The following is a 55,205-nucleotide window of genomic DNA, read 5'->3' as shown; positions in this document are numbered from 1 at the left end:
CCGTGAACGGCCTGCGCCAAAACAGTGTTGGCAATCAACAGCTCTTGCTGCTGGGCCTAGTGCTGATCTACCTGAGCCTGGGCTGGCTGTTCGGCTCCTACACCCTGCTGAAACTGACGCGGCTGCGCTGGATACAACTGCTGCTGCGGCTCGGAATCACCAGCGGCGCCAGCATCGTGGCGGGCGCCCTGCTGGGTTGGCTTCTGCGGGTGCCTCAAGACATCACCCTGCTGCACCGGGGCAGTCTGATTCCTATGTTCAGCCTTGTTTCCTGCTGGAGCGCCCTAGTGCGGCTGGGGCTGCGCCAAGGCCAACATCTGTCCTCCCAACCTGCCTGGCAGATCGTGGCGCTGCCCCAGGAAGTGGAGGCCATCACCAAGGAATGGCGGCGCAGCTACGGCAACAATCCCCTGCCGCCAATCCTGCCGTTCAGTTCCACGCTCTGGGAACGCGATTCCCCCAACGCAACCATCGCACTCAGCAGTGGCGTAGCCGCCGAAGCGGACGTACAACAATTTTGCCAACAGGTAGTCGGCCAGGGCCATCCTGTGCTGTCCCTAGCGGCCATGGCGGAGCAAGAGCTACTGCGCATTCCTCCCCACTGGGTGGGCGATCAATGGCTGCTGTTTTCAAGCCGCATCGATGGCACCAAGAGCACGTTTGAGCAGCAGCTCAAACGCTTCGCCGATGTGTTGATCAGCCTAGTGCTTCTGGTGATAACCAGCCCGGTCGTGGCGCTGGCCGCCCTATTAGTCCGATTGCAGGACGGTGGTGGCGTGATCTATCGGCAACAACGCACCGGGCTAATGGGCCAGTCCTTCGCTGTGCTGAAACTCCGCACCATGGTGCCCCTGGCCGAAACAGGTAGCGCCCTATGGGCAGCAGAGCAGGATGCGCGCATAACTCCGATCGGCCAATGGCTGCGCCGCACCAGGCTCGATGAACTGCCCCAGCTGATCAACGTGCTGCGAGGGGAGATGAGCCTGATCGGCCCGCGTCCGGAACGGCCCGAACTAGAGGGTCAGCTAGAGGCAGAAATCCCCAACTACCGCCTGCGCCACTGGGTGCGGCCCGGCCTCAGCGGCTGGGCCCAAGTGAACATGCCTTACACCTCAAGCATTGAGGATTCGGAGTTGAAACTGAGCTACGACCTTTTCTACCTGCGCAACGCCGGTCTATGGCTGGATCTACTGATCATGGTCAAAACCATCAAGATCGTGCTCAAGGCCGCCGGTCGTTGACCCCTCACAATCGCGCTGATCAGAATCGCGCTAATGCTTCCCCACCAACTTCTGGCGCAGGTTTTTAATCTTGTCGCGCAAGTTGGCAGCCTCTTCAAACTGGAGATTCTTAGCAGCCCCCTTCATCTTCTCTTCAAGCTGCTGGATGAGCTCCGGCAGGGCATCCAGCGGCACATTGTTGTGCTCGGCCTGCTCGGTGGCCTCCTCCAGCTGGTCGTCGTTGAGCCGCCGTGACATCTCAAGAAAGGAGAGAATCGAATTGCCGGCCCGCTTGCCTGCAGGGGTGGGGGTGATGCCGTGCTCAACGTTGTAGGCGTGCTGAATGGCGCGGCGGCGCTCGGTTTCTGAGATGGCCTTAGCCATCGAATCGGTGAGGTTGTCGGCATAGAGGATCGCCATGCCCTCGATGTGGCGGGCAGCCCGGCCAATGGTCTGAACCAAGGAGCGCTCGGCCCGCAGGAAGCCCTCCTTATCGGCATCAAGAATCGCCACTAGCGATACCTCGGGCAGGTCCAATCCTTCTCGCAGTAAATTCACCCCCACCAGCACGTCATATTCGCCATTCCTGAGATCTTGGATGATCTCGATCCGCTCAATCGAGTGGATTTCCGAGTGCAAATAGCGCACTCGCACGCCGTTTTCGGCCAGGTAATCGGTGAGATCTTCTGCCATGCGCTTGGTGAGCGTGGTCACAAGCACTCGCTCGTTTTTCTCCGCCCGCACCCGAATCTCGCCGAGCAGGTCGTCCACCTGACCCTCACTAGGACGCACCTCCACGATCGGATCGAGCACCCCGGTGGGGCGGATCACCTGCTGCACAATCTGGCCACTGCTCTGCTCCATCTCCCAGTTGCCTGGAGTGGCACTCACAAAGATCGTCTGCTGGGCCTTCTCCCAGAACTCCGAACCCTTGAGCGGCCTGTTGTCGGCAGCGCTGGGCAGGCGAAAGCCGTGCTCAATCAGCACCTGCTTACGCGACTGGTCGCCGTTGTACATCGCCTGCAGCTGGGAGCAGGTGACGTGGCTCTCATCCACCACCAGCAGCCAGTCTTTAGGGAAATAGTCGATCAGGCATTCCGGCGGCGTGCCCGCCTCTCGCCCGGCCAAATGGCGGGCGTAGTTCTCCACGCCATTGCAGTAGCCCACCTGCTCGAGCATCTCGAGGTCGTAGGTGGTGCGCTGCTCCAGCCGCTGGGCCTCTAGGAGCCGCCCCTGACCGTTAAGTACATCGAGCCTTTCACGCATCTCATGGCGGATGGCCAAAATCGCGTCCGCCAGCCGCTCCTTTGGCGTCACAAAGTGCTTAGCCGGATAGATATTGATTGTGTCGAGGCTTTGCAGAATCTCCCCGGTAGTGGGATCCACGTAGCGGATCGCCTCCACCTCATCACCAAAGAGCTCAATCCGCACCAGCCGGTCTTCATAGGCCGGGCCGATCTCCAGCACATCTCCCCGCACCCGAAAACGACCGCGGGAAATCTCCAGGTCGTTGCGGGAATACTGGTTGTTTACCAACTCCCGCAGGGAGCCTCGCAAATTCAGGGTCTCGCCCACCTTAAACTTGACTGCAGCTTTTAGATATTCACTGGGGATACCTAAACCATAAATACAACTAATAGAAGCCACAACGATCACATCGTTGCGTTCAAACAGCGAACGGGTCGCCGAGTGGCGCAGCATGTCGATCTCTTCGTTGATCGAGGCTGTTTTGGCGATGTAGGTGTCGGAGACAGCCACATACGCCTCCGGTTGGTAATAGTCGTAGTAGCTGATGAAATATTCAACAGCATTATTCGGGAAGAACTCCCGCAGCTCATTGCAGAGCTGGGCCGCCAAGGTTTTGTTGTGAGCCAGCACCAAAGCAGGACGCCCGGTCTGGGCGATCACATTGGCGATCGTGAAGGTCTTGCCGGTGCCGGTGGCGCCTAGCAGGGTCTGGTAGCGCTCGCCCCCATCAACACCCTGCACCAGCCCGGCAATGGCCGTGGGCTGATCTCCCTTGGGTCGGTAGGGGGCGTGGAGTTCAAACGGAACCATGCCCCCATTCTCGGGGTCAAACCACCGGAGCTGTGGTGATCAGGGCAGCTGCGCGAGTGAAGTCGACATCAAGGCCAAGGATCCGCAGGATCACGGCCGACAACACGGCATAGACAACACCGCCGAGAATCGCGCTCACCACTCCGTTTTTGAGGCGGAATCCCTTGATCAACCAAGCCGCCAGACCAAACAGCACCACGGTGATTGCCCAGTTGAACAGCAGGCTCACCGGACTGATCAGGCCCCCCAGGCTGGTGACCGCCCACACCGGCCCCAGCAGCAGCTTCAGCGGCCAGATCAACAGGGTGCCCAGCAAGCCGATCACCACAGCGGAAAGCATGGCGATCGGGAAACTGCTCACCTCCACTCCCAAGGGAAGCCAGGCCACAATTAACAGCACAATGGCCCGAATCGGCCACTGCAATAGCCACATTAAAGAACCCATGAAAAAGATGCGGTGATCATTGCCGCAAAATAGTCATGGGTTCAGGCAGAAACAACTGAGCTTGGCGTTAACCAACAACGATTGCGCCTGCAGGCATTCCAAGTGCCTCGCGTAGGCCGCGCACGACGGCCACCATGGCCAGAGGGTCGTTCAGCTTGTTGATCGCCGAACCAACCCCCACACCGGCGGCACCGGCGGCGATTGCCATCGGCACGGTAACGGCGGAGAGGCCAGAGGCACATAGCACCGGGGCAGCACTACCCGCTTCAACACTGTCCGCCGCAGCCAAGGCCCGGCTGATGCTGTGGGCAGCGGCCAGGGTTGGAGCCGCCTTCTCAATAAGGCCGAGGCTGCCGGCGCTGAAGGGCTTAGCGCTTGTGCCGCCCTCGGTTTGGATGATGTCGGCACCAGCGGCCACCAGATCCACCGCCAGCTGCTCCTGCTGATCGAGGGGCAGCACATGGGGCACTGTGACGCTCAACACCACCTCGGGCAGCAACTCGCGAGTGCGGCGGGTGAGCTCAAGCACTTCGGCGGCATCGAAGATGCGACCGAGGGGGTAAAAGGCGTCGTAGTTGCCAATTTCAACCATTGCCGCCCCGGAAGCCACAGCAGCGGCAAAAAGCTCGGGCTCAACTGCGCTCACGCAGATCGGCAAACCGCTCACTGCAGCGGCCAGCTGCACCAGCTCCGGATCGCAGGCCACATCGATCAAATCGGCTCCGCCTTGGCCAGCGGCCCGGCAGATCCGCTCCACACTGGCAGCATCAAAATTAGTAAGGCCAGCGATCACCTTGAGCAGGCGGCGATCAGCAAGCGCGGCTTGCAGGGCGGAGGGCAGCTGCTCAAGACGCGACTTCGCAACCATGGAAACGCAAGATTTGAATAGTGAATCGATTCTCCCACCCGGGCCGCGCTGGAGCCCGGACCACCTGCGGCTGCATCGCCATCTGCGTCACCATCCCGACCTGTTGCCGGCGGGAGCGCCGCTGCTGCTAGCCATCTCGGGTGGTCAAGATTCCATGGCCCTGCTGGCCCTACTACGCGACCTGCAGCGCCTGCACCAGTGGCCCCTGCACCTCTGGCACGGCGACCACCGCTGGCGACCGGAGTCGGGCCAGGTGGCAGCGGAGCTGGCCGGTTGGTGCAGCGACCAGGGGCTCGAGCTGCACGTTTCCTCCTGGCTGAGGCCGCTGGAGGCAACCAGCGAAGCTGACGCCCGCCACTGGCGCTACGGCCAGTTGGCTGAGCAGGCCAGATGTTTGGGGGTGGGCCATGTGGTGACCGCCCACACCGCCAGCGATCGAGCCGAAACTCTGTTGCTGCACCTAGCCCGAGGAAGCCATCGCCGCGGCCTGGCGAGCCTGCGCAGCCTGCGCCCCCTCACCAGCCCATCGAGCCCGACCACCCATCCAAGCGAGCCAATCGCGCTGGCGCGGCCGCTGCTGCCCTTCTCCCGGGCCGACACCACCCGGCTTTGCGAGCAACTGACGCTGCCCGTGTGGCACGACCCGAGCAATACCGACCGCCGCTACAGCCGAAACCGAATCCGGGCCGAGGTGGTACCCGTGCTGGAGGAGCTCCATCCCGGCGCCGCCAAGAGGATCAGCGCCCAAGCAGAGCGGCTGGTGGAAGAGGTGGAGAGCCGCAACGAATTAGTGAATCTGGCCCTGCAAACTCTAAAAACAGCCGGGAGCCAGGCTGGGACACCAGGCCTACAGCGCCAGGAGTTGGGCCACCTAGCCGTAGCCAACCAGCGCCAACTGCTGCATCACTGGCTTGAGCAAAGCACCAGGCTGGCGCTCCCTGCCAGGCAACTCGAAGAACTATTGCGGCGGCTACAACCGGGCCATCCCCCAGGCCAGGCAGACCTAGGCGCGGATTGGCAGCTGCGCTGGGATCGCTGCACACTGTGGCTGCACCATCCCGCCGCACACCTGCCGCAATGACAACCTCGCCGAACTCGCTGCAACAGCGTTATGAGGCCATTGAGCGGGTTTACAGCGAACGCCAATGGGACGATGTGGCCCGCTTAAGCGAGGAGCTGCTGCTTGAGCTGCCCAACGAGCCCGCCGACCCCCTGCGCCAAAGACTGCAGCTCTTACTAGGCCACACCTACCTCTACGGCTACCAAGACAGAGCTACAGCAACCGGTTTTTACAGCCGCGTTCGAGCAGCCACGCAAGAACCCGTACTCCGGGATATCGCCGACCAGGGGCTGGAGCAATGCGCCAGCCAGGCAGCACAACTGGAAGTTGCACCGGAGCAAGCCTCGAATGCACCAAGCACTGGAGGCCAAGCCTTCCCCTTCGGCAATGAGCCAGTAGCGGGCGGAACAGTAATTACCAGCTCTGGCTCGGCCATGCCCTGGATGGAGCAACTTGGAGGCATCGAGGCGGCGGAGGTTCAGGTGCCCGTGCCGGCGCAGGTGCCGAATCTGGTAGTTGAAGTGGTCGATGAGCCAGAGCTGATCGAGGTGGCCCAGGCAGATGCGGCGACTGCTCAAGAACTGGACGTCGCCGTGAGCAAAGAGAGCCTGGCTGAGCCAGAAGAGCGTTTTGCCAAGCAAGTCGGGGGACCTAGCCCCGAGGAGTTCGCCGAACTCTCCAAGGGGCTGCTGCGAGTGGTGATCCGCTGAGCTGGTGCTGGGGCCGATCAGCCCGCAATAGCTGCTGAACGGCGGCGCCGGGTACGGCCGGCGGGTTCCGGCTCGAGCTCTGCTGGGGCTGGGGCCGAAACCTCAGCAACTACAGCGGCTGGGGCGGCAGTAGGAGCAGACACAGGCGTGGCGGCAGGGGCGGCAGCTCCAACGGCAACCAGCTGACGCTGGGGTGCCGGCACGGCGCCATCACGGCCACGACCACCTCCATCACGGCCGCCTGCATCACGGGCAGAGCGACCCCGGGGAGCGGGGCGGCTGTCGGGTTCGGCGTCGGCGCGGCCCTTGTAAGCAGGCGTACCGGCAGGGGCTGGCTGCACCAGGCAAATGATCAACGGCTCCACCTGGAGCTCGCGGCGCAGGCGGCGTTGCAGACCCACCTCTACCTCTCGCTGCACACCGACCCAATCCACCTCAGGGGCCTTGCCACCGGTGTTGCGGCAGAGCTGATTCCAGCGATTTTCCAGCACCCAGCCGATTTCGCGCTCGGCCCACATCGAAAGCCTGCGGGCATCAGCAGTGGTGACCACACCACGGATATTCACCCGCGGCGGCGCAGCCATCACACCGTCGGTGCTGATCACCGCAAGCAGAGTGATCACGCCGTCTTCTGCCAGCTGCTGGCGCTCCTTCAGCACCCGGGCATCAACAATGCCGTTCCGGGAAGCATCCAGCAGTTCGATGCCGGCCTTGACGGGGTCGCCTTTACGGATCGAATCGGCAGTGAGCTCCACCACATCACCGTTGTCGATGATGAGCATGTTGTCGCCTGGTACCCCCATCGATTGGGCGGTTTTGCTGTGGGCCACGAGCATGCGGTGCTCGCCATGCACGGGCACAAAATACTTGGGCTTGGTTAGGGCCAGCATCAGCTTCTGGTCTTCCTGGAAGCCATGGCCAGAGACGTGAATACCCTCGCCCTTGCCATAAACCACCTTGGCGCCGAGCATCATCAGCCTGTCAATGGTGTTCACCACCGAGATGGTGTTGCCAGGGATCGGGCTGGCCGAGAAAATAATCGTGTCGGTGCTTTTCACCTGCACCTGGGGATGCTCACCACGGGAGATGCGGCTCAAAGCTGCCAGGGGCTCACCCTGACTACCAGTCATCAGCAACAGAGTTTCGCGGTCGGGCAGATCGCGTATCTGCTTGATCGGCACAAACAGATCATCGGGGGCGCGCATATAACCCAACTCCCGCGCCTTGGCAATAACGTTAAGCATGGAGCGGCCCAGCAGTCCCACCTTGCGGCCGTTCTTTAGTGCCAACTCCAGGATCATCGACACCCGGTGAATCGAGCTGGCAAAAGTTGTGATGATCACGCGGCCTTCTGCCTGGGAGATGTGACGATCCAGGCAAGGGAACACTGAACGCTCAGGCGGGCAGAAGCCCGGCACTTCGGCATTGGTGGAGTCACTGAACAGGCAAAGCACCCCCTTGTCGCCGTAATGGGCGAGGCGAGCCATGTCGAAGGTCTCGCCATCCACCGGCGTGTGGTCAAATTTGAAGTCGCCGGTGAAGATCACCGTGCCCACAGGGGTGGTGATGGCCAGCGAGAAGCTGTCGGCCATCGAGTGGGTGTTGCGGATGAACTCCACTGAAAAATGTTGGCCCACCTTCACCACATCGCGGGGCGCGACGGTTTGAAGGATGGTGCGATCCATCACACCGGCCTCCTCCATCTTGCCGGTGAGCATGGCCAACGCCAGGCGCGGTCCATGAATCACGGGGATGCTGAAGTTTTTAAGGTGGTGGGCAATACCACCAATGTGATCTTCGTGACCATGGGTCACGATCATGCCGCGAATCCGCTTCTGGTTTTCCTTGAGATAGCTGGTATCTGGCATCACCACATTGACGCCATGCATGCCATCACTGGGGAAGGCCAATCCAGCATCCACCAACATGATGTCGTCGCCGTACTCGAACACGCAGGTGTTCTTGCCGATCTCATGCAGGCCGCCCAGGGGAATCACCCGCAGGTGGGGCGGCTTGGTGGCGATCTGACTGGTGCCCTGGGCTCGGCCGTTGGAACTGGTCATGGAGAAGGAGTTTTAGGGAAAAGGAACAAACTGAATCGATCTGGTCTCAAGCCTTGGCGTCAGGTAGGACGCAGGGCGGCCAGGGTTTCGGAGAGGCGTTGTCGCACGTCGGTGGTGGCGGAAAGCAGGGGAAGACGGGGTGCACCCACGGGCCAGCCGCTGAGCTCCAAGGCGGCTTTGACGGGGATCGGGTTGGTGCTGCAGAAAAGGGACTTGCACAGGGGCAGCAGCTGGTCGTGCAGAGCCAGGGCTTGGGCCAAATCCCCCGCGTAAAAGGCGCGCACCATGGCGCTGATCTCAGCGCCGGCCAGGTGGCTGGCCACACTCACCACTCCCACAGCACCAACGGCAAGCATCGGCAGGGTGAGGGCGTCGTCACCGCTATAGATCGCCAGACGGTTGCCGCACAGGGCCCGCAGGGCGCTCACTTCTTCTGTGCTGCCGCTAGCAGCCTTGAAACTCACCACGTTGGCGCAGTCGAGCAAGCGAGCCACGGTGGCTGGCTCCAGGCTGGTTCCTGTACGACCAGGGATGTTGTAAAGCATCAGGGGCAGATGGGGTGCCGCCGCTGCCACAGCGCGGAAATGGGCCTCAAGGCCGTCCTGGGGGGGCTTGTTGTAGTACGGCACTACCACTAGGGCGCCGTCCGCACCGAGGGCCGCCGCCTGCCGAGTCGCCTCCACCGCTTCGGCGGTGCAATTGCTGCCACTTCCCGCCAGCACGCTGGCCCGATGCCCAACCGCTTGCTTCACGGCAACTAAAAGAGCGTGCTGTTCGTCCCAACTGAGCGTGGGTGATTCGCCAGTGGTGCCGCAAACCACGATTCCATCGGAGCCCTGCTTGATCAGATGCTCTGCCAGCTGGGCCGCAAGGCCCAGATCCACCGAACCATCGGCGGCGAAGGGGGTCACCATCGCCGTCAGCACGCGGCCAAATAGCGGTGTGGCTGGCTGGATAGGGCTCAAGCAGCACCTCCGGGCAAAACCGCTCCATCTGCAGCCGCCGGGCCCTGGATCAACAGCTCGGCAATCTGGATCGCATTGAGAGCCGCACCCTTGCGAATCTGATCACCGCAGAGCCACAGCTCCAAGGCATTGGCATCACTGAGGTCCTGGCGGATACGTCCCACCGCCACCGGATCGCGGCCCGTCACATCCGTGGGCATCGGGAAGCGGTTGGCCTCAAAGTTTTCCAGCAGCTCCACGCCGGGGGCCTCAGCCAACAGGGCTCTGGCCTCCTGCACCGGGAAGGGCTCATGAAATTCAATATTTACGGCCTCTGAATGGGCCCGCAGCACCGGCACCCGCACACAGGTAGCCGAAAGTCGCAGCTCCGGCGTGCCCATGATCTTGCGGGTTTCGTTGAGCATCTTCAGCTCCTCCTCGCAATAACCATTGGCCTGCAGCGGAGAGTTGTGCAGAAAAAGGTTGAAGGCCAGGGAGTGGGGCAGCACCTCACTCACTGGCTCACCTCCATCGAGCACGGTCCGGCTGAGCTGGCGCAGCTCCTCCATCGCCCGGGCACCGGCGCCGCTGGCGCTCTGATAAGTGCTCACCAGCACACGCCGAATTGGCCGACGCGCCGCCAAGGGGGCCAAAACCAGGGTGAGCAGAATTGTTGTGCAGTTGGGGTTGGCAATGATGCCCCGATGGGCAAAAGCAGCCTCGGGGTTCACTTCTGGAACCACCAACGGCACCTCCGGATCCATTCGGAAGGCGCTGGAGTTATCGATCACCACGGCGCCAGCCCGGGCCGCCACCGGGGCCCACTGGCGCGACACCGAGCCGCCGGCTGAGGCGAGCACCACGTCCACCCCTTCAAAAGCTGAGGCCTCCACGGGCCGGATCGCCAGCGATGTGCCCTGCCAGGCAAGGCTTTGACCAGCGGAGCGGGGTGACGCCAGGGGAATCAGCTCAGCCACAGGAAAGTTGCGCTCAGCGAGCAGCTCGAGTAACTCCTGGCCAACGGCACCGGTCGCACCGAGCACCGCAACCCTCAAGGGGCGACTGGGCAGGCAGGGAGATGGCGGGGTAGGGACGGGCTGGGCGGCGGTCAAGGGAGCGGGAGAAGAATCAAAACTCGGTGGCGGAGCTGGTGATCAAACGTCAAACCAGCTAGGGGCGGAAAGCTGCAACAAAGAAACCGGCCATGGTCGAAGCCGTTGTTTGCTGATTCGGGAACTATCGCTTTCGTCGTGCGCCGAACCGACAATACGCGCTGGGAGCTCGGAACGGCCGCTTTCTAGGATCGGGGTCTGCAACTGTTTTCCATGAGCTCAGCCGCCGCCCCCGCCGCCAGCCCGCTGTCGATAAAAGCCAGTCCCCGTCCGGGCAGCCGCGTGGCCCTCGAGGTGGCCATCCCCGGCGGCCGCAGCCAGGCCAGCTATGACGCCGCCGTGGACAAGCTGAGTCGCAGCATCAAGCTTCCCGGCTTTCGCAAGGGCAAGGTTCCCCGGCCCGTGTTGCTCCAGCAGATCGGTCCCCTGCGCATCCGCGCCACGGCCCTAGAAGACCTAGTGGACGCCGCTTTCCGGGATGCTGTTAGCCAAGAAATGGTGGTAGCCATCGGCAGGCCCGAGCTCACCGAAGGCTTTGAAGTCGTGATGGAACGCTTCGAGCCCGGCAGCGCCCTCACCATCACCCTGGAGCTCGACGTCGAGCCCACACCAAAACTCAAGTCCACCAAGGGGCTAAAGGCTGAGGCCGAGGCAATCAAGTTCGATCCGGCCCGCATCGATGAACTGATCGAGCAGTCGCGCAAGCAGCTGGCCACCCTGGTGCCCGTAGAAGGCCGCCCCGCCGCCAGCGGCGATGTGGCGGTACTCAGCTTCAGCGGCATCTACGTGGATAGCGGCGAGGCCATCAGTGGTGGCAGCAGCGATGCCATGGAAGTCGAGCTGGAGGAGGGCCGGATGATCCCCGGCTTCGTAGAGGGCGTAATCGGCATGGCTATCGGCGCTAGCAAAACCATCGACTGCCAGTTCCCGGAGAGCTACCCCCAAGAGGAGGCCGCCGGCCGCCAGTCGCGCTTCGAGATCAGCCTGAAAGACCTCAAGTGCCGGGAACTACCCGCCCTTGACGACTCCTTTGCCCAGCAGGCCAGCGACAAAGCCACCCTGGCCGAACTGCGCAGCGATCTGGAAACCCGCCTCAAGGACGACGCCGAGCGCCGGGCTAAGGCCAGCCGCCACGACGCCCTGCTCGCTGCCCTAGTGCAAGAGCTTGAAGTGGAACTACCCGAAACCCTGGTTCAACAGGAAATCCGCAACCTGGTGGAGCAGACAGCTGGACAGATCGCCCAGCAGGGCATGGACGTCAAAAAGCTGTTCACCCCGGACCTGGTGCGCTCATTGATGGACACCTCCCGGCCGGAGGCAGAGGAGCGCCTGCGCCGCAGCCTGGCCCTCAAGGCCCTCGCCGCCACCGAGGCGATCGAGGTGGAGGCCAAGGAGCTCGAAACCAAAATCAAGGAGATCAGCCGCGGCCTGAGCCAGCAGGGCAACATCGATCCCGAAAGATTGCGTCTGGCCGTTGCCGACGACCTGCTGCGCGACAAGCTGCTGGAGTGGCTTGAGGCCAACAGCACCATCACCGAAAAGGCTGCCACCCCAGCCGACGCCGACCCTGACGCAGCAGGCGAGGAGCAGGCAAAGACCAAAGCGAAAGCCAAGGCCAAACCAGCCAAAGCCCAATAGCCACAGCCAGGACCAATAGATTGGTCCTCCGAGAGCTTCCCCGCGCGTGATCGACGCCACCCTTCGCCATCCCGTCCACAGCAGCTGGAGCCCCAGTGGCTCCCCCGGGGTGCTGCCCACGGTTGTGGAGCAGTCGGGCAAGGGCGACCGCGCCTTCGATATCTATTCGCGCCTGCTGCGCGAACGGATCATCTTTCTGGGCACCGGCATCGACGATCAGGTGGCCGATTCCCTAGTCGCCCAGCTGCTGTTCCTCGAAGCCGAGGATCCGGAGAAGGACATACAGATTTACGTGAACTCCCCAGGCGGCTCAGTGACCGCCGGCTTGGCGATCTACGACACGATGCAGCAGGTCTCCCCAGACGTGGTGACCATCTGCTACGGCCTGGCCGCATCCATGGGTGCCTTCCTGCTCTCGGGTGGCACCAAGGGCAAGCGGCTGGCCCTGCCCAATGCCCGGATCATGATTCACCAACCCCTCGGCGGCGCCCAGGGCCAGGCAGTGGACATTGAAATCCAGGCCAAGGAGATTCTTTTCCTCAAGGACACCCTCAACGGTCTGATGGCTGAACACACCGGTCAGCCCCTCGAAAAAATCACCGAAGACACTGACCGCGACTACTTCCTTTCCCCCGCAGAGGCGGTTGAATACGGCCTGATCGATCGGGTCGTGACCGAATCCCCTGCCGCCACAGCTGCTGAGTGATTCCGGCCGGTTTGATCCTTAAGGTCAGCTGACGATCCATTATTTCCTGTCGATCCTGGAATCAGGACTCCCCTGCCCATGGCCAAGTTCGACGCCCACCTGAAGTGCTCGTTCTGCGGCAAGTCGCAAGAACAGGTGCGCAAGCTGATCGCCGGCCCGGGTGTCTACATCTGCGATGAATGTATCGATCTCTGCAACGAGATCCTTGATGAGGAGCTGGTAGACGGACATAGCGGCACAGCCAGCGGCGGCGGAAGCGGCCGCCATGCCGCCGACTCCAGCCGCGGTAAGGCCTCCAGCAAAAAAACAACCAAACCCGCTCCAACTCTGGCGGAGGTGCCCAAGCCCCGGGAGATCAAGGCCTTTCTCGACCGCCAGGTGGTGGGCCAAAACGAAGCAAAGAAAAATCTTTCCGTAGCTGTTTACAACCACTACAAACGCCTGGCCTGGCAAGGCGATGGCAAGGGTGAAACGGACCAGACAGCCACCAAGCTGCACAAGAGCAACATCCTGCTGATCGGCCCCACCGGCTGCGGCAAAACGCTCCTGGCCCAGACCCTGGCCGAAATGCTCGATGTGCCCTTTGCGGTAGCCGACGCCACCACCCTTACCGAGGCGGGCTACGTCGGAGAAGACGTGGAAAATATCCTGCTGCGGCTGCTGCAGAAAGCGGATCAGGATGTGGAACAGGCCCAGCGGGGCATCATCTACATCGATGAAATCGACAAGATCGCCCGCAAGAGCGAAAACCCCTCCATCACCCGGGACGTCTCCGGAGAAGGGGTGCAGCAGGCATTGCTGAAAATGCTCGAAGGCACCGTGGCCAACGTGCCGCCGCAAGGAGGCCGAAAGCATCCCTACCAGGAATGCATTCAGATCGACACCAGTCAGATCCTGTTCATCTGCGGTGGTGCCTTCGTCGGCCTCGAAGATGTGGTGCAGAAGCGGATGGGCCGCAACTCCATCGGTTTCCTCAGTGCCGATGGCAGCAGCCGGCCCCGCAGCGGCAAGGATCGCCATGCAGCCGAGGTGCTGCGCCATCTGGAGCCCGACGACCTAGTGCGCTACGGCCTGATCCCCGAATTCATTGGTCGGCTGCCGGTTAGTGCGGTGCTTGAGCCCCTCGACACGCCAGCCCTGCAAGCCATTCTCACCGAACCCCGGGATGCCCTGATCAAGCAGTTCCAAACCCTGCTGAGCATGGACAACGTGCAGCTCGATTTCGAAGCCGGCGCTGTTGAAGCGATTGCCATCGAGGCCCATCGCCGCAAGACGGGCGCCCGGGCCCTGCGCGGCATCGTCGAAGAGCTAATGCTCGACCTGATGTACGACCTGCCCTCCCGCAACGACGTCAAGAGCTTCACCGTGACCCGGGAGCTGGTGGAGCAGCGCAGCAAGGGCAAGGTGGTGCCCCTCGGCAGCGCCAACCTGGATTCGCCACAGCAGGCCAGCGCCTGATCGGGCCCGCACCGATGTCCGCAGCTGACCACTTACAGGTGCCGCGCCAGCACGGTCTGTTCTTGCATCACGGCATCGATCTAGGCGACGGCAGCGTGGCCCACTACCTGGAGGGGCGCGAAATCCTGCGCAGCCCCCTGGCCGATTTCAGCCGCGGCGAACCTGTAGCGGTGGTTCCCTATGCCGCGGGCGACTGCTCCCCGGCCGGCGTAACCCTGCGGCGGGCCATGGGGCGCCTGGGCGAACAGAATTACAACTTGCTGTTCAACAACTGCGAACACTTCGCCCATTGGTGCAAGACCGGCCGGCATCGCAGCGCCCAGGTCGAGGATTTGCTGCACACCGGCAGCCTCGGGGCCCTGGCCATCGGTCAGTGGGTGCCAGCGGCCATGCTCAGCGCTGCCCGAATGCTGCTGCGCCAGGGCAACCTGACCGAACTCGACAAGCTGCGCCAAGGCCTGCAGCAGAAATTGGAGCAGGAGCTTGGCCGGGCTGAAGCTCGCTGGGGCCAAGACCGCTTCGAAAACCTGAGGCTGGCGGCCCAGAAACTGGCCGACCAACTCACGGCCGTGGAAGAACTGGAAGAGCGGCTAAGGCGCCAGCTCGAACCGGACCAGGGCCACTAATCTCAAGCCTCAGCTTCATGAGCCCAACGGCGATCTCCAGCTACCAACCCCTCCACCACAAATACCGTCCCCAGCGCTTCGACCAGCTGGTGGGGCAGGAGGCGATCGCCGCCACCCTGGGCAACGCCCTGCGCACCGGCCGGATTGCGCCGGCCTATCTGTTTTGTGGCCCCCGCGGCACGGGAAAAACCTCCAGCGCCCGCATCCTGGCCCGCTCCCTCAACTGCATCGGCAGCGATGGGCCCACCCCCGAGCCCTGTGGCGTCTGCGAGCTCTGCACCTCCATCGCCGCCGGCAATGCCCTCGATGTAATCGAGATCGACGCCGCCTCCAACACCGGCGTCGACAACATCCGCGAGCTGATCGAGCGCTCCCGCTTCGCTCCGGTGCAGGCCCGCTGGAAGGTGTATGTGGTGGACGAGTGCCACATGCTCTCGACCGCCGCCTTCAACGCCCTGCTCAAAACCTTGGAGGAGCCACCGCCGCGGGTGGTGTTCGTGCTGGCCACCACCGACCCGCAGCGGGTACTCGCCACGATCCTGAGCCGCTGTCAACGCTTCGATTTCCGCCGCATCCCCCTGCAGGCCCTCGAGCAACACCTCAGCTGGATCGCTGAGCAGGAGCAGATCGGCATCACTCCAGAAGCCCTGCACGTGGTGGCCCAGCGAGCCCAGGGGGGCCTGCGGGATGCGGAGAGCCTGCTAGATCAGCTCAGTCTGCTGCCGGCGCCGATCGAGGCCACAGCGGTATGGGAGCTGCTGGGGGCTGTACCGGAGCAGGAACTACTGGCCCTAGCCGGTGCCCTGGCCAGTTGCGATCCCCTCGCCCTGCTGGAGGGTTGCCGCGAGCTGCTGGAGCGGGGCCGGGAGCCCGCCGCCGTGCTGCAGGGGCTCGTCAGCCTGCTGCGGGATCTAGTGCTGGCTGGCACGGCGCCCGACCGCCTAGAGCTCACCAGCGTGTCGCCCCAGTTCCGCCAAGCCCTTCCCGATCTGGCCCGCTCCCTCGGCAAAGCCCGGCTACTGCAGTGGCAGGCTCAGCTAAGGGGCAGCGAGCAGCAGCTGCGCCACAGCGTCAACCCGCGCCTGTGGCTAGAGGTGCTGCTGTTGGGTCTGCTGGCCGAGCCAGTAGCTGCCGCCCAGCCAATCTCTGCCGCAGCCCCCACCGCAACTGCGCCTGCAGTTGCACCGCTGGTTGCACCCCCAGTCGCACCGGCGGTCGCGCCAGCAGCCGCCCCAATCCCGGCTCCGGCTCCAGTCAGCGACGAGCCCAACAGCTCCGCCAAACTGCCGGAGCTCTGGCAGCAAATCCTGGCGGGCCTGGAGCTGCCCTCTACGCGAATGCTGCTGTCCCAACAGGCCCGGCTGGTGCGCCTCGATGAGCGCCGCGCCGTGGTGCAGGTGGCCGGCAACTGGATGGCCATGGTGCAGAGCCGCCTGCCCCTGCTGGAAGCAGCGGTAGCTAAGGCCCTAGGCAGCCCCCGCCAGCTCACATTGGAAGGGGGTGGGGAGAGCGCCGCACCAACTGTCACCGCCCCCGGTGCCGCCACCCCCAGACCGACACCACCACCGCCAACGCCAGCACCACTGCCAAGCCCAGCAGCCCTACCAAGCCCAGTAGCCAATCCGCCACCCGCGGCAGTTACTGCGCCCCCCTTAGCCGCACCCCTCGATGACAAGGCCAGAAGGCTGGCGGAGTTCTTCAATGGCGAAGTAGTTGAACTCGATGGGCCGCTCGACGAATTAACTGGCGATGCATTGACTGGCGATGCAGCTGAGGCGGCTGCCTGAGCGGGGCCAGCACAATTGCGTAACAGGTAATCAGGCGGTTGCCGGATCTTCGATTTGGGACTCTTCCTCCTCGCCGAGGTGCATGGTCTTTGCCCAAACCAGGCTCTTGGGAAGCAGGGCCATGCGGAGAGTGGTCCAGGGAATCACCACAAACCAGTGGCTCAAATAGGCAATGCCCAGGAGCAGGTTCCAGACGTTCATTGCCGGCAGGGCCGGGCCCTCGCTAGGGCGACGACAACCGGCCAAAATCGCCCCTCCAGAGAGCCCAAAGGCAACAAAGGAAAGGGGCCAGATGGTTGGGCGGGTGCCCGTAATCACGGCGCCGATCAAATCGGCAATCGCCACCACCGGCAAAAAGTATTGGAGCAGGAAGAAGCTGGTTAAATCAAGCTTCTGACTTGCGCTTAGACGCTCAGAAATCAGGCCGGGCCAGTAATCGAAGAAGCGCTGCAAACCGCCTTCAGCCCAACGCTGACGCTGACGCCAGAGGGCAGCCACACTCAGCACCGCCTCTTCCTGTACCGGCGGATCCCAGAGGATGCCAATCGGCTGGCCGTCGAGCAGCAGCCTGAAACTGAGGTCTAGGTCGTCGGTGACCGTGTCCTCGTTGAAACCACCGCTACTGAGCAGGGCGTCCCGGCGTAGCAGCTGGCCATTGCCGCGCAACTCGGCTACGCCTCCAACTGCTAAGCGACCCTGCTGGATCACGGCGTCGAGGGCCATCTCCATGGCTTGGGCCCGGGTCAGCCAATTGGCGGTGGCATTCACCTCAGCTTTGCGCAACTGCACGGCCGACCAGCCACCAGCTTCCGCGTAGGGAATCAGCCGCTCCAGGGTGTCGCTCTGAAGGTCCGCATCAGCGTCGAGCACGAACATCCAGCGGCCCTGAAGCTGCTGCAGCACAAGATTTAGAGCGCCCGATTTGCCGCCGCCGGCATCTGGCTCACGCCGCAATACCTGCAGAAAAGGATGACGCTCCTGCAGCTCAGCCAAAACCTGAGGAGTCCGATCGCTGCTGGCGTCGTCAATTACCCAGAGCCGCATCTGCCCCTGCGGGTAGTTCAACTGAGCAATGCGCTCCACCAAGCGGCCAATAACTGCCTGCTCATCGCGGGCCGCCACCACCACGTCCACTGCGGGCAGGGGTTCGGCCCCTTGAGCGGCGGAGGCTTGAGCTGGTTCTGGGCTGCCTAGCGAACCAAAAACCTGGCGCAACACGGTGCGCAGGCTGTAGCCCCCAAGCAGCACGGCCAGGGTGAGAGCCGGGATCAGGCGCAGCGACTCATGGAGCCAATGGGGAGCCATTCCCGCCCAGCCGCAGCCGATCAGGAACAGGGCCGACTTGCCGCGACGGTGATCGGTGGTACGGCCACCCGCAGCCATGGCGATCCCGAAAGTCGCCGAACTCTAAGGGGAACTGGCGGCCGAGCCGGGCTGGGACAGGGGGCTGATGCCTGGCAACGCCCTGAGGGACTGGAGGCTGGTGCCCGGATAGTAGTGATCGAGGATGCGAGCCATGCTCCAGCCACGCCGGGCTAAGTCGATAGCTCCAGCTTGAGACAAGCCGGCACCGTGGCCAAACCCTCCCCCCTCGAAAATCCAGCGACCCGGGCCGTCGGGCCGCAACACAAAGAGGGTGCTGGGCAACTGTCGCAAGGTGCGGCGAATCGCATCACGGCGCAGCACCACGCTCTGCCGCACTCCACTGGCTCCCTGCGCCTGGATTTCCAGCGCCAATACCCGTCCACTGGGGCCCCGCTCCAGCACCGCCAGGCGTGTGGGCGGCAGGCCCAAGGACAGGGCAGCGCGGCTCAAGGCCTGCTGAATCTGGGCCGAATCGAGCTGGCGAGACCAGCGGAAGCGGGGGTGGTCGAAGCCATAGGCGCGGGCGGTAGCCGCCAGGGCAGCTCCTAGCCGGGCCGGCTGCAACGGCAAAACCACAGCGGCTGCAACGGCTGGCGGACCATCCACCCGCGGCCTCAGATAGGGCAGGGCGTCCCCAATCCACACCTCCTCAAACCCGGCCGCAATCCCCCCATTTGTTGCGTGATAGACGCCATGAATCGGCGCACCCTGCCAGCTCAAGACTTGATATTGGGTGGCGGCAATCGCCTGGCGTACAGCTGCTCCGGCCTGGCTGGGGTCTGCGTACACCTGGCATTGGGTATCGGCGCATAGGTGGTAGCCATCCACCACGAATCTCCCCTGGTTGCGCAGGGCCCAGGTGCGGGCCAGGACCGTCTGGGCAGCCAGGGCCGCCGCGGGGGAGCCTGCCCCGATCTCATGGGGCACAACCCCAAGCAGGTAGCGCTCTAAGGGCACCTCCTCCACCAACGACCAGCTGCCGTAGGCATCTCCCTGGAGCCGAAATGGACCTGCAAACACACCCCCCTGCCAGCTCAGCCCCCCCGGGGCCTCCAAGCGCAAGGGCCCCTCTAAGCGAACCGGGCCATCCGGGCGCCGCAGCTCCAAAACCAGGCGATCGCGCTGCAACTGCTCCACCAGCCGCGGCCTAACTCCAGCGGGCGCTGGAGCCTCGGGCGCGGCCCACACTTCCCATTCGGCCGGGTGGGCAATCACAGGGGTGGCACCGGCCAGTCGCCAGCGGCCAGAAGCCTCCTGGGCGCTCTCGTAGCTAGCAAAGGGCCCCCACACCTGACGGCGCAGCGCCAAGGGCTCGGCCAACGGCAGCCTGCGCCAGTGCAACTGCAACAGGGGCGCCTGAAACCGCTGGCCCGTCGCACTCAGCAGGGTGAGGTTTCCAGCCGCGCTGCGTAGCTCCAAGGGAGTAGGCGGACCCAAATGGGCCGCCAGGGCCACCCAGAGCACCGGCGCTGTGGCCGCCACTGCCGGCGGAGGCTGCACGGGCCAATGCAGCGCAGAAGCAGGGCCGGATCCAGGTGAAATGGGAGGTGCGGCGGCCCGACATCCCCCCGCGAGCAGCAGCGTGCTGGCCCAAATGGCTAACGGCAACAACGATTGAGCCGAAGAGGACCGGACTGAAAACATTGCTTAAAAGGAGGGGTCTTGGAGGAAGGCACTGCCACGTCGTACTCTGCTTGTTTGTGCCCGCCGCAACGCGAGAAATGCCGAAGCTCAAGACCCGCAAAGCAGCCGCCAAGCGGTTCAAGGCCACCAGCACCGGCAAGTTTCTGCGTCGCCGAGCCTTCCTCAACCACCTGCTCGATCACAAGAGCCCGAAGCGCAAGCGTCATCTGGGCACAATGGCTGTTGTTGATGAGCGCGATGCGGACAACGTGAGGGCGATGCTCCCCTACGCCTGAGAGCGACCTCGGACAATTTTTACTTTTATCTTCCTGATCTACTGCTATGTCACGCGTCAAGAGGGGCAATGTTGCCCGCAAACGCCGTAACAAGATTCTTCGCCTAGCCCGTGGCTTCCGCGGCGGCAATGGCTCCCTCTTCCGCACCGCCAACCAGCGGGTGATGAAGGCGCTTTGCAATGCCTACCGGGACCGCCGTCGTCGCAAGCGCGACTTCCGCCGTCTCTGGATCGCCCGGATCAACGCAGCAGCTCGGCTCAATGGCCTGAGCTACAGCCGCTTCATGGGTGGTTTAAAGAAAGCAGACGTGCGCATCAACCGCAAAATGCTTGCCCAGCTTGCCGTGGTCGACCCCGGCAGCTTCACCAGCATCGTGGGCGCCGCTTCAAACTGAGTTCCACCGGTAGGTCTTTTTGGACGCCCTCCTTCCCCAGGCCTACCTAATTGGGCTGATCGTCCTGCTGGGGGTCGCTGCAGTTGTAGTGGCCCGGCAAATCTGGCGCGTACGTTCAGATGAAGCCACCCTGGCAAAGCTAGAGCGTAGTGAAGGCCCTAAGCCATCAGACGCTGCCACGTTGTACGAGCTTGGCTCTGTGCAACTACGCAAGCGCTTGTATGGCCAAGCCGCCGAATCACTCAAGCAAGCTCTTAAGAAAGCTGAGGCTGCTAAAGAACCGGCTGAAGCCCAAGCTGTGATTCAAAACGCCTTGGGCTTCGCCTTGGCAGCTCAAAACAACTACAAAACGGCAATTCGCCATTACCGGCTGGCATTGGAAGCCAAGCCCGCCTACCCAGTAGCACTCAATAATCTTGCCTTCGCCCTGGAAAAGCAGCTCAAGCTGGAAGAGGCCAAGCAGACATATGAGCAGGTGATTGAGCTTGACGCCAATAACAAAACCGCCCGCAAACGGTTGAAACTCCTCGATCGCAAGGCCGGCCTGAATCGGGCGGCCTAAGCGATTATTTATTCAACTTTCACCAAAGTCCGCGTACTGCAGCGCCGCGGGTTGGACCAACTACGCGGCTAGCACTTGATAGGGGACGCAGATCCAGGCGGCCGCCACGGCTGGTGAGACGAGGTGCCTGCCAGCCTGACAACTGCAGGCCCTGAAGACCCGTAAATACCCCTCCCATTTCCAGACCCGGCACCTCGCACTCGCAGAGCATCAGCAGGTCGAGCTGGTCTGATTCGGCGTTGAGGTTGCCCTGCACGGGAGTGGTAACCCCTCCCACCGTGAGTTCACCGCGCAGGTCAATCATCTGGCCTATCGGCTTGACCGAGGCAAGCCGGAGCTCAGCACTGACAATCTGGGAATTGTCAAAGGATTGATAAGTACCACTCCATACGAGCGGCATCTCCCCGGCCAGCAGCTGGGCCCGGCCAACTGGATCAAAGGTCTCCGCACCTCCCAGACCACTAAGCGACTCACCACCGACGCTGGTAGCCGAGGGAGGGGTAAAAGGCACAAAGGCTTCACTGGCCACGGGTGTAGCCGCCTGCGCCGGGAACAAACCGATTGGCAACAGTGCAAACGGCAATGCGGCTAACGGCAGGGCAGCACGAAGAACGGCAAAAGACACAACGACCAGAACTGACTAATGGGAGGCTAGGACCGTTGCCGAGATCTGGCCCTGCTCCGTGGTCACCACCGCTTCCAACAACGAACCGCACACCCATCGGGATCCACTTGTGATCGGGGGGCGCAGCTTCCGCAGCCGCCTGATGACCGGCACCGGCAAATATCCGAGCCTGGCGGCCATGCAGGCCAGCCTGAAGGCCAGCGACTGCGAAATCGTGACCGTTGCCGTGCGTCGGGTGCAGAGCCAGGCTGCCGGCCATGCAGGCCTGCTGGAGGCCATCGACTGGCAGCGCATCTGGATGCTGCCCAACACGGCCGGCTGCGCCACCGCCGAAGAAGCGATCCGGGTGGCCCGCCTGGGACGGGAGCTGGCAAAGCTGGCAGGCCAGGAGGACAACTGCTTCGTGAAGCTGGAGGTGATTCCAGACTCTCGTCATTTGCTGCCCGATCCATTCGGCACCCTGGCAGCCGCTGAGCAACTGGTGAAGGAGGGCTTCACGGTGCTGCCTTACATCAATGCCGATCCACTCCTGGCCAAGCGACTCGAAGAGGCTGGCTGCGCCACCGTGATGCCCCTGGGCTCGCCGATCGGCTCGGGCCAGGGCATCCGCAACGCCGCCAACATCGCCCTGATAATCGAAAACGCCAAGGTGCCCGTGGTGGTCGACGCCGGTATCGGCGTGCCCAGCGAGGCCGCCCAGGCCATGGAAATGGGCGCAGACGCCCTGCTTATCAACAGCGCCATCGCCCTGGCAGGCGACCCCCCGGCGATGGCGCGGGCCATGGCCATGGCCTGCGAGGCCGGCCGCAGCGCCTTCCACGCAGGTCGGCTACCCATACGCACAAACGCCAATCCCAGTTCGCCCGAGGTTGGCCGGGTAGGGAGCTGAAGCCGAACGCCTGTAGTAGCTTGCAAAGCGGAGCATCCGCTCGTCCTGCAGGGGTCTGAGGTTTTCGGAATGGGCGTTGCAATGAAGGTCTTCGTTCTCGGTGGCGACGGCTTCTGCGGTTGGCCCTGCGCGGTGAACCTGGCCGATGCTGGCCACGAGGTGGTTGTCATCGACAACCTCAGCCGGCGCAAGATCGACGTCGACCTGGAGGTGGAGTCGCTGACGCCGATCGCCACCATGGGCGACCGCCTTAAGGCCTGGGAACAGGTGGGCGGCAAGCCGATGCGGTTTGTCCATCTGGACATCGCTGGGGAATACGACCGGCTTCTGGAGCTACTACGCCACGAGCGGCCCGATTCGGTGGTGCATTTTGCCGAGCAGCGCGCAGCTCCCTACTCGATGAAAAGCAGCGCCACCAAGCGCTATACCGTCGACAACAACGTCAACGGCACCCACAACCTGCTAGCCGCGATCGTGGAGAGCGGCCTCGACATCCACATCGTGCATTTAGGCACGATGGGGGTGTACGGCTACGGCTCCCACCGCGGCGCCACCATCCCCGAGGGCTACCTCAAGGTGGAAGTGCCCCAGCCCGACGGCAGCCGCTTCGAGGAGGAGATCCTGCACCCGGCCAGCCCGGGCAGCGTCTATCACATGACCAAGACGCTGGACCAGCTGCTCTTCCTCTACTACAACAAAAACGACCAGATCCGTATCACCGACCTGCACCAGGGGATCGTCTGGGGCACCAACACCGAGGCCACCGAGCGCGACCCACGCCTCACCAACCGCTTCGACTACGACGGCGACTACGGCACCGTGCTCAATCGCTTCTTGATGCAGGCAGCGATCGGCTATCCGCTCACTGTGCACGGCACCGGCGGCCAGACCCGCGCCTTCATCCACATCCGCGATTCGGTGAAGTGCGTGCAGCTGGCCCTGGAAAATCCGCCGGCCAGGGGCGAGCGGGTGAAGATCTTCAACCAGATGACCGAAAGCCACCAGGTTGGTGAACTAGCCCGCAAAGTGGCGGCTCTCACGGACGCCCAGATCAATTACCTGCCCAATCCGCGCAACGAAGCCGTCGAAAACGATCTAATCGTCGACAACCGCTGCTTCATCGAGCTGGGCCTCAACCCCACCACCCTCGATGACGGCCTGCTGGCTGAAGTGGTGGATGTGGCGCGCCGCTGGGCTGATCGCTGCGACCGCAGTCGCATTCCCTGCCAATCCGCCTGGACCCAAACCCAGGCTCAGGCCATCCAGACGACCTAAGGCACAACTCCAAACCCTTGAAGATCGCCTTTTTCACCGAAACCTTTCTGCCCAAGGTGGACGGCATCGTCACCAGGCTCACCAAGACGGTGCAGCATCTAGTCGCGGCTGGCGATGAGGTCCTGATCTTCTGCCCGGAAGGCGCCCCCGAGACCTACATGGGAGCCCAAGTGGTGGGAGTGCCCGCAATGCCCCTACCCCTCTACCCCGAGCTCAAGCTGGCCCTGCCTCGGCCGGCGGTGGCAGAAGCCCTGGATCGCTTCAAGCCAGATCTTGTCCACGTTGTCAATCCCGCCGTCCTGGGGCTCGGCGGCATCTGGCTGGCCAAAACCAAGGCCTATCCCCTGGTAGCCAGCTACCACACCCATCTGCCCAAATACCTGGAGCACTACGGCATGGGCATGCTTGAGCCACTGCTATGGGAACTGCTCAAAGCTGCCCACAACCAGGCCCGGCTCAACCTCTGCACCTCCACCGCCATGGTGCAAGAGCTAAGTGAGAAAGGAATCCAGCACACCGATTTGTGGCAGCGCGGCGTAGACACTGAGCTTTTCCAGCCGGCGCTGCGCTCCGATGCCATGCGACAGCGGCTGCTAAATGGCCAGAGCGACACCGGCAAGCTGCTGCTCTACATCGGCCGCCTATCTGCGGAAAAACAGATCGAACGGATTCGGCCCGTACTTGAAACAATGCCCGATGCCCGGCTGGCCCTAGTTGGAGATGGTCCCTACCGCCTGCAACTCGAGAAGATCTTTGCGGGCACACCTACCCACTTCGTGGGCTACCTAGCCGGGCAAGAGCTGGCGGCGGCCTACGCCAGCGGCGACGCTTTTCTATTCCCCTCCAGCACCGAAACCCTGGGCCTGGTGCTGCTGGAGGCCATGGCGGCCGGCTGCCCGGTGGTGGGCGCCAACCGCGGTGGCATCCCGGACATCGTCAGCGATGGGGTCAATGGCTGCCTTTACGAACCAGACCAGGAAGGCAGCCTGGCTGCTGCGGTGGAGCGCCTCCTTGGCGATGCCACTCAACGGGCCGAGCTGCGCACCAACGCCCGCGAGGAAGCCGAGCGCTGGGGTTGGTCTGGAGCTACCGAACAACTGCGCGGCTACTACCAGCGCCTGTTGGCCAAGCCTGACCTGCAACTAGTGGCCTGAATCAGGACTGGGGCGCCTGCCCCGGCAGGCTGCCCCGGAACCAGGTGTTCATCAAAGCCTTCACCATCGGAGCTGCCACCGTGCCGCCATAGCCGCCGGAGTTTTCCCCGAAGGCGATGATCACCAAGGTGGGCTTATCTGCTGGGGCATAGCCGCCAAACCAGGCGTGATCAGGCCGGGGTGGATCTTCGCCAGTGCCGGTTTTGCCAGCCACCGGAGGCAGGTTGGGATCATTGAGAAGCTTGGCGGTGCCGATGGTCACCACCTGGCGCAGCCCATCCCGCAACACCCGCAGGGTGGCCGGCTTAAGGCCGATCCAAGTCCGTTGGGTGGGACTCTCCACCAGGTGGGGCGTCACCAGCCAACCACCGTTGGCCACCGCGGCGTATAGCCGCGCCATCTGGATCGGGGTCACCTGTAGGGCCCCCTGGCCAATGGCCGAGGTGATGGTATCCACGGGTGTCCAGCCCTCACCCAGCACCTCCTGTTTCCAAGCCTGATCGCCCAGCAAGCCCGGGGTCTCCTCCTCCACCAGCTCAATGCCCGTGACCTGGCCATAGCCCATGCGCCGGGCAGCTTTGAACAGCTCATCGGGGCCCACCTTCAGCCCCACCTGGTAATAGAAGGTGTTGCTGCTCACGGCCAGGGCGAAAGGAAAACCGATGGCCCCATGGGCGCCATGGTCGCTGTAGCAAAGGCCCGCATAACAGAACGAATTCATCGTCATCACCTTCGAGTCGGCCGTGTAGCGGCCCGACTCCAGACCCGCCACAGAGGTGACAATCTTGAAGGTGCTGGCCGGTGGAAAGCCCTGGAAGGCGCGATTCAGCAAGGGCGCATCGGGGGAATTGAGGCTGCTCCACTGGCTGGAACTCGGCGCCGGCGAAAAAACATTGGGGTCAAAGGTGGGCCGGCTGGCCAGGGCCCGAATTGCTCCGGTTTGGGGGTCGAGCGCCACGATCGCCCCCTTGCGCACCCCGTCGAGGGCGCGCTCTGCAGCCTGCTGCAGCGCCAGGTCCAGGGTGAGCCGCAGGTCCTGACCAGCCTTAGCAGACTTCTCCCCGATGATGCGCTGCACCTGGCCGGCAGCATTCACCTCCACCTGCTGGCCGCCCCACTCGCCACGCAGGTGCCCCTCAAACTGCTTCTCGACCCCACTGCGGCCCACCCGATCCTGGATCCGGTAACCCTTGGGCTGGAGCTGGGTGTATTCCTCTTCCGTGATCCCGCTGGTGTAACCGAGCACGTGGGCTGCCAGCCGGCCGTGGGGATAGCTGCGCAGGATGTCCACATCCACCTCGGCGCCCTGGAGCCCGGCAGCCTGCTCCCGGAAGCGCAGCACCTGCTCAGACTTGAGGCCACTGGCCAGAGCTATCCGAAATCCCTCCGCATTGGCACCACTACTTCGACGCGCCTCCAGCTGGGCCGCAGGTAACCCAACCACCGTCGCCAAGCGATCTCGCAGGGCCGGCCACTGGGCGTCACCCACCTCCCGCGGCTGGATGTAGAGGTTGTAGGTGAGCCGGCTAGTGGCCAGCACCTGGCCATGACGATCCAAAAGGCGACCCCGGATCGGGTTGCGGGGCAGCAGCCGAATTCGGTTTTCATCGGCCCTGGCGCGGTTCTCAGCGCCGTGCAGCAACTGCAACCAGGCCAAGCGCGCCACCATGGCACCGCTGAACAGCAACACCACAGCCAGAAGCAGGGCCGACTGACGGCCCATGCCGGTGTGACGGGAGGCAGCTGGACCAAAGGCCATGGTCAGGCGTTGAGCTCGAGTCGCTGCTCCAGCTGCTCCAGTCGAGCAGCAATGCGGGCCAGACCCTGCTGCAACTCCAAGGCGTCCTGGGGATCGGCTTGGTGTGCTCCCTCAGCCCCTACCTCGGTGGCCACATCGTGGACCTCCACCTTCATCACCGGGTTGCCCAGGCCGGGGCTGACCCTATCCAGGCCCTGGCGCAGCTGACTAGCGGCAGGCTCGCCCTCCTCCCGCAGGCTGCCGAGGGGATCGGCCTCCTGGCCGTCAAAGGCTGCCATCACCTCGCGAGCCCCGCCCTTACGGGCCCGCTCCACCACCGCCAAACCCACGGGCAGGACGTCCTGCATCAAGGTGAGCCGGAGAGCATCAAAGGGGTCGGTAGCCATGGCGGCGTTCCTGGCTCAGGAACCACAGTCTGACCTGCCTGCAGCCCGGTGCTCAGGGCGCCAGCCGCTGGATCCCTGGATCAACAATCACCTGGCGGGAGTTCTGCTGACTACCCCACCACCAACCCGCCGCCACGGCGATCACCAGGAGCGAGGCCAGCGGCACCAGGGCCTGGCGGGTGACGTCAAGGGCCAGCCATTCGCCCCAGGCCCGCAGGGTGCGCTCCCGGTCAAAGCGTCGCCGGGCCTTCTCTTCCTCCTGCTGGCGCCGGCGCAGGGAGCGGGTCACCCAGCGCTCAAATGATTTCTTCTTGGTGACCGCCATCTTGCGCTCAACCTCGAGCAGATGACCGGCCGAGAGCTCAGGGTTGAAGGTGCTGATCAGCTCCAGACTCTTGAGGAACATCTCCACGGCGCCATCTTTGGCGGCCCGCTCACCCTCTTCAAGCAGCTCCCAGTCCACCTCGGGATAAAAGCGGAGCCGGTTGCTGGCGATCTGGTCTTCCATCAACTGGCCTGGCTCCCGCAGCCAGCGGTCCGTATTGGCATCGAAACGGCGCCAATACAGAAAGGGATTGAGATATATGGTTTTGCCAGCCAGGACGATGCTGTCCTGCTGCAGCCGTCGCTGCATGTCGGGATCGGGGGGTGTCGAGCTGGGGGGCGCGGAGGCGGCAGTCACGACGTATGGGCTGGGAGCCGATGGTATCGAAGGTCGGCGTCTCGGGCTACTCCCGCAACACCTACTCCCACTCGATGGTGCCAGGCGGTTTGCTGGTGATGTCGAGCACCACCCGGTTCACGCCCTTGACCTCATTGACGATGCGGTTGGAGATTTTCTCGAGTAGGTCGTAGGGAAGGCGAGACCAATCGGCCGTCATGCCGTCTTCCGAGGAGACGCAGCGCAGCACGATCGGGAAGGCATAGGTGCGTTTATCGCCCATCACCCCCACGCTGCGCACCGGCAGCAGCACGGCAAAAGCCTGCCAGATCTCGTTGTATAAGCCTGCCTCCTTCACCTCCTCGCGCACAACCAGGTCGGCGTCACGAAGGATGTTGAGCTTCTCGCTGGTGACCTCACCAAGGATGCGAATCGCCAGACCAGGACCGGGGAAGGGGTGCCGGCCAACGATTTCCTGGGGCAGACCCAGGCTGCGGCCCACCTTGCGCACCTCGTCTTTAAACAAGCGACGCAGGGGTTCCACCAGCTTGAACTGAAGATCCTTGGGCAGGCCACCAACGTTGTGGTGACTTTTGATCTTCACTGCCACCCGCTCACCGGTTTTGGGGTCAATACCCGTGCCGGCGCTCTCGATCACATCGGGATAGAGGGTGCCCTGGGCCAGGTAGTCGAAGGGGCCGAGGCGCTTGCTTTCCTCTTCAAACACCCGGATAAATTCCGTGCCGATCAGCTTGCGCTTCTCCTCCGGGTCGGTGATGCCATCGAGCTTGTTGATGAAGCGCTCGCGGGCATTGATGTATTCCACGTTGATGTGGAAGCGCTTGTCGAAAAACTCCACCAGAAACTCAGGCTCGCCTTTGCGCATGAAGCCTTGGTCGATGAACATGCAGGTGAGCTGATCGCCAATCGCCTTGTGCAGCAAAAAGGCGAGGGTGGAGGAATCAACGCCTCCCGAGAGAGCCAGCAAAACCCGCTTATCGCCGACTTGGGCGCGCACATCAGCCACCGCTTCGTCAATGAAAGCTGCTGTGGTCCAATCGGCCTCACAACCACAAATGTGATATACAAAATTGCGCAGCATTGCCATGCCGCCGGTGGAGTGGACCACCTCAGGATGAAACTGCACGCCGTATAAGCGCCGCTGGTGATCAGCGACGGCGGCCTCTGGGGTGTTGTCGGTGTGCGCCAGCCGCAAGAAGCCCTCGGGTAGCCGTTCCACCGAGTCGCCGTGGCTCATCCACATCGTCGAGCCGTCTTCGACGTTGGTCAGCAAATCGATCGGGTCGTCAACGTGCAGCGGAGCCTTGCCGTATTCCGCCCGACCGGCGGCCACCACCGAGCCACCCAGCTGCTGCACCATCAGCTGCATGCCGTAGCAAACGCCCAGCACCGGAATTCCCAGCTCCCAGATAGCCGGGTCGCACACGGGAGCCCCCGGCTCATACACCGAACTGGGCCCGCCGCTGAGAATGATGCCCCGGGGGGCAATCGCCCGCAGCTCCTCGGCCGTGGTGGTGTAGCCCATCACTAGGGAGAAGACTTCGGTTTCCCTAACCCGCCTGGCGATCAGCTCCGAATACTGGGAGCCGAAATCAAGAATCACAATCGCCGGATAGCGCGTCGATTGGGAGGTGGCGTCAAGCTGGGGCACTGGGGCGGTAGGGGAAGCGGTGGAAGACATCGTCAACGCTGGGCCCTGGAGCATTCGAACAAGCCTAGGCGTCGCTCCGGGCAGGGCTGCGTAAAGCCGTGAGCAACTCCAAGCCAACCGGGCCCTGGCCGCAGATCTGGCGGGAGCGATCGAACAGCACGGCCCCCACCGCCATCGACTCCTGGCCGTAGCGGGCCAGATAGCGCAGGCTGCGCCGCTCCACCGCCGCAGCAATGGCCTGACGCAGGCGCTCGGCTCGCGGCCCGTCCCGCTGGGCCAGTTCTCCCAGAGCCGCATCCACGGTGGGGGCATCGTGAAGAGCCTGCAAGGATTCACCCCCCAGCCCGGCCAAGGCCGCCAGGGCCGTGAGCACCTCGGCGCGGCCATCGGCTAGGTGGTGGTGGGTGTGGAAGATGCCGCCCGCCAGCTTGATCAATTTGCCCTGATAACCCAGCAGCAGCAGGCGGCGCACCCCGGCCTGGGCCGCCGCCACGAGCAGCGGTCCGAGCCAGTTGCCCGCCTTGAGCAGCAGATCAGGTGGCAAACCCAGCCTGGGCGCCAGATCGAGCCCGTTCTCACCGATCACCAGCACCAGATCACCGCAGAAAGCAGGCGCTGCGGCGCGTTCGCGCAGAGCCGCAAGGGCCTGGGCCAGTTGGTCGGGGCCCGCGCTGCGCTGCACCTCAGCCTGGGTGCCGATCAAGGCCAGGCCATCCACCACCCCAAAAGCCGCATTGCTGGTGCGCTCGGCCAGGCGCCTGCCCTCTGGAATCACCACCTGCAACTCCAAACGTCTTCCCGGCGGCACCAGGGGCCGCAGGTTGCACTCGAGCAGCTGTTCGGCATAGGCCGACACGCACGCCTCACCACTGGCCTGCAGCACCCCCACCCCCTCGCCGGCCCGCAACTCAAGCCACTTGCCTGGCCCCTCCAGCCAGCGCAATTGCACCCATAGCTGCAAGCCACGGGTGAGGTCGAGCACCTCCGGCCCCGGATCACAGCAGGCCATGGCCAGCACCCAGCCATCCGCCAAGGGCGCGGCCGCTAGCACCGGCACCCGGGCGGGCAGCTCGCCGGCTGCCGCAGCGTCGGGATGGAGCCAAAGGGGCTGGTGACGCTGCCAGGGCTGGCCAAGCAGGATCACCAGGGCCGCCCGGGCTGCGGCCGTAAGCCACACCGGCACGGTGTATCCGGCAGTGGCATCCGCCGAGGCAGGGTCGATTTGGTTCAGCTCAAGCAACGGGCGAAAGAACACTGTTTTTTATGGTGGTTGATTGTGCGGTCCGCCGCCGCCCGCCGTATCCCCTAGCCATGCAGGACAAACTCAGCCTGATGATCCCCGGCCCCACCCCGGTGCCGGAACGCGTCCTGCTTGCCATGGGCCGCCACCCGATCGGCCACCGCAGCGCCGACTTTCAGAAAATCGTTAAGCGCACCACCCAACAGCTGCAGTGGCTGCATCAGACAAAGGGCGACGTGCTGGTGATCACGGGCAGCGGCACCGCTGCCATGGAGGCGGGAATTATCAACGTGCTGAGCAAGGGCGACACGGTGCTCTGCGGCGACAACGGCAAGTTTGGCGAGCGCTGGGTGAAGCTGGCTAAGGCCTATGGCCTGAACGTGCAGGTGATCCAGGCCGAATGGGGCCAGCCCCTGGACCCCGAGGCCTTCCGCGCCGCCCTAGAAGCCGACACTGCCAAAGCGATCAAGGCCGTGATCCTCACCCACTCGGAAACCTCCACTGGGGTAATCAACGATCTGCAGACCATCGCCTCGCACGTCAAGGCCCACGGCACCGCCCTCTGCATCGCCGACTGCGTCACCAGCCTGGGTGCCTGCAATGTGCCCATGGAGGAATGGGGCATCGACGTGATCGGCTCCGGCTCCCAGAAGGGCTACATGATGCCGCCGGGGTTGGCTTTCGTGGCCATGAGCGACCGGGCCTGGGAAGCCTGCAAGCACTCCGATCTGCCGAAGTTTTATCTGGATCTGGCCAAATACCGCAAATCGGCCCATGCCGACAGCAACCCCTTCACCCCGGCCATCAACCTCTACTTCGCCCTCGAAGCAGCCCTGGAAATGATGCAGGCAGAAGGTCTTGAAAAGATCTTCGCCCGCCATGCCCGTCACCGGGCCGCGGCCCAAGCAGGTATGAAGGCGATTGGTCTGCCCCTCTATGCCGCGGAGGGCTGTGGCAGCCCAGCCATCACCGCCGTGGCGCCAGAAGGCATCGACGCCGAAGCGATGCGCAAAGCCGTGAAAGAAAAGTTCGACATCCTGCTGGCTGGCGGCCAGGATCACCTCAAGGGCAAGGTGTTCCGCATCGGCCACCTGGGCTTTGTTTGTGATCGCGACGTGCTCACAGCCGTAGCTGCAATCGAAGCAACCCTGCAGGATCTGGGCTTACACAAAGGCAGCGCCGGTGCTGGCGTAGCCGCCTGTGCAGCAGCCCTAGCCAAGGGCTGAGCAAGCGTCCGGGGAGAGCAGGCTTTGCGCCGTTCTCCCCAAGACTCTGCTAATTTAATTTATACACCTTGCGGGTGTAATTCAGTGGTAGAATGTCAGCTTCCCAAGCTGAACGTCGCCGGTTCGAGTCCGGTCACCCGCTTTATTATCAGGCCATCAGATTGGGCAAGAGACGAATTGGCCCAGCAGACGAATTAGGCAAGCGGAATTAGCCTGATTCAGCCCCGAGGCTTGATCAGCTGCAAAACCTGAGGGCCGGTGGCCGCCATCCGGCGCTCGCCATCCAAAGCCGCAATGATGAAGCGTGCGGCTTGGGGCAAATCTCCTTGCTCAGCAGCAAGGCGCGCCCGAGCCTCATCGGCCCGAATCGAAACAAGGAATTGTTCGCGCGCGTCAGCCGAGGGTGCGGTAAACGAAGAAGTACGCGCAGGACTAGTAAAAATGGCAGTCATCTCAACGGTATCTGAACGGGAATGGCCCATGCAAAAACGGCCTTAGCCATCCTGGAAAGGGTTGATATACCCCTTACAAGATTAAAGCATTCCTTTTGATCATACGCCAGGCTGAACATACCCAGTGAAAACATCACCTAGCTCACCCAGGCCCCCCGCTCATCATGTTCCTGGCTCTTCCCGATTGCCACCCAACGCGGCAATTTGATCACGCAAAGACTGGGATCTCTGTTCATCACCCCGGGTGAGGGCCACTGCAAGTGCAAACTCCAGCTTCTCCAACTGATGCTCCCCCTCTCCAGAGGTAGGTGGGTAGCCGCTGCGGCCGGAAGGAGCCTGATTGGTAACTGACGGGGCTAAGCCCGAGGCTTGCGAGCAGCGATTGGTGGAACTGTTTTGGGAGGGAGTGGGGTATGCCATAACTACTTTCTTCCCATTCTGACACCGCTGACCAGCCCCCGGGATCAGGCCGCTGCCGCCATTTCATCGTTTTGGTCGTTGAGCTCGTTTTGGTCGGTGAGCTCGAGCAAGGCGCGACAGTCGACCAGCAGTCGTTCAACGTTGTCGAGACTGGTGATCTCCTGGGGATCATGCTCTGCCTGCCGATCAAGTTGCAGCTCCGTGGCTTCCAAACGCTGCTCCAGCCTCACAAGCCGCTGGGAGAGGGCGTGCACGGTTTGGGCCAAATCTTCAGCATTACGGCTGATGCGGAAGGAAACCGACTCGTAAGCCATGGCAATCGGGGCATGGGAGCCGATCACAACACACAAACCAGCACCAGCCAAGGCCAGAGCTCTTCCCTGCCCCAGACTCGACTTAGGCCAAAGTGATCGATACGTTGGGCCCCGGTATCCCCGTTGACGCCCCAGGCCATGGCACTAAGGATGACTTTGAGGCAGATTCCCGGGCTACGCCGAGCCCTGCTGGTCCTGGTTGGCAGCGCTGCTGGATTCGGCCTCGTCCTACCCGGCCAGGCCCAGACAGCTGAGGCCAATGCCGCCGCCGCCAACGCCGGCTCAGGGGGCAAGGGGGCTCAGATCTATTGCTTTATGCGCAGCAGCGGCAACAGCCACCAGGTGAGCTGGGATGCCGCCTACGCGGTGATCAAACGCCAAAACGACAAACTGTTCAAGACCTCCCCGGAACACGCCGCGGTGATGATCACAGAAGCTGTGGTGCAGAACCCCAGCGTGTTTCCCGACTGCGGCCGCTACCTAGGTGACCTGTTCGCAAAACCCGAAGCCAAGCCAGAAGCCAGCACCAGCCCAGCGCCTAGTGGCACCTCCCGCAGTGAGCGGCTGGGTCAATAAGGCTCGCCAATATTTATGCCGAGCCGGATGCCGAAGCAGCTGCCGAGCCGGGGGCAGCTTGGCCGCCCTGGCAGGGCTGCTGCTGCTTGCCGGTGGCTGCGCTGAAGAGCCCTTACCCCAGCGCCAGGTACGCAGCGACGACTGCCTGCAAACCGTGCAGCTCGACCAGCTAACGGAACAGATCGGCCGCTGCGACGCCGTAGTGGCGGCATTTCCAACCAACCCAAGCCCTCTCAACGATCGCTACCTGCTGCACAGCCTGGCGGGCAACGAGGCAGCAGCCTGCGCTGATATCAACCGAGCTGCAGCCCTTGCACGCTCTAAACCACCAGCCAGCCTGGATCCCCAACTGCGCACCGATCTGAACCTGCGTCAACAGCTCTGCAGGGAAGGCAGTGGCAAAGCCATAGGCAGTGGCAAAGCCATGGGCGCAAACCAAGACCGCCCCCAACCCTGAGCAGCCTCACCAGCGACCCATCAGGTCTCTCATCATGGCCGGCAAACTGCGGCGCTCCAGCAGTTGGGAGCGCCGCTGCAACAACACGGCGATGCGCTCGGCCTTACTGGCCAGTAAGCCGTCCACCAACTGGTCGGCAACGCCCAGCTGCAGCCAATGGCTGGTCAGGCAGGCCCCCATACCGATGCGGTGACAGCGATCTTCTGCCTGTTCCGCATCCCCTGGGGTCCAGGGGCGCTCAACTAGCACCACATGCCGCGCCCGGTGCAAGGTGAAGCCCAAGCCCCCGGTGCCATAGGTAGCGATCAGCAGGGAATGCTCACCGCGCTGAAACGCATCAACCTGGGCCTGGCGCTGGGCCGGCGGCAGAGCGCCGGTGAGAACACAACTGTCTTCAAAACTGCGGTGCAACATCTCAGCCGTAGCCACGAAGCCCGTAAACACCACCACCGCCTCGCCCTTGGCCAGCAACGGAGCCACCAAGGCCCGGGTGGCTGGAAGTTTGTAATCGGAGCCGATCTGGCGCAGGGCCGTGAGCACGGCCAGCAGCTCGGCATCGCGGCGCACCTCACCGAGGGCAGCCCGACGGCGATAGTCGTCGACCTTGACCTGCAGCCGGTGCTGAAAGCCGCGGGCCGAAGGCTCATCCAGCTCAACTGGCCACAGCTGGCGCAGCTTGGGGGGCAGGTCGAGGCAATCCTGCTTACGGCGATGCAGCACCAGGGGCCGCACCAGCCGCTGCAGGTCTTCCAGATGGCTGGCCCCGTTCGCCTGCCAGAGGCGCCGTCCGCCCTGCTCGCGCCAATGGCCCTGGCAGAAGAGTTCCTCAAAGGCCCGTTGGTCGCGGGCGAGGGGGTGGCCGATCGCCGCCAGCAGGGGAAATAACTGGGCTGGGCGGCCATTTTTCATCGGCGTGCCGGTCAGTAGCCAGATGGCTCGCAGCCGGGGGTGGCGGGCCAGGCGCAGCAGCCCCTGGCTGCGGCGGGTATGGCCGTTTTGGGCGAAGTGGGCCTCATCGGCGATCAGCACGGTGCCGGCGGGCGGCAAGGCGTCGGGCAACCGGGCCCAGCTGTGCAGCTCCAGATGCAGGCCAAGGCTGGCCGCCTCACCCTGCCAATGGTCGTGCAGACCAACCGGGGCAATCACCAAGATGCGGCAATCGGCTTGGCGCACCATGGCCCGAGCCGCCATAAGGGCTGTGAGCGTCTTACCCAACCCCATGGCATCCGCGAGCACGGCACCGCGGCGGGCCAGTAGCCAACGCACCGCGGCCCGCTGATGGGCAAACAGGAGGCGGCCATCCAGCAAGGGCTGCTCCAAATCTGCCGACGCCACCAACTGCCGATGGGGCGGCAGGGGGGGCAGGGGCTGCTCCAGCCAGGCGAGCCACTGGGCCAGCTCGGGCTGCACAGGAAACCGGCCTGCCAGGGCTTGCTGCAAGGCGGCGGCAGCTTCTAGGGGAAATGACCAGCAACGCTGCCGACCCGACCAACTCCCCCGGGGGCGGATCGCCCGCAACTGGGCCTGGGTGACCGCGTCGTAGGGGCTAACTACCTCAATCAAACCCGTCGCCCCCAGCCGCAGCAGACAGCGCATCCGCGGAAGTGCAATCGTCGACACATTGACACCCCAGGCGGTGGGGGCAAACTTTGATCAACCGAGTCGCGCTGATGCAGGCCAGGGATGGGGTGTTCCTTGAGGATCTCTGTCCCAAATTGCGCGTCAGACGCTGGCGCCAATCCCTTCATCTAATCACCGACCAACACTGCATTTATTGCGGTGAACGCTCGGAATCAATCGACCACGTACACCCCCAGAGCCGGGGCGGGCTAAGTGTCACCGAGAACTGCGTGCCCGCCTGTCTGGCCTGTAATGGCGACAAGGGAGATGCGGATGCCTTTGCCTGGTACCGGCGACAGCCCTTTTACGACCCCCGCCGCTCCATGGCGATTCGTGCCTGGACCGATGGAGACCTGCGTCTAGCAATGCGGCTGCTCCAGTGGGTGCATCCGGGCCAATTGGAAGAACTGGTGGAACCTCACCAGACCCGGCAGGCCTCGGCGCCGTTGTGGCGCTGGCAGATGGCCTCCTGAACCTGGGGTCCCTCGGGGGCAACCACCAAAGCCAGCAGCAGCAGCACCCCCGCCAACACCGCCGGCACGGTGATTTCACGACCACTGGAGCGGGACCGCTGCCTTGAAGAGACCGGCGTCTTAGAAATTGGTGCCGGGAAGTTAAGAGCCGCCCGCAAGCCAGGCGCAATGGAGCTTGCAACACGAGAACCAGTAACAGGGAAGGCTGAGACCGGAAAAGCTGAAACCGGAAAGGCTGAGACAGTGAAAACTGGGACCGTGAAAACTGAGACCGTCATGGCGATCACTTCAGGAATAATACAGGTGTACTCATGATCCAGGCACTTGTCAAGCCCGCCCGCCAACTGCTGGTGATCGGCGGCGGCTTCACGGGCCTGCGGCTTGCCCAGGCCGCCCAGCGCAGCGGCATGGCGGTTCGCCTCACCAGCCGCCAAGCACGCTCCAGCGGCGAGGGCCTGGAATGGCTCCCCTTCAACAGCTCTCCAGACGGCGCCTCCCTGCCAGCCCCTGGCGCCCTGGCTGGCATCACGGATGTGGTGGTGTGCGTGCCCCCGGATCCAAGCCAGGGCGATCCGGTGCTGCGCTTACTAGGACCAAGCCTGCGAGAGCTGCCCCTGCAATGGCTGGGCTATCTCTCCACCACCGGCGTCTATGGCGACACCGCTGGGGCCTGGGTTGACGAAACCGCCCCAACCCCAGCCCGAGCCGGCCGCAGCCAGGCCCGGGTTGGGGCGGAGCAGGCGTGGCTAGCCACAGGACTACCCGTGCAAATTTTCCGGCTGCCAGCCATCTACGGACCCAACCGCTCGCCATTTGCGGCCCTGCAAGCGGGGCAAAGCCGTCTCATCCACAAGCCTGGCCAGATGTTTTGCCGAGTACACGTCGACGACATCGTCGGTTGCCTGCTGCACTGCCTGGCCCGGCCGCAGCAGGAGCGCCCGACCGTGGTCAATGTGACCGACAACTGCCCCTGCCCCTCCAGCGAGACCCTGGGCTATGCGGCCCACCTACTGGGGCACAAACTGCCACCAATGGAGCACTACGCCGAGGTCGCCGGCAGCATGAGTCCCATGGCCCGCAGCTTCTGGAGCGAAAACCGGCGGGTCAGCAACCAGCTGCTGACCCAACAGCTGGGCTACAAGTTGCGCTATCCCAACTACCGGGAGGGCTACCGGGCCTGCTTAGCGGAGGAGCTAGGTGGCGGGCAGTCCCGGAGATCCCCGGGATCAACCACGTAGGGCAGGCCCAAATCAGCCAGCAAACGCCCCCAACGCAACTCGATCCAGCCCTTGCTGAGCCCCGTGCCCAGACCCAGCAACAGACCCCCCAGCAACAACCAGCGCAGCATGGGCTCCACCACAAGCGGCCAAGCCCCATCCAACCCCACCCCAGCCCGGCTTGCCATTGCCCTAGGGGATCCTGCCGGCATAGGCGCTGAGGTAACTCTCAAGGCCCTGGCCAGGGCGGAATGGCGCTCACAGCAGCCCCTGCTGGTGGGTTGCCGCCGCTGGCTGGAAACCAGCTACCAACTGCTCAAGCCCAGCAGCAGCGAACCGCTGCGGGATCCCGCAGAGCTGGAGGTTCTTGATCTGCCCCTACTGGAGAGCTGCCAGCCAGGACGCAGCACCCCGGCCTGCGGAGCAGCAAGCTTCAACTGGCTCACCGCCGCCGTCGAGCTGGTGCTGAGCGGCCGCTGCCGGGCCCTGGTGACAGCGCCAATCGCCAAGGCCAGCTGGCACGCTGCCGGCCACCCCTACCCAGGCCAAACCGAGCGGCTGGCGGAACTCAGCGGCAGCCCCGAAGCCTCGATGCTATTCACCGCGCTAGCACCCGCGGGCCACTGGCGCCTCAACACCCTGCTGGCCACCACCCACATTCCACTGGCCGCCGTTCCCCAACATCTCAATGGAGCCTTGGTGCAACGCAAGCTGGATAAGCTCCTGGCCTTCTGCGAGCGCTTCAACCAAGCCCCCCACCTAGTGGTGGCAGGACTCAATCCCCATGCCGGCGAGGCGGGGCGCCTGGGGCAGGAGGAGAGCACCTGGTTGGAAGCAACCCTGGAGGCCTGGCGCCGGCAGCATCCAGAGGTGCAGCTCGAAGGCCCATTGCCGCCGGACACCTGCTGGCTAAGCGCGGCCGCCGCCTGGCCGGGCCCCAGACCAGGCCCAGATGGCTACCTGGCGCTGTATCACGACCAGGGACTAATCCCGGTGAAATTGCTGGCCTTTGATGCCGCAGTCAACACCACCTTGGGGTTGCCGTTTATGCGCACCTCACCAGACCACGGCACAGGCTTCGCAATCGCTGGCCAAGGCCTAGCCAGGGCCGACAGCATGGCGGCTGCCCTTATTACGGCAAGGGATCTGGGCTGAGGATTCCAGCGCAACCGCTCAAGCCGGCCGCACCCGCATCAACACCTGACCAAATTCCACGGGAGTGCCGTTTTCCACCAGGATTTCAACCACCTCACCGCCCACCTCAGACTCCAGCTCATTCATCAGCTTCATCGCCTCAAGAATGCAAACGGTCTGGCCGACTTTGATGCGGGCACCCACTTCCACAAAGGGGGCTTCGCCCGGAGCTGCAGCTCGATAGAAGGTGGCGACCATCGGTGCTGTGACCTCAAGCAGGTCGCCGCGGCTGGCAGCAGCCGGTGGCGGTGGAGCCGAGGGGGCAACGGGCAGGGGGGCCGCTGCCTGCAGCACCTGGGCCGGAGCGGCACTGGCCTGGAAAACAGTTGTAGGCGCTGCACTGGGAAGGTTGCGACGCACCTCCAAGCGGAAGTCGTCTCCTTCGAGCTTCAACTCCTGGATGTCGCTCTCGCCAAGCAGGGCGAGAAGATGCTGAAGCTGGTCGTGGTTGAGCTGCATGGCGATCAGTTCTCCCTGCCCAAATAGCTGTCGGTACGAGTATCGATCTTGATTTTCTCGCCGATCGACAGGAACAGGGGCACCATCACCTGGGCTCCCGTTTCAACGATCGCAGGCTTGGTGCCGCCCGTGGCCGTATCGCCCTTGACGCCCGGATCGGTCTGGGTGATAGCCAGCACCACCGAGTTGGGTAGTTCCACCTCCAAGGGTTTGCCGTTCCAGGCCACCACGTTGACCTCCATGCCCTCCTTGAGGTACTTGCGGCTGTCACCAATCTGTTTGGCCGTCAGCCGGGTTTCCTCGTAGCTGCCCATATCCATGAACACGAAGTCGTCACCCTCCATATAGGTGTGCTGGAGGGTGCTCTTTTCGAGAATGGCTTGGGGCAGCATCTCACCTGCCCGAAAGGTCTTCTCCACGACGTTGCCGCTCTGCACCGCCTTGAGCTTGGTGCGGACGAACGCCGATCCCTTGCCGGGCTTGACGTGCAAAAACTCAACGACCCTCCAGACCTGGCCATCCAGCTCAATTGAGGTACCGGTTCGAAAGTCGTTGCTGGAGATCATTCCGGCGGTTCAGATCTGGGGGATTGTAAGGCTGGCTACCGGAACGGGCCTCTGCGGGGTCATTCCGGAGGCCCTGAAGTTGTGCCAAAGTCCGCTCAACGACAGGGTGTTGCCATGGCACGGGGTCAATCCAGCTGGGCGAATCGCTCAACGTGGGCGCGCTGGTTTGCTGGCGTAACCAGCTTGATGCTGGTTGTACTGCTCGCTGCCCCCACCGCCTGGGCTGCCCTGCCCCAGGGCAATGCCGTGACCGACCCGGCAGCGCTGCTGCGCAATGCCTTGCCAATCAAGGCCCCCGACCTGCAGGAACTTCAGCATCGCCTCGAGGCCACCAGCGACGACCTGCGCGCTAAGCGCTGGCCAGCCCTAGCCAGCTCCGTGCGGCGTTGTATTTCCTTACTGGGCAGCCGCAAGGCAGCCATGCTCGAAGGCTTCGATGCCCCGGCGAAAACCGAGGCCACAGCTCTGCTGGACCAGGTGGGAGAGCAACTGCAAGTGCTCGCCGCCGCCGCCGAAGGCCAGGAGCGCGACCCCTTCCTGGCAGCCCGCCGTGAGGCGCTCAACAGCATCGGCAAAGCCGAAGACCTGCTTGTGGGGCCGTTCCCCTATGAAATTCCTGCTGAATTTGCCGATTTGCCCAGGCTCCTGGGCCGGGCAACCGTGCAGCTCACCACCACTAAAGGCGACCTAACTGCGGTTGTAGACGGTTACAACGCGCCCCTCACCGCCGGCGCCTTTGTTGATCTGGTGCAACGCGGCTTCTACGACGGACTGCCCTTCATTCGAGCCGAAGATTTTTACGTGCTGCAAACCGGCGATCCGGAAGGCCCAAATGATGGATACATCGACCCGAAAACCAAAACGGAACGCAAGGTACCGCTAGAGATCAAGGTGCCAGGCCAGAGCGAGCCCTTCTACAACCAAACCTTCGAAGACCTCGGCATGTTCAAGGCCGCACCAGAACTACCCTTCTCCACCAAGGGCACCCTGGGCTGGGCCCACTCCGATGAAGTGCTAGACGACGGCTCTTCCCAGTTCTTCCTCTTCCTGTTCGAACCTGAACTGACCCCTGCCGGCCTAAACCTGATCGACGGCCGCTATGCCGCTTTCGGTTATGTGGTGGATGGCTTTGATGTTCTCGAAGAACTCACCGCTGACGACGGCATCGTCAAAGCACGAGTGCAATCAGGATCCGAAAATCTCCAACCCCACAGCTGAATTTCTAAAGTAAGCATTAAAAAGCCGCCCTTCAGGGCGGCTAATATTTTGATGCTTAACTCAGCTCACTTCCATTGCTTGGCAACAATTTCAGCCAGATCAACAACGCGCTGGCTGTAGCCCCACTCGTTGTCATACCAAGCGATAACCTTCAGCATGTTGCCACCCATCACCAGGGTGAGCTCCGAATCAATGATCGTCGATTCGTCGGTGCCGGCATGATCGCTGGAAACCAAAGGTAGATCGCAATACTTGATGATGCCCTTCATGGCATTCTCCGATGAGGCCTTGAGCAAGGCATTCACCTCTTCCTTGGTGGTGTCGCGACTGATATCAAGCACCATGTCAACCACCGAGACATTCGGTGTGGGCACTCGCATAGCAATGCCGCTGAGCTTGCCCTTCATCGGCGGATAGACCAACGCCACAGCCTGGGCAGCGCCGGTGCTGGTGGGAACAATGTTTACCGCAGCGGCCCTGGCACGGCGCAGGTCGCGGTGGGCCGCATCCAGGATGCGCTGGTCACCGGTGTAGCTGTGGGTGGTCGTCATCGTGCCCTTGACGATGCCGAATGCTTGATCCAGCACCTTCACCACAGGAGCCATGCAATTGGTGGTGCAGCTGGCGTTGCTGAGAATGTCCCAATCTTCGTGGCGGTACTGATCGGCGTTAACGCCCACCACAAAAGTGCCAACCTTCGCGCCCTTGCCAGGTGCCGTGAGAATTACCTTTTTGGCACCAGCTTCAAAGTGCTTGCTGGCACCCACATCATCGTTGAACACTCCGGTGGATTCGATCACCAGATCGACGCCCCATTCCTTCCAGGGAAGGTTGGCGGGATTGCGGTCGTAGAAGGTTTTGATCGTCTTGCCGTTGAGGACGATCGTGTCCTCGGTGGTGGTTACGTCCACGCCCCGCAGGGGGCCGAGCATGGAGTCGTACTTGAGCAGGTGGGCCATGGTGTTGGTGTCACCGGAGCCATTGATGCCCACTAGTTCGATGCCAGTGTTGGCCCCACGGCTCAGCCAGCAGCGGGTGAAGTTGCGACCAATCCGGCCAAATCCATTGATCGCAACGCGCAAAGTCATGGCCGATTGCGGCAAAAGCCGCTAGCGAAGGTGGTTTTGGCTGCCGATCATACAGAAATTGATCCGCTCTCCCCTCTTGCAGGAATGGTGCACGCCGAGGAACATGCGCAAACGCGCAGCAACTCGTAAAGGTTTTCGGGCTGTTGTCAGCTTAATTTTGTGCTCATCTGAACCCTGATTTGGAGTTGCGTTTGGCGCCCCTGCTCGATCGTCACCAGCCACTCCACTTCATTGGCGTTGGTGGCATCGGCATGTCTGCCCTGGCAGGGATCCTGGCGGAACGGGGCTACGCGGTAAGTGGCTCCGACCCCCGGGACAACGCCGTGCTCGACCGCTTGCGGCGGCTGGGGGTGCGGGTGTTTTTGGAGCAGAACGCCGCCACGGTTGCTGCGATCCGCAGCGGCACCTCGGTCTCACCTCAAGTAGTGATCAGCTCCGCGGTGCCAGAGACCAACCCGGAGCTAGTGGAAGCCCGTCGCATGGGTCTGGCGATCTGCCACCGCTCCGACGTGCTGGCCGCCTTGATCAACAGCCAGGACTCCATCGCCGTAGCCGGGAGCCATGGCAAAACCACTACCAGCACCCTGATCGCCACCCTGCTGGCTGCTACAAAACACGACCCCACCGCAGTGATTGGCGGCATCGTGCCCGCCTTTTGCAGCAACGGTCGCCATGGCGAAGGCAGGCTGCTGGTGGCGGAGGCGGATGAATCGGACGGCTCCTTGGTGAAGTTCCGCTCATCCCTCGGCGTGCTCACCAACGTCGAACTCGACCACACGGACCATTACCCCGACCTCGAAGCCCTGATCACCACCCTGCAAAGGTTCGCCGGCAACACATCAAGGCTCCTGGCAAACCACGACGACCCGGTGCTGCGCGAGCGGTTCAAAGCCAGTCATTGGTGGTCGATCGAAAGCGCCGCAGGCGTCTCCTTTGCAGCGATTGCCCAAGAGCAAAGGGGTGACGGCACCGTTGCCGACTTCTTTGAAGACGGTGAGCTGGTGGGCCGCTTTGAACTGCCCTTGCCCGGTCGTCACAACCTCAGCAACGCGGTTGCGGCCATGGCCGCCTGCCGGCTGGAAGGGGTTTCATTTGCCGAGCTGGGCGAGGCGGTAGCCGCCCTCCAGGCCCCAGGACGGCGCTTTGATTTCCGCGGTTTATGGCAGGGCCGGCTGGTCGTTGACGACTACGCCCACCACCCCAGCGAGGTGGCCGCAACCCTGGCCATGGCCAAGCTGATGGTGGACAGCGGCCGCAGCACCCTGCCCGTGGCGCCACGGCGCTTGGTAGCAGTGTTTCAGCCCCATCGCTACAGCCGCACAGCCCAATTTCTGGACGGCTTTGCAGCGGCCCTATCGGAAGCCGATTCCGTGCTGATCGCGCCCCTCTACGCCGCTGGTGAAGCGCCGATTCCAGGCATCTCCAGCGCCGCCATGGCCGAGGCGGTGCGGCAGCTGGCACCCAACCTGCCGGTGGCGGTGGCCAACACTCTCGACGAGCTCGCCGCCCAGGTGGCCGCCAAGAGTCAAGAGGGTGATCTGGTGATCGCCATGGGTGCTGGAGACGTCAACAGCCTCTGGGAACGCCTCGAGCAGCGCCAGCAAGCAGTTGACAGCGCCATCGCTGCCTCTGCAAGCCCCCTGGCGGCCTGAGCCTGATGATTGCGGCCCCCAGCTGCCACCCTGCCCTACGCCAAGGGGTAGGGCTTCAGCCCTTCACCACCTGGAAGGTGGGAGGTCCAGCGGAGTGGTTTGCCGAGCCTGGAGAACGCGAAGAGCTGATTTCTCTGGCGGCCTGGGCCCGGGCCCAGGGCCTGTCCTTGCGCTGCATCGGCGCAGGCTCCAACCTGCTGATCGCCGATAGCGGCCTGCCCGGCCTCACCATCTGCAACAGGCGGCTGCAGGGGAGCCGGCTCGACGCCGCCAGCGGCCTAGTGGAAGCGGAAGCCGGAGAACCGATCCCCACCCTGGCCCGCAAAGCAGCCCGGCTGGGCCTGAGCGGACTGGAGTGGGCCGTGGGCATCCCAGGCACCGTGGGAGGCGCGGTGGTGATGAATGCGGGCGCTCAGGGCGGCTGCACGGCCGAATGGTTGCACTCGGTGCGGGTGCTGGACCCGGCCAATCCCGCAACGCCCTTCGAGCTGGAAGCCCGGGAACTGGACTTCGCCTATCGCCACAGCCGCCTCCAGGCGGAGAGCTGGATCGTGCTGGCAGCCACCTTCCAGCTGGAGGCCGGCCACGACCCCGCAGCCATCACCTCGCGCACCAGTGCCAATCTGCACAGCCGCACCAGCACCCAGCCCTACCAACAACCCAGCTGCGGCAGCGTTTTTCGCAACCCAGAACCACAGAAAGCAGGGCAGCTGATCGAAGCGCTGGGCCTGAAGGGATTGCAGATCGGTGATGCCCAAGTCTCGCCAATCCACGCCAATTTCATCGTCAACATTGGCCAGGCCAGCGCCAGCGACATCGATGCCCTAATCGCAGAAGTGCAACGCCGGGTGCTGGCCAGCCACGGCCTGACCCTCCACCCTGAGGTAAAGCGGCTGGGCTTCGGCCCGGAGCACTAGCTGCCCCTTAGCCTGAGCCGAGCAACTTCTAGGGCATGGCTGGCTTCGGACTCCCCAACTTCGGTCAGCTCACCGAGGCCTTCAAGAAGGCCCAGGAGCTGCAGCAAAACGCCCAAAAGCTCCAGGAAGAACTTGATGCAATGGAACTGGAGGGCCGCAGCGCCGACGGCCGGGCCAGCATCTGGCTCACGGGCAACCAGCAACCGCTGCGAGTGCAACTGGCCCCAGAACTGATCGCCGAAGGGGCTGCCGCCAGCGAGGCCGCCGTGCTGGAAGCGTTGCAAGCCGCCTACGAGCTGTCCACCGGCACGATGAAAGGCCGCATGGAAGAACTCACCGGTGGCCTAAATCTCAATCTGCCAGGCCTGGGCGGCTGAAATCCGTCACTTTTCCAGTGCCAGCCTGGCCATCCTCTTCCCCATCCAGCAGCTGCTGACGCTGGCGACGCCGGGAGAGCTGCCGCAATCCGGGCGCCAGGCGGGGCTCTAGACCCTGACCGCGGCGCCGCAGCCCCGACCCATCAGGGGAGTCAGCAACCCGGCCCGTTCGCTCGCCATCCAGCAGCAGATCGCTCAGGCACTGGGCATAAAGGGGGTAACGCTCCCAGTCGGAGCCAACGGCACAGCCGGGATCGCCCTGGTGCAGGCAATTGCTGAAGCGGCAGCAGCCCAAGCCCAGTCGTTGCCGAATCTCCGGAAACAGGGGGCCTAAGGCAACGGGATCGGCGGGCAGCCGCGGCCTATTGAATCCAGGCGTGTCGGCCAGCAGGGCTCCGGGCGCCAAGGGGAAAAGCTCCACATGGCGGGTGGTATGGCGGCCCCGCTGCAGCCGCCCTGACACCGCCGCCACCCGCAGGCCGAGCTCGGGGCAAAGACGGTTGAGCACGCTGCTCTTCCCCACCCCAGAAGGTCCACAAAGCACGGCGATACCTGGCTGGGCCAGCCGCTGCAGCAAAGGCTCCATGCCCTCGCCACTACTGGTAGATACCGCCAGGGCGTCGTAACCCCAGGCAGCAGCTCGCTGGCACCAACTAGCCACCTCGTCAGGCGAAACCAGATCCGCCTTGGAGAACACCAACTGCACCGGCCGCCCCGTCGCCTCAGCCGTCAACAAAAAGCGTGTGAGCTGGAGCAGATCCAGCTCTGGCTCCGCCAGCGCCACCACCACCACCACGAGGGCCACATTGGCCACGGCGGGCCGCTCAAGCAGGCTCTGACGCGGCTCCAGGGCCGCCACAGCCGCCCGGCCAGCAGGCCAGTCGATGCCATCCACCCAAACGCGATCCCCAACGGCGATGGTTTGGCCGCTTTTGCCAAGGCGGGTGCGCCGGGTGCACAAAAGTCGACTCAGGCCAGTGGGCCCTAGCTGATCCAGTTCCACCCAGCAGTAATTGGCCAGCAGGGCCACCACCTGCCCAATTAGGCGCAATGGCCCAGGCTCAACCCCCATGACAACGAACCTGCAGCCGCACGGCCCCTTGTTGCTCCGGGTGATCGCAGCAGGTAACCCCATGACCTGCGCTCTCCAGCCCCTGGGTCACCTGCTGCTGGGGCTCTCCCCGATCTAGGTCCACCTGCAGGATCTGGCCAGGAACCAAACGCTCCAGGGCCAGCTTGGTGCGAATGAAGTTGAGCGGACAAGCGATGCCACGCAGATCGAGCTGGGCATCTGGGTTGCCGTCTGCCCAACTGGCGCTCAACCGAAGAGGCCCCCAAACAAGCCGCTTTTATGGGGATGCTTGTGGCCCTTGTTGGTGTGGTGGCCGGCCAGCTGCTCCAGCAGCTCCCGCTCCTCAGCATTGAGCTTGGTGGGCAGCTGCACCTTGATGCTGACCAGGTGGTTGCCTCGGGCCACCGGATTGCCCAACTTGGGCACCCCCTTGCTCTGCAGGGTGAGCACCGCTCCGGGCTGGGTACCGGCTGGAATCTCCAACGACTCCTGGCCGTCCACCGTGTCTACCTCGATGGTGTCGCCCAAAATGGCCTGGAGGTAATTGAGCGTCACCTCCGAGTGGATGTTGATGCCATCGCGGCGTAAGCCAGCAGCCGATTGAACGCTCAGGAACACATAGAGATCGCCGGCGGGCCCACCCCGCTGGCCGGCATTGCCCTCATTTGCCACCCGCAGCCGGGTACCGGAATCAACCCCAGCTGGGATGTTGATCCGCAGCTTTTTACGCACCTGCTGCAGACCTTGGCCACCGCAGGCGCCGCAGGGGTCGGCAATCACCTGGCCGCTGCCCTCACAGGTAGGACAAGCCGCCACCTGGGTAAAACTGCCGAATGGGGTGCGGGTGGCCCGACGCACCTGGCCGGCGCCGCCACAGGTGCCGCAGCTTGTGGGTCCACTGCCCGCCTTGGCCCCGGACCCCTGGCAGGTGCTGCAGGTTTCGAGATGGCGAACCTGCACCTCCTTCTCGATACCAAACACCGCCTCTTGGAAGTTGATGGTGAGGTCGAGGCGCAGGTCATCGCCTTGACGGGGACCACGCCGCCGCGGACCTGCTCCAGCACCCGCCCCCCCAAAGCCACTGAAGAAGGTCTCAAACAGGTCGGCAAAGCCGCCCATGTCGCCCATATCCGGCGCGCCGCCACCGCCTAGGCCCGCCTCACCAAACTGGTCGTAACGGGCGCGAGTCTGGGGATCGCTGAGCACCTCGTAGGCCCGGCCGATCTCCTTGAATTTGTCTTCAGCCCCAGGATCTTTATTGACATCCGGGTGGTACTGACGGGCCATCCGCCGGTAGGCCCGCTTCAAAGTGTCTGGATCGGCGTCGCGGGCAGTGCCGAGCAGGTCGTAGTAGTCGGCCATCAGCCGTCCTGCTCCTCAGCCTGGCCATTCTCAGCTGCTTGGGGGCCAGCGGGGACGGCGCCGGAACCAGGCCCCATCGACACCTTGACCAGGGCGTGGCGCAGCACCCGACCGTTTAGGTGGTAGCCGCGCTGCAACTCCTCGATCACCACATCTTCGGCATGAGCCTCGCTGGGTTCACGCAAGACCGCCTCATGCAAGCTGGGATCGAAGGGTTCACCCTCTACCCGCATCGGTGAAACCCCAAGCTGCTTGAACACATCCACTAGCTGCTTGTACAGGCCCTGATAGCTGCGATGCAGCGCCTGGGCTTCCTCATGCTGGGGATTCAGCTGCTGCCTTGCCCGGTCGAAGTTATCGACCACCGGCAAAATCTCACCCAAGGTGGAGCAGGTGATCTGTAGGCGCAGGTCTTCGCTGTCGCGGCTCTGGCGCTTGCGGAAGTTGTCGAAGTCGGCAGCCAGACGCATGTATTGGCCGTTGAGGGCCTCATGCTCTGCCTTGAGTGCCGCCAGCTGGCCAGCCAGATCGGAACCCTGATCAGAAATCTGGTGAGAGCCGGCCTCTTGTCCAGCCTCCATCTCCGGAGTAGCCGGAATCTCGCTGGGATCAGCGGCCTGGGGGGCCCCAGCTCCCAGGTTGCTATCACCGCTCATCGAGGTGTCACCGCTCATGGCTGACAAGGTCGGACTTTGGTTCTAGACATGTTGAAGCGCCGGGCCTACCTCCCACAAGCGGCGGAAGCCCGCACCTTCTGGCTCCATGACCCTCACCCCTTCCCGCCCCGTCCCTGAAGCCAGCAGCGAAGAGCAGCAACGTCTGGAGGTGGAGCTGCTGGTTGGTGAGCCGGTGCTGCAAGCAACCGAGTTGCAGGCCCTTGGTCAAGACTTACTTTTTACGGGCAAAGGGCTGCCAGAGGCCCGCTGGCGCGAACTGGGCGCCTTGCCCCTTCAAGAAGCCAAAGGGAGATTGGTAGTTGCCGTACCTAGCAACTGGGGGCCCCAGCAGCGCCAGAATTTAAGTGAGGAATTGCAACGTGCCGGCTTCAACGCGGAGCTGAAGTTGGCGTTGGCGACAAATCTCACAACTGCGCTCACGGCAAAAGCACCAACTCCCGCTCCCGCAGCCTCCAAGCCAGCCCAACCGCGACCACCTGCAAGCTTTAACCCCCCCCGCTCCCTAACCAAAGACCTAGGAATCCCTGGCACCTCCGAAGGGCAGCTGCAGGAGGTTGCCGATGTCGAAGATCTGGAGGGCACTGCTGCTGCTGCCAGCAGCAGTGCCAATGCGTCACCAATCATCAGCCTGGTGGACAGAATCCTGATCGAGGCGCTCACCTTGGGGGCCAGTGATATTCACGTGGAACCCCAGGAAAACACCCTGGAAATTCGCTTTCGCCTCGACGGTGTGCTGCAGAAGCACTTCGAGGACCTGCCAAAGAGCCTGACGCCAGCCGTCACATCACGCATCAAGATCATGGCGGATCTGGACATCGCCGAGCGACGATTACCTCAAGACGGCCGCATAAGGCGCATGTTCCGCGGCCGCAAAATGGATTTTCGGGTAAGCACTTTGCCCAGCCGAAATGGTGAAAAAATATGCCTGCGCCTACTTGACAGCGGCGCTACTCAGCTCGGCCTAGAAACCCTAATCACCGATGCGGATGCAAGAAAAACCCTGCGAGAGCTGGGATCTAAACCCTACGGAATGATTCTGGTGACAGGCCCGACCGGCTCGGGCAAGTCAACCACCCTCTACGCCCTACTGGCTGAGCGCAACGATCCAGGCATCAACATTTCCACGGTTGAAGACCCGATCGAATACACCCTGCATGGCATCACCCAAACCCAAGTAAATCGAGAGAAGGGGCTCGATTTCAGTATGGCGCTACGTGCCTTTATGCGACAGGACCCTGACGTTTTGCTGGTGGGCGAAACCCGCGACTTGGAGACGGCCAAAACGGCGATCGAGGCCGCACTTACTGGCCACCTAGTGATGACCACCCTGCACTGCAACGACGCGGCCAGCGCCATCGCCCGCCTCGATGAAATGGGTGTGGAGCCCTTCATGGTGAGCGCATCACTGCTGGGCATCGTGTCCCAGCGGCTGCTGCGTCGGGTGTGTTCGGCTTGCCGAATTAGTTACACCCCCAATCCGGAAGAACTGGCCCGTTTTGGTCTGTTGAGCAGCCACGAAACCACGGTGACCTTCTTCAAGGCCAACACCCAGAACCGCAACCAGCAAGGCTGCTGCCCTGCTTGCAACGGTGCCGGCTACAAAGGAAGAATCGGTGTCTACGAAATCCTACGGATGACGGATACCTTGGCAGCAGCTGTCGCCAAGAGGGAACCCACAGATGTGCTGCGGCGAATGGCGCTTGAAAACGGCATGAAAACCCTTTTGGGCTACGGGCTGCAGCTAGTGCGCGAAGGTCACACAACCCTGGCCGAGGTCGAACGGATGCTGCTCACTGATTCAGGCCTGGAAGCTGAACGCCGCTCTAAGTCACTAAGCACCCTCACCTGCAGCAACTGCGGCGCCGGGCTCCATGACGACTGGCTTGAATGTCCCTACTGTCTAACCAGCCGCTGAGGGTCCCATGGCCGTGATGATTGAAGACTTGATGACTCAGCTTGTAAAGGATGGCGGCAGTGATCTCCATATCAGCGCCGGCCAACCTCCCTATGGCAGGTTTAGCGGTCAACTAAGGCCCATACACGATGTTTCCCTAGATGAAGAAAGCTGCAATAAACTAATCTTCTCCATGCTAAACAATGCCCAGCGCAAGCAGCTAGAGCAAACCTGGGAATTAGATTGCGCCTATGGCCTTAAAGGGATCGCCCGCTTCAGGGTCAATGTTTATCGCCAGAGGGGTACCTATGCCGCCTGCCTGCGAGCACTTGCCAACACCGTGCCCACTCTGGAAAGCCTAGGGCTACCACCGATTGTGGAGGAAATGAGCCACATGCCCAAAGGGCTGATTCTCGTAACAGGCCCCACCGGCTCCGGCAAAACCACAACCTTGGCGGCGATGCTCGAGCACATAAACCAAACCCGGGCAGAACATATATTGACCATTGAAGATCCGATTGAATTCACATACAGACCAGTAAAAAGTATCATCCACCAGCGCCAGCTCAACGAAGACACCCGCAGCTTTGCCAATGCCCTAAAGGCCGCCCTTCGGGAAGATCCCGACGTAATCCTGGTGGGCGAGCTCCGAGACCTAGACACCATCCAGTTAGCAATTACGGCAGCAGAGACCGGTCACCTGGTATTTGGCACCCTGCACACCAGTTCGGCCGCCCAGACCGTGGACCGCATGGTGGATGTTTTTCCCCCAACCCAGCAGACCCAGATTCGGGTGCAGCTAAGCAGCAGCCTTGTGGCCGTTTTTGCCCAGACCCTTTGCAAGCGCCACAATCCAAGCCCCGGCCAATCTGGTCGTGTCATGGCCCAGGAGATCATGATCAATACACCAGCCACCGCAAACCTGATCCGGGAAGGTAAAACCGCCCAGCTTTACTCTGCAATTCAGACAGGCGGTCAACTATCAATGCAAACGCTGGAAAAAGCCCTTGGGGATCTGGTACTCAGCAACCAGGTCACGATGGATGAAGCCCTTATGAAAACCTCCAGGCCTGAAGAGCTCAAACGCTTAGTCAACCAACTGGGCTGATTCACTACTAGGAACTCCAAAGCCATGCCTGCCTTCGTTGCCACCTACGTCAATCCTCGAGGCAAGTCAGTGCTTGTGGATATCGAGGCGACCGATCCGGCCCAGGCCAAACGCAGCCTGAGGCTGCGAGGCATCCGAGCCACCGAAATCAAGGCCAAGCCGAAAACCACGGCGACGGGATCGAGTGCTGCAGCCCAACTAAGTGAAAAACTTAGATTCTCCAAACTCAATGAACTGCTAGAGGCGAAACCTGGCATCAAAGATAAAGCTGTATTTGCCAGCAAGATGTCGGCCCTTGTCAATGCTGGCGTACCAATTGTGCGCAGCATCGACCTAATGGCATCTCAACAAAAGATGCCCCTGTTCAAACGGGCCCTGCAATCGATCAGCCTGGAGGTAAACCAGGGAATCTCCCTGGGCGAAGCCCTACGGCGGTGGCCGAAAGTGTTTGACAAGCTCAGCATCGCCATGGTGGAGGCGGGGGAAGCCGGCGGTGTGCTGGATGACTCCCTAAAGAGACTGGCCAAACTGCTTGAGGACAACGCCAAGCTTCAAAACCAGATCAAAGGGGCCATGGGCTATCCGGTGGCTGTGCTGTTCATCGCCATCTCAGTCTTTCTAGGAATGACAATCTTCATCATTCCCACCTTTGCCGGTATTTTTGATGGCCTAGGCGCCGAACTCCCCTGGTTCACTCAGATGATGGTGGACCTAAGCAGCCTACTGCGCTCAACCTTTTCTCTGTATCTGGTATTAGGACTTATTGCCGGGGTCTTTCTATTTGGCAAGTTTTATGCCACACCGATAGGCCGGCGGCGAGTAGATGCCCTTGTGCTCAAGCTCCCCCTGTTTGGCGAATTGATTCAAAAAACAGCAACGGCCCAGTTCTGCCGGACCTTTAGCTCCCTAACGCGAGCGGGGGTGCCCATTTTGATGTCACTTGACATAGTTAGGGAAATCACAAATAATTCCATTATCTCAGATGCAATTAGCAATAGCCGCCAAGACGTGTTGCAGGGAATTCCGTTAAGTGTGGCGCTTGGACGCATGAACGTATTTCCTGATATGTCTATCAGCATGCTCTCCATCGGCGAGGAAACAGGCGAAATGGACGCCATGCTCTCTAAGGTGGCTGACTTTTATGAAGACGAAGTGGAAGCCACCGTCAAGGCACTCACCTCCATGCTGGAGCCCGCCATGATCGTGCTTGTCGGCGGCATTGTGGCCTCAATCCTGCTGGCTATGTATCTACCGATGTTCTCGGTGTTTGATCAGATCAAATAACTCTCAGCCAAAGCCTGGCCGGCCAGCCAGCCGCTGCTCCAGCAGTGCTGGAAGTTGAACCCCCCAGTCACCCCGTCCACATCCAAAAGTTCACCCACCAAATAAAGACCAGGCTGCTGGCGACTCTCCATCGTCGCCAGGTTCACCTCACCTAGAGGAATGCCACCTGCCGTCACGAATTCTTCGCCGAAGGGGCCCCGCCCGGTAATGGCCAGCCGGGTATCACGCAAGGCCGATACCAACAGCTGCTGGTGCCGCTTAGCAAGATCAGCCCAGCGCTGCTGAGCGTCTAGGCCATGGCGCTGCAACAGGGCCAGCCATAGGCGCCGGCTGAGGGCGGGCCAGGGGCGCCAGTTGGCTAGTTGCCGCTTGGCCTGGTCTCGCTTGGCCTCGGCAAACAAGCCCTCAAGATCCTGCTGGGACAAGCCACCACTCCAATCAAGGCGCAGCTCACCCCGATAGCCACTGGCCTTGAGGGCGCGGGCAGCAAAAGCCGTAAGCCGCAGGGTGGCTGGACCGGACAGACCCCAATGGGTGATCAGCACCGGGCCCCGCTGGCGAAAAGGCTGGCCAGCCCGAGCGGCCTGGGGCTCCTGGGGCAGGTGCAAAGCCAGCTCCACCGGATCCATCACCACTCCGGCCAGCTCCAGCAGGGGATCGCCAGCCAGGGCCAAAGTGAATAGGGAGGGCACAGGCGCCACCAGCCCATGGCCTAGGGCCGCCGCCAGCTGGCGGCCGCTGGGATGGCTGCCGGTGGCAAGCACCAACCGATCGGCTCTGATCGCCCCGCCGCCCCGCACCAGCAGGTCAAAACCACCGGCAGCAGCAGCCGCGGCCTTCTGCAGGCTCACCCCTGTGTGCAGCTGCACCCCGGCCTGGAGGGCCGCTCGGCGCAAGGTGGCTGCCACCGATTCGGCACGATTTGAGCGGGGAAACAGGCGGCCGTCCGGCTCCTCCACCAGCTCGAGGCCATGGTCAGCAAACCAGGCGACGGCATCGCCGGGAGCAAAGCGCGAAAAGGGACCCCGCAGGGCTTGGCCGCCCCGGGGATAGTGCCCCACCAACGCCCGAGGATCCCAGCAGGCATGGGTGACATTGCAGCGCCCACCGCCACTGATCAACACCTTGTTCAACGGCTCGTTGGTGGCTTCCAGCAGGGCGATATCGCCAAGGCCGGCCTCAGCAGCACAGATGGCGGCCATAAAGCCGGCGGCACCGCCACCGGCCACGACAACGGCAGCATGAATTGGCAGCATGGGGAGATGGGCCAGATCGATCCAGCCAGTTATCGCTTCAGTGTGGCCCCGATGATGGACTACACCGATCGGCACTTCCGGGTGCTGATGCGGCAGATCAGCAGGCGCAGCCTGCTTTACACCGAAATGGTGGTAGCCCAGGCCCTGCACCACGCCAGGCAAGCACCTGATGCCAGCGCACCGGGGGGGCGGCTGGAGCGCCTACTGGGATTCGATCCGATCGAAAAACCCCTAGCCCTTCAAGTGGGCGGCGACGATCCTGGCTTGCTGGCTGAGGCCGCTGCCCTGGCGGCTGATTGGGGCTACGACGAAATCAACCTGAATGTGGGCTGCCCCAGCGAGAAGGTGCAAAAAGGCCGCTTTGGGGCCTGTCTGATGGCCGATCCTGACCAGGTGGCCCGCTGCGTTGCCGCCATGGCCGCCGCCTGCCCCTTGCCGGTAACGGTGAAACACCGCATCGGCATTGATGAGCGCGACTCATACGCCGAGTTGCTGGCCTTCGTGGATGCGGTGGCGGCAGCGGGGGCCCAGCGATTTGCAGTACATGCGCGTAAAGCCTGGCTGGAGGGGCTCGATCCCAAACAGAACCGGACGATCCCGCCCTTGCGCTACGACGTGGTGCACACCCTCAAGCGCGATCGACCGCAACTGAGCATCGAGTTAAACGGCGGTCTGGAAAGCCTGGACGACTGCGTGCAGCAGCTCGAATTGGTGGACGGGGCCATGGTGGGTCGGGCTGCTTATGCCCATCCCCTCCAGTGGAGGCAGGTGGACCAGCAGATCTACGCCGACGACAGCCAGCCGCTGGCCACAGCCTCCAGCGTGGTGGGGGGTTTGGTTGCCTACGCCGAGCAATGGCGCAGTCGGGGCGGACGGCTGTGGCCCATCGCCCGCCACCTAGTACATGTGGTGGAGGGGGTAGGCGGCGCCAAACGCTGGCGCCAGCAACTCACCGAAAAAGCAGGGTCAAGGGACGCGGATGCTGGCGTGCTGGCAGCCGCGGCCCTATCCCTGGCAGAGCGGGGCTACTAGCCCTCGGCGCCACCGTAGAAGTCGCCACCACCGCTATCGCCACCGCCACTGCGGCGGCGGCGGGTACGCCCAGCGTCGAAGCTGTCGCCACCAGCAGGATTGCCAGCGCCATAGCTCCGATCTTCCCAGCCGCGGGCACCAGATCCCCGATCGCCACCACCCGCATAACCGCCGCCGCCACCTGCGTAACCACCACCACCGCCTGCTCCACCACCACTGCCGCGGTTGTAGCCACCGCCGCCGCCGCCACCTGCGTAGCCGCCACCACCGCCTCCTCCGTAACCGCCGCCACCACCGCCGCCATAACCACCCCGGCGCGGGCCACCACCACCAGCTCCGCCGCCGCCGGTGCGGGGCTCCGCTTTGTTGATGCGCAGGGGACGACCCATCAGCTCAGCACCCTGCAATGCCTCAACGGCCTTTGCCTCTGCTGCTTCATCGCCCATCTCAACAAAAGCGAAACCACGCTTGCGCCCGGTATCCCGTTCAAGGGGTAGGGAACAGCTAGACACCTCACCGAAGGGTGCAAACAATTCCGCCACGTCTTCCTGCTCAGCGCGGAAGGGAAGGTTGCCGACAAAAATACTCACGAACTGAAGATCGGCCGCGGGACCGATGCATGTGGGCCAATGGGCCACTAACCGATCCACCCTAAGACGACTAACGAAAGCTGGCTGCTCTCAGCAGGCAAGTCGCAT

Annotated in this window: 57 protein-coding genes and 1 tRNA gene (2 of these 58 only partly in view); 29 read left to right on the top strand and 29 right to left on the bottom strand. The window is 63.0% G+C overall.

Going from position 1 to position 55,205, the window contains the following annotated elements:
• Window positions 1-1,241, top strand: the 3' portion of a protein-coding gene (locus tag KBZ22_RS04210) for a sugar transferase (RefSeq protein ID WP_255021136.1). 79 nt of this gene lie to the left of the window's left edge; only the last 1,241 of its 1,320 coding nucleotides appear in the window; its start codon lies beyond the left edge, outside the window; its stop codon occupies window positions 1,239-1,241.
• A gap of 30 nt (window positions 1,242-1,271) precedes the next feature.
• Here KBZ22_RS04210 and uvrB read toward each other — a convergent pair whose 3' ends face one another.
• The 3 genes from uvrB to KBZ22_RS04195 form a co-directional block, all read right to left on the bottom strand.
• Window positions 1,272-3,278, bottom strand: a complete 2,007-nt coding sequence (gene uvrB, locus KBZ22_RS04205) for an excinuclease ABC subunit UvrB (RefSeq protein ID WP_255021135.1) — start codon at window positions 3,276-3,278, stop codon at window positions 1,272-1,274.
• Between the two features lie 16 nt (window positions 3,279-3,294).
• Window positions 3,295-3,723 (bottom strand): phage holin family protein, encoded by a 429-nt coding sequence (locus tag KBZ22_RS04200; protein WP_106632469.1) that lies wholly within the window; start codon window positions 3,721-3,723, stop codon window positions 3,295-3,297.
• Window positions 3,724-3,790: 67 nt separating this feature from the next.
• A complete protein-coding gene (locus KBZ22_RS04195) occupies window positions 3,791-4,591 on the bottom strand; it encodes a DUF561 domain-containing protein (RefSeq protein WP_255021134.1) in 801 nt (266 codons plus the stop codon).
• Between KBZ22_RS04195 and tilS the strand changes: the two genes are divergently transcribed.
• Both tilS and KBZ22_RS04185 read left to right on the top strand, forming a co-directional pair.
• Window positions 4,590-5,672 carry a tRNA lysidine(34) synthetase TilS gene (gene tilS, locus KBZ22_RS04190; RefSeq protein ID WP_254941733.1) on the top strand — a complete coding sequence of 361 codons (1,083 nt, stop codon included), beginning with the start codon at window positions 4,590-4,592 and terminating at the stop codon, window positions 5,670-5,672. The two genes, KBZ22_RS04195 and tilS, sit on opposite strands and share 2 nt — an antisense overlap.
• On the top strand, window positions 5,669-6,361 hold the full coding sequence (locus KBZ22_RS04185) for a hypothetical protein (protein WP_254941734.1): 693 nt from the start codon (window positions 5,669-5,671) through the stop codon (window positions 6,359-6,361). The genes tilS and KBZ22_RS04185 overlap by 4 nt, the downstream gene beginning before the upstream one ends.
• 17 nt (window positions 6,362-6,378) lie before the next feature.
• Here KBZ22_RS04185 and KBZ22_RS04180 read toward each other — a convergent pair whose 3' ends face one another.
• Genes KBZ22_RS04180 through KBZ22_RS04170 form a run of 3 tightly spaced genes read right to left on the bottom strand, consistent with a single transcriptional unit; the run spans window position 6,379 to window position 10,480 of the window.
• On the bottom strand, window positions 6,379-8,424 hold the full coding sequence (locus KBZ22_RS04180; protein ID WP_254941735.1) for a ribonuclease J: 2,046 nt from the start codon (window positions 8,422-8,424) through the stop codon (window positions 6,379-6,381).
• 59 nt (window positions 8,425-8,483) lie between these two features.
• A complete protein-coding gene (dapA, locus tag KBZ22_RS04175) occupies window positions 8,484-9,389 on the bottom strand; it encodes a 4-hydroxy-tetrahydrodipicolinate synthase (protein WP_255021133.1) in 906 nt (301 codons plus the stop codon).
• On the bottom strand, window positions 9,386-10,480 hold the full coding sequence (locus KBZ22_RS04170; RefSeq protein ID WP_255021132.1) for an aspartate-semialdehyde dehydrogenase: 1,095 nt from the start codon (window positions 10,478-10,480) through the stop codon (window positions 9,386-9,388). Before KBZ22_RS04170 ends, dapA begins: the two co-directional genes overlap by 4 nt.
• A gap of 213 nt (window positions 10,481-10,693) precedes the next feature.
• On the opposite strand from KBZ22_RS04170, the gene tig reads away from it, so the two are divergent.
• From tig to KBZ22_RS04145, 5 genes are all read left to right on the top strand, one after another.
• Window positions 10,694-12,118, top strand: coding sequence for a trigger factor (gene tig / locus KBZ22_RS04165; RefSeq protein ID WP_255021131.1), 1,425 nt, complete (start codon window positions 10,694-10,696; stop codon window positions 12,116-12,118).
• A 46-nt stretch (window positions 12,119-12,164) separates the two neighbouring features.
• A complete protein-coding gene (gene clpP / locus KBZ22_RS04160) occupies window positions 12,165-12,824 on the top strand; it encodes an ATP-dependent Clp endopeptidase proteolytic subunit ClpP (RefSeq protein ID WP_106632476.1) in 660 nt (219 codons plus the stop codon).
• Window positions 12,825-12,902: 78 nt separating this feature from the next.
• Complete coding sequence (gene clpX / locus KBZ22_RS04155) at window positions 12,903-14,282, top strand: ATP-dependent protease ATP-binding subunit ClpX (protein WP_255021130.1); 1,380 nt, start codon at window positions 12,903-12,905, stop codon at window positions 14,280-14,282.
• Between the two features lie 14 nt (window positions 14,283-14,296).
• Window positions 14,297-14,908, top strand: coding sequence for a lecithin retinol acyltransferase family protein (locus KBZ22_RS04150; protein WP_255021129.1), 612 nt, complete (start codon window positions 14,297-14,299; stop codon window positions 14,906-14,908).
• 17 nt (window positions 14,909-14,925) lie between these two features.
• The gene (locus tag KBZ22_RS04145) at window positions 14,926-16,695 is read left to right on the top strand and encodes a DNA polymerase III subunit gamma/tau (protein WP_255021128.1); all 1,770 of its coding nucleotides are present in this window, start codon (window positions 14,926-14,928) and stop codon (window positions 16,693-16,695) included.
• A gap of 30 nt (window positions 16,696-16,725) precedes the next feature.
• On the opposite strand, the gene KBZ22_RS04140 is transcribed toward KBZ22_RS04145, so the two are convergent.
• A complete protein-coding gene (locus tag KBZ22_RS04140) occupies window positions 16,726-18,078 on the bottom strand; it encodes a glycosyltransferase family 2 protein (RefSeq protein ID WP_255021127.1) in 1,353 nt (450 codons plus the stop codon).
• A gap of 24 nt (window positions 18,079-18,102) precedes the next feature.
• A complete protein-coding gene (locus tag KBZ22_RS04135; protein ID WP_315858594.1) occupies window positions 18,103-19,560 on the bottom strand; it encodes a SpoIID/LytB domain-containing protein in 1,458 nt (485 codons plus the stop codon).
• 221 nt (window positions 19,561-19,781) lie between these two features.
• On the opposite strand from KBZ22_RS04135, the gene rpmI reads away from it, so the two are divergent.
• The 3 genes from rpmI to KBZ22_RS04120 all read left to right on the top strand — a co-directional run bounded on the left by rpmI (window position 19,782) and on the right by KBZ22_RS04120 (window position 20,935).
• The gene (gene rpmI, locus KBZ22_RS04130; protein ID WP_106632482.1) at window positions 19,782-19,979 is read left to right on the top strand and encodes a 50S ribosomal protein L35; all 198 of its coding nucleotides are present in this window, start codon (window positions 19,782-19,784) and stop codon (window positions 19,977-19,979) included.
• Window positions 19,980-20,025: 46 nt separating this feature from the next.
• Window positions 20,026-20,373: a 50S ribosomal protein L20 gene (gene rplT, locus KBZ22_RS04125; protein WP_254941743.1), complete on the top strand. Its 348-nt coding sequence runs from the start codon at window positions 20,026-20,028 to the stop codon at window positions 20,371-20,373.
• A gap of 181 nt (window positions 20,374-20,554) precedes the next feature.
• Window positions 20,555-20,935 (top strand): tetratricopeptide repeat protein, encoded by a 381-nt coding sequence (locus tag KBZ22_RS04120; protein WP_315858593.1) that lies wholly within the window; start codon window positions 20,555-20,557, stop codon window positions 20,933-20,935.
• A 19-nt stretch (window positions 20,936-20,954) separates the two neighbouring features.
• On the opposite strand, the gene KBZ22_RS04115 is transcribed toward KBZ22_RS04120, so the two are convergent.
• A complete protein-coding gene (locus KBZ22_RS04115; protein WP_255021124.1) occupies window positions 20,955-21,560 on the bottom strand; it encodes a hypothetical protein in 606 nt (201 codons plus the stop codon).
• 58 nt (window positions 21,561-21,618) lie between these two features.
• Between KBZ22_RS04115 and KBZ22_RS04110 the strand changes: the two genes are divergently transcribed.
• From KBZ22_RS04110 to KBZ22_RS04100, 3 genes are all read left to right on the top strand, one after another.
• Window positions 21,619-22,449: a thiazole synthase gene (locus KBZ22_RS04110; RefSeq protein WP_255021123.1), complete on the top strand. Its 831-nt coding sequence runs from the start codon at window positions 21,619-21,621 to the stop codon at window positions 22,447-22,449.
• An 81-nt stretch (window positions 22,450-22,530) separates the two neighbouring features.
• Window positions 22,531-23,724: an NAD-dependent epimerase/dehydratase family protein gene (locus tag KBZ22_RS04105; protein ID WP_255021122.1), complete on the top strand. Its 1,194-nt coding sequence runs from the start codon at window positions 22,531-22,533 to the stop codon at window positions 23,722-23,724.
• A gap of 17 nt (window positions 23,725-23,741) precedes the next feature.
• Window positions 23,742-24,878, top strand: a complete 1,137-nt coding sequence (locus tag KBZ22_RS04100) for a glycosyltransferase family 1 protein (RefSeq protein WP_255021121.1) — start codon at window positions 23,742-23,744, stop codon at window positions 24,876-24,878.
• Between the two features lies 1 nt (window position 24,879).
• On the opposite strand, the gene mrdA is transcribed toward KBZ22_RS04100, so the two are convergent.
• From mrdA to cbiD, 5 genes are all read right to left on the bottom strand, one after another.
• On the bottom strand, window positions 24,880-26,637 hold the full coding sequence (gene mrdA, locus KBZ22_RS04095) for a penicillin-binding protein 2 (protein WP_255021120.1): 1,758 nt from the start codon (window positions 26,635-26,637) through the stop codon (window positions 24,880-24,882).
• Window positions 26,638-26,639: 2 nt separating this feature from the next.
• Window positions 26,640-27,023, bottom strand: coding sequence for a hypothetical protein (locus KBZ22_RS04090; RefSeq protein ID WP_254941749.1), 384 nt, complete (start codon window positions 27,021-27,023; stop codon window positions 26,640-26,642).
• Window positions 27,024-27,075: 52 nt separating this feature from the next.
• A complete protein-coding gene (locus tag KBZ22_RS04085) occupies window positions 27,076-27,657 on the bottom strand; it encodes a hypothetical protein (RefSeq protein WP_254941750.1) in 582 nt (193 codons plus the stop codon).
• A 109-nt stretch (window positions 27,658-27,766) separates the two neighbouring features.
• Window positions 27,767-29,386 (bottom strand): glutamine-hydrolyzing GMP synthase, encoded by a 1,620-nt coding sequence (gene guaA, locus KBZ22_RS04080; RefSeq protein WP_255021119.1) that lies wholly within the window; start codon window positions 29,384-29,386, stop codon window positions 27,767-27,769.
• 34 nt (window positions 29,387-29,420) lie between these two features.
• Complete coding sequence (gene cbiD, locus KBZ22_RS04075) at window positions 29,421-30,578, bottom strand: cobalt-precorrin-5B (C(1))-methyltransferase CbiD (RefSeq protein ID WP_255021186.1); 1,158 nt, start codon at window positions 30,576-30,578, stop codon at window positions 29,421-29,423.
• Window positions 30,579-30,667: 89 nt separating this feature from the next.
• Here cbiD and KBZ22_RS04070 point away from each other — a divergent pair, with 89 nt between their 5' ends.
• Entirely contained in the window at window positions 30,668-31,822 is a 1,155-nt protein-coding gene (locus KBZ22_RS04070) for an alanine--glyoxylate aminotransferase family protein (RefSeq protein ID WP_255021118.1), read from the top strand.
• Between the two features lie 70 nt (window positions 31,823-31,892).
• A tRNA-Gly gene (locus tag KBZ22_RS04065) sits at window positions 31,893-31,964 on the top strand.
• A gap of 76 nt (window positions 31,965-32,040) precedes the next feature.
• Here KBZ22_RS04065 and KBZ22_RS04060 read toward each other — a convergent pair.
• The 3 genes from KBZ22_RS04060 to KBZ22_RS04050 form a co-directional block, all read right to left on the bottom strand.
• Complete coding sequence (locus KBZ22_RS04060; protein ID WP_255021117.1) at window positions 32,041-32,304, bottom strand: hypothetical protein; 264 nt, start codon at window positions 32,302-32,304, stop codon at window positions 32,041-32,043.
• A gap of 132 nt (window positions 32,305-32,436) precedes the next feature.
• On the bottom strand, window positions 32,437-32,694 hold the full coding sequence (locus KBZ22_RS04055; protein ID WP_255021116.1) for a hypothetical protein: 258 nt from the start codon (window positions 32,692-32,694) through the stop codon (window positions 32,437-32,439).
• 44 nt (window positions 32,695-32,738) lie between these two features.
• On the bottom strand, window positions 32,739-33,035 hold the full coding sequence (locus KBZ22_RS04050) for a hypothetical protein (RefSeq protein ID WP_315858592.1): 297 nt from the start codon (window positions 33,033-33,035) through the stop codon (window positions 32,739-32,741).
• Between the two features lie 123 nt (window positions 33,036-33,158).
• Between KBZ22_RS04050 and KBZ22_RS04045 the strand changes: the two genes are divergently transcribed.
• Complete coding sequence (locus KBZ22_RS04045; protein ID WP_254960561.1) at window positions 33,159-33,584, top strand: DUF6554 family protein; 426 nt, start codon at window positions 33,159-33,161, stop codon at window positions 33,582-33,584.
• A gap of 58 nt (window positions 33,585-33,642) precedes the next feature.
• Window positions 33,643-34,041 (top strand): hypothetical protein, encoded by a 399-nt coding sequence (locus KBZ22_RS04040; RefSeq protein WP_255021115.1) that lies wholly within the window; start codon window positions 33,643-33,645, stop codon window positions 34,039-34,041.
• 6 nt (window positions 34,042-34,047) lie between these two features.
• Here KBZ22_RS04040 and KBZ22_RS04035 read toward each other — a convergent pair whose 3' ends face one another.
• Window positions 34,048-35,637: a DEAD/DEAH box helicase gene (locus KBZ22_RS04035; protein WP_255021114.1), complete on the bottom strand. Its 1,590-nt coding sequence runs from the start codon at window positions 35,635-35,637 to the stop codon at window positions 34,048-34,050.
• A gap of 74 nt (window positions 35,638-35,711) precedes the next feature.
• On the opposite strand from KBZ22_RS04035, the gene KBZ22_RS04030 reads away from it, so the two are divergent.
• On the top strand, window positions 35,712-36,134 hold the full coding sequence (locus KBZ22_RS04030) for an HNH endonuclease (RefSeq protein ID WP_106632498.1): 423 nt from the start codon (window positions 35,712-35,714) through the stop codon (window positions 36,132-36,134).
• Here the strand turns inward: KBZ22_RS04030 and KBZ22_RS04025 are convergent.
• Window positions 36,080-36,292, bottom strand: a complete 213-nt coding sequence (locus tag KBZ22_RS04025) for a hypothetical protein (protein WP_255021113.1) — start codon at window positions 36,290-36,292, stop codon at window positions 36,080-36,082. The genes KBZ22_RS04030 and KBZ22_RS04025 overlap by 55 nt on opposite strands.
• Before the next feature lie 153 nt (window positions 36,293-36,445).
• On the opposite strand from KBZ22_RS04025, the gene KBZ22_RS04020 reads away from it, so the two are divergent.
• Window positions 36,446-37,372, top strand: coding sequence for an SDR family oxidoreductase (locus KBZ22_RS04020; protein ID WP_255021112.1), 927 nt, complete (start codon window positions 36,446-36,448; stop codon window positions 37,370-37,372).
• A gap of 108 nt (window positions 37,373-37,480) precedes the next feature.
• Window positions 37,481-38,506: a 4-hydroxythreonine-4-phosphate dehydrogenase PdxA gene (gene pdxA, locus KBZ22_RS04015; RefSeq protein WP_255021111.1), complete on the top strand. Its 1,026-nt coding sequence runs from the start codon at window positions 37,481-37,483 to the stop codon at window positions 38,504-38,506.
• A gap of 18 nt (window positions 38,507-38,524) precedes the next feature.
• On the opposite strand, the gene accB is transcribed toward pdxA, so the two are convergent.
• Together accB and efp are read right to left on the bottom strand one after the other, a co-directional pair.
• A complete protein-coding gene (accB, locus tag KBZ22_RS04010; RefSeq protein ID WP_254935295.1) occupies window positions 38,525-39,004 on the bottom strand; it encodes an acetyl-CoA carboxylase biotin carboxyl carrier protein in 480 nt (159 codons plus the stop codon).
• A gap of 5 nt (window positions 39,005-39,009) precedes the next feature.
• The gene (gene efp / locus KBZ22_RS04005) at window positions 39,010-39,570 is read right to left on the bottom strand and encodes an elongation factor P (protein ID WP_254960568.1); all 561 of its coding nucleotides are present in this window, start codon (window positions 39,568-39,570) and stop codon (window positions 39,010-39,012) included.
• Between the two features lie 186 nt (window positions 39,571-39,756).
• Between efp and KBZ22_RS04000 the strand changes: the two genes are divergently transcribed.
• Window positions 39,757-40,788: a peptidylprolyl isomerase gene (locus KBZ22_RS04000; protein WP_255021110.1), complete on the top strand. Its 1,032-nt coding sequence runs from the start codon at window positions 39,757-39,759 to the stop codon at window positions 40,786-40,788.
• Window positions 40,789-40,853: 65 nt separating this feature from the next.
• Here the strand turns inward: KBZ22_RS04000 and gap are convergent, their stop codons facing one another.
• Complete coding sequence (gap, locus tag KBZ22_RS03995; RefSeq protein WP_106632506.1) at window positions 40,854-41,876, bottom strand: type I glyceraldehyde-3-phosphate dehydrogenase; 1,023 nt, start codon at window positions 41,874-41,876, stop codon at window positions 40,854-40,856.
• Between the two features lie 191 nt (window positions 41,877-42,067).
• Here gap and murC point away from each other — a divergent pair, with 191 nt between their 5' ends.
• Genes murC through KBZ22_RS03980 form a run of 3 tightly spaced genes read left to right on the top strand, consistent with a single transcriptional unit; the run spans window position 42,068 to window position 44,822 of the window.
• Window positions 42,068-43,528: a UDP-N-acetylmuramate--L-alanine ligase gene (murC, locus tag KBZ22_RS03990; RefSeq protein WP_255021184.1), complete on the top strand. Its 1,461-nt coding sequence runs from the start codon at window positions 42,068-42,070 to the stop codon at window positions 43,526-43,528.
• 5 nt (window positions 43,529-43,533) lie between these two features.
• On the top strand, window positions 43,534-44,445 hold the full coding sequence (murB, locus tag KBZ22_RS03985; RefSeq protein ID WP_255021109.1) for a UDP-N-acetylmuramate dehydrogenase: 912 nt from the start codon (window positions 43,534-43,536) through the stop codon (window positions 44,443-44,445).
• A gap of 35 nt (window positions 44,446-44,480) precedes the next feature.
• Complete coding sequence (locus KBZ22_RS03980; RefSeq protein ID WP_254960571.1) at window positions 44,481-44,822, top strand: YbaB/EbfC family nucleoid-associated protein; 342 nt, start codon at window positions 44,481-44,483, stop codon at window positions 44,820-44,822.
• Here the strand turns inward: KBZ22_RS03980 and rsgA are convergent.
• From rsgA to grpE, 4 genes are read right to left on the bottom strand one after another with little or no spacing between them, the layout of a single operon-like run.
• Entirely contained in the window at window positions 44,797-45,894 is a 1,098-nt protein-coding gene (rsgA, locus tag KBZ22_RS03975) for a ribosome small subunit-dependent GTPase A (RefSeq protein WP_255021108.1), read from the bottom strand. The genes KBZ22_RS03980 and rsgA overlap by 26 nt on opposite strands.
• Window positions 45,884-46,144, bottom strand: coding sequence for a sulfurtransferase TusA family protein (locus KBZ22_RS03970; RefSeq protein WP_106632510.1), 261 nt, complete (start codon window positions 46,142-46,144; stop codon window positions 45,884-45,886). The genes rsgA and KBZ22_RS03970 overlap by 11 nt, the downstream gene beginning before the upstream one ends.
• The gene (dnaJ, locus tag KBZ22_RS03965; protein WP_254960573.1) at window positions 46,141-47,256 is read right to left on the bottom strand and encodes a molecular chaperone DnaJ; all 1,116 of its coding nucleotides are present in this window, start codon (window positions 47,254-47,256) and stop codon (window positions 46,141-46,143) included. Before dnaJ ends, KBZ22_RS03970 begins: the two co-directional genes overlap by 4 nt.
• Window positions 47,256-47,930 (bottom strand): nucleotide exchange factor GrpE, encoded by a 675-nt coding sequence (grpE, locus tag KBZ22_RS03960; RefSeq protein ID WP_254941689.1) that lies wholly within the window; start codon window positions 47,928-47,930, stop codon window positions 47,256-47,258. Before grpE ends, dnaJ begins: the two co-directional genes overlap by 1 nt.
• Window positions 47,931-48,018: 88 nt before the next feature.
• Between grpE and KBZ22_RS03955 the strand changes: the two genes are divergently transcribed.
• From KBZ22_RS03955 to KBZ22_RS03945, 3 genes are read left to right on the top strand one after another with little or no spacing between them, the layout of a single operon-like run.
• On the top strand, window positions 48,019-49,848 hold the full coding sequence (locus KBZ22_RS03955; RefSeq protein WP_255021107.1) for a GspE/PulE family protein: 1,830 nt from the start codon (window positions 48,019-48,021) through the stop codon (window positions 49,846-49,848).
• 7 nt (window positions 49,849-49,855) lie between these two features.
• The gene (locus KBZ22_RS03950; RefSeq protein WP_255021106.1) at window positions 49,856-50,935 is read left to right on the top strand and encodes a type IV pilus twitching motility protein PilT; all 1,080 of its coding nucleotides are present in this window, start codon (window positions 49,856-49,858) and stop codon (window positions 50,933-50,935) included.
• Between the two features lie 24 nt (window positions 50,936-50,959).
• Window positions 50,960-52,219 carry a type II secretion system F family protein gene (locus KBZ22_RS03945; RefSeq protein WP_255021105.1) on the top strand — a complete coding sequence of 420 codons (1,260 nt, stop codon included), beginning with the start codon at window positions 50,960-50,962 and terminating at the stop codon, window positions 52,217-52,219.
• Here the strand turns inward: KBZ22_RS03945 and KBZ22_RS03940 are convergent.
• Window positions 52,207-53,475: an NAD(P)/FAD-dependent oxidoreductase gene (locus KBZ22_RS03940; RefSeq protein WP_255021104.1), complete on the bottom strand. Its 1,269-nt coding sequence runs from the start codon at window positions 53,473-53,475 to the stop codon at window positions 52,207-52,209. The two genes, KBZ22_RS03945 and KBZ22_RS03940, sit on opposite strands and share 13 nt — an antisense overlap.
• On the opposite strand from KBZ22_RS03940, the gene dusA reads away from it, so the two are divergent.
• Window positions 53,461-54,507 (top strand): tRNA dihydrouridine(20/20a) synthase DusA, encoded by a 1,047-nt coding sequence (gene dusA, locus KBZ22_RS03935; RefSeq protein WP_255021103.1) that lies wholly within the window; start codon window positions 53,461-53,463, stop codon window positions 54,505-54,507. The genes KBZ22_RS03940 and dusA overlap by 15 nt on opposite strands.
• Here the strand turns inward: dusA and KBZ22_RS03930 are convergent.
• Together KBZ22_RS03930 and argH are read right to left on the bottom strand one after the other, a co-directional pair.
• Window positions 54,504-55,097 carry an RNA-binding protein gene (locus KBZ22_RS03930; protein WP_255021102.1) on the bottom strand — a complete coding sequence of 198 codons (594 nt, stop codon included), beginning with the start codon at window positions 55,095-55,097 and terminating at the stop codon, window positions 54,504-54,506. The genes dusA and KBZ22_RS03930 overlap by 4 nt on opposite strands.
• 90 nt (window positions 55,098-55,187) lie before the next feature.
• Window positions 55,188-55,205: the end of an argininosuccinate lyase gene (argH, locus tag KBZ22_RS03925; protein WP_255021101.1), read on the bottom strand. It continues 1,377 nt past the right edge of the window; only the last 18 of its 1,395 coding nucleotides appear in the window; its start codon lies beyond the right edge, outside the window; the stop codon is at window positions 55,188-55,190.

Source organism: Cyanobium sp. L1E-Cus (genome assembly GCF_024345755.1).
Classification (GTDB): Bacteria; Cyanobacteriota; Cyanobacteriia; order PCC-6307; family Cyanobiaceae; genus Cyanobium_A; species Cyanobium_A usitatum.
The sequence above is the reverse complement of the archived record's forward strand: the minus strand, read 5'-3'. Positions and strand labels throughout refer to the sequence as shown.

What these genes read in the sequence shown, in the direction of transcription:
- KBZ22_RS04200 (WP_106632469.1), bottom strand. Translation starts at nt 3,723, where the DNA reads ATGGGTTCTTTAATGTGGCTATTGCAGTGGCCGATTCGGGCCATTGTG.
- KBZ22_RS03945 (WP_255021105.1), top strand. Translation starts at nt 50,960, where the DNA reads ATGCCTGCCTTCGTTGCCACCTACGTCAATCCTCGAGGCAAGTCAGTG.
- KBZ22_RS04030 (WP_106632498.1), top strand. Translation starts at nt 35,712, where the DNA reads ATGCAGGCCAGGGATGGGGTGTTCCTTGAGGATCTCTGTCCCAAATTG.
- KBZ22_RS03940 (WP_255021104.1), bottom strand. Translation starts at nt 53,475, where the DNA reads ATGCTGCCAATTCATGCTGCCGTTGTCGTGGCCGGTGGCGGTGCCGCC.
- KBZ22_RS04085 (WP_254941750.1), bottom strand. Translation starts at nt 27,657, where the DNA reads ATGCAGCGACGGCTGCAGCAGGACAGCATCGTCCTGGCTGGCAAAACC.
- KBZ22_RS03950 (WP_255021106.1), top strand. Translation starts at nt 49,856, where the DNA reads ATGGCCGTGATGATTGAAGACTTGATGACTCAGCTTGTAAAGGATGGC.
- KBZ22_RS04070 (WP_255021118.1), top strand. Translation starts at nt 30,668, where the DNA reads ATGCAGGACAAACTCAGCCTGATGATCCCCGGCCCCACCCCGGTGCCG.
- KBZ22_RS04055 (WP_255021116.1), bottom strand. Translation starts at nt 32,694, where the DNA reads ATGGCATACCCCACTCCCTCCCAAAACAGTTCCACCAATCGCTGCTCG.
- KBZ22_RS04035 (WP_255021114.1), bottom strand. Translation starts at nt 35,637, where the DNA reads ATGCGCTGTCTGCTGCGGCTGGGGGCGACGGGTTTGATTGAGGTAGTT.
- KBZ22_RS04105 (WP_255021122.1), top strand. Translation starts at nt 22,531, where the DNA reads ATGAAGGTCTTCGTTCTCGGTGGCGACGGCTTCTGCGGTTGGCCCTGC.
- KBZ22_RS04045 (WP_254960561.1), top strand. Translation starts at nt 33,159, where the DNA reads ATGACTTTGAGGCAGATTCCCGGGCTACGCCGAGCCCTGCTGGTCCTG.
- KBZ22_RS04145 (WP_255021128.1), top strand. Translation starts at nt 14,926, where the DNA reads ATGAGCCCAACGGCGATCTCCAGCTACCAACCCCTCCACCACAAATAC.
- rpmI (WP_106632482.1), top strand. Translation starts at nt 19,782, where the DNA reads ATGCCGAAGCTCAAGACCCGCAAAGCAGCCGCCAAGCGGTTCAAGGCC.
- KBZ22_RS04060 (WP_255021117.1), bottom strand. Translation starts at nt 32,304, where the DNA reads ATGGGCCATTCCCGTTCAGATACCGTTGAGATGACTGCCATTTTTACT.
- mrdA (WP_255021120.1), bottom strand. Translation starts at nt 26,637, where the DNA reads ATGGCCTTTGGTCCAGCTGCCTCCCGTCACACCGGCATGGGCCGTCAG.
- guaA (WP_255021119.1), bottom strand. Translation starts at nt 29,386, where the DNA reads ATGTCTTCCACCGCTTCCCCTACCGCCCCAGTGCCCCAGCTTGACGCC.
- pdxA (WP_255021111.1), top strand. Translation starts at nt 37,481, where the DNA reads ATGGGCTCCACCACAAGCGGCCAAGCCCCATCCAACCCCACCCCAGCC.
- gap (WP_106632506.1), bottom strand. Translation starts at nt 41,876, where the DNA reads ATGACTTTGCGCGTTGCGATCAATGGATTTGGCCGGATTGGTCGCAAC.
- KBZ22_RS04020 (WP_255021112.1), top strand. Translation starts at nt 36,446, where the DNA reads ATGATCCAGGCACTTGTCAAGCCCGCCCGCCAACTGCTGGTGATCGGC.
- KBZ22_RS04090 (WP_254941749.1), bottom strand. Translation starts at nt 27,023, where the DNA reads ATGGCTACCGACCCCTTTGATGCTCTCCGGCTCACCTTGATGCAGGAC.
- KBZ22_RS04140 (WP_255021127.1), bottom strand. Translation starts at nt 18,078, where the DNA reads ATGGCTGCGGGTGGCCGTACCACCGATCACCGTCGCGGCAAGTCGGCC.
- KBZ22_RS04195 (WP_255021134.1), bottom strand. Translation starts at nt 4,591, where the DNA reads ATGGTTGCGAAGTCGCGTCTTGAGCAGCTGCCCTCCGCCCTGCAAGCC.
- dnaJ (WP_254960573.1), bottom strand. Translation starts at nt 47,256, where the DNA reads ATGGCCGACTACTACGACCTGCTCGGCACTGCCCGCGACGCCGATCCA.
- rplT (WP_254941743.1), top strand. Translation starts at nt 20,026, where the DNA reads ATGTCACGCGTCAAGAGGGGCAATGTTGCCCGCAAACGCCGTAACAAG.
- KBZ22_RS03980 (WP_254960571.1), top strand. Translation starts at nt 44,481, where the DNA reads ATGGCTGGCTTCGGACTCCCCAACTTCGGTCAGCTCACCGAGGCCTTC.
- uvrB (WP_255021135.1), bottom strand. Translation starts at nt 3,278, where the DNA reads ATGGTTCCGTTTGAACTCCACGCCCCCTACCGACCCAAGGGAGATCAG.
- KBZ22_RS04180 (WP_254941735.1), bottom strand. Translation starts at nt 8,424, where the DNA reads ATGACCAGTTCCAACGGCCGAGCCCAGGGCACCAGTCAGATCGCCACC.
- rsgA (WP_255021108.1), bottom strand. Translation starts at nt 45,894, where the DNA reads ATGGGGGTTGAGCCTGGGCCATTGCGCCTAATTGGGCAGGTGGTGGCC.
- dusA (WP_255021103.1), top strand. Translation starts at nt 53,461, where the DNA reads ATGAATTGGCAGCATGGGGAGATGGGCCAGATCGATCCAGCCAGTTAT.
- KBZ22_RS04185 (WP_254941734.1), top strand. Translation starts at nt 5,669, where the DNA reads ATGACAACCTCGCCGAACTCGCTGCAACAGCGTTATGAGGCCATTGAG.
- tilS (WP_254941733.1), top strand. Translation starts at nt 4,590, where the DNA reads ATGGAAACGCAAGATTTGAATAGTGAATCGATTCTCCCACCCGGGCCG.
- tig (WP_255021131.1), top strand. Translation starts at nt 10,694, where the DNA reads ATGAGCTCAGCCGCCGCCCCCGCCGCCAGCCCGCTGTCGATAAAAGCC.
- clpX (WP_255021130.1), top strand. Translation starts at nt 12,903, where the DNA reads ATGGCCAAGTTCGACGCCCACCTGAAGTGCTCGTTCTGCGGCAAGTCG.
- KBZ22_RS04000 (WP_255021110.1), top strand. Translation starts at nt 39,757, where the DNA reads ATGCTGGTTGTACTGCTCGCTGCCCCCACCGCCTGGGCTGCCCTGCCC.
- grpE (WP_254941689.1), bottom strand. Translation starts at nt 47,930, where the DNA reads ATGAGCGGTGACACCTCGATGAGCGGTGATAGCAACCTGGGAGCTGGG.
- murB (WP_255021109.1), top strand. Translation starts at nt 43,534, where the DNA reads ATGATTGCGGCCCCCAGCTGCCACCCTGCCCTACGCCAAGGGGTAGGG.
- efp (WP_254960568.1), bottom strand. Translation starts at nt 39,570, where the DNA reads ATGATCTCCAGCAACGACTTTCGAACCGGTACCTCAATTGAGCTGGAT.
- KBZ22_RS04150 (WP_255021129.1), top strand. Translation starts at nt 14,297, where the DNA reads ATGTCCGCAGCTGACCACTTACAGGTGCCGCGCCAGCACGGTCTGTTC.
- accB (WP_254935295.1), bottom strand. Translation starts at nt 39,004, where the DNA reads ATGCAGCTCAACCACGACCAGCTTCAGCATCTTCTCGCCCTGCTTGGC.
- KBZ22_RS03955 (WP_255021107.1), top strand. Translation starts at nt 48,019, where the DNA reads ATGACCCTCACCCCTTCCCGCCCCGTCCCTGAAGCCAGCAGCGAAGAG.